Here is a 56,695-nt window from a genome sequence, read left to right as displayed (position 1 = left end):
CGGACTGTGCTCGGCTTCGGTTTGCACCGTCGGCAGATCGTCAGCGACGTGCGGGCGTGCTGACGAAGTGTCAGGGGCGTTCGCTCCACCCCGTCGAGCTGTCGGGAGCCCGCCGCGCCGGCGCCTGCGGCAGCGCGAAAAAGTGAGTGATGTCGACGACAAAGGCGGGCGCGTGGGCGGGGAACATGGCTTGCAAATCAGGTCCTGCGATGACCGCATCCAGCCGCAAGCGATACAAGACCACCTTCGTCCCCTGGTTCGCCGCCATCGTGCTCGGCGCGACGGCCCACGCCGGCTGGCTCATCCACGAGCTGCGCGATCACGGGGCCGAGCCCGAGCGAGAGGGCGAGGTGCTCGAAGCGAGCGCGACCGCGAAGGTCGAGATCGAGCTGCGGGGGGCGAGCCCCGAGCTGCCGACCGCGTCCACCGAGGCCGAGCTGGCCTGGGGTCCGCCGCCCCGCCAGCGGGTGCGCGCGGGCGGTTGTCAGCAGGTCCTCCGGCCTCCAGAGGACGGCATGGACGCGCTCGACGACACCTTCGCGCCGTGGATCGAGCAGCGCGCTCGCTACCACTACCAGGTCGATCGGCGCCTGCTCGACGGCCTGTCCGTGGCGGACTTCGAGGTCGTCGACGAGCCCAGCGCGGGCGACGAGTTCGACTGGCTGCTCGGTCCCGAGGGCGAGCGCGCGATCATCGAGCTGCGCAACATCCGGGCCGGGACGCCGCTGTTCGCCCTCGGCCTGCGCTCGGGCGATCGCGTGCGCTACGTGAGCCACTGGTCGGGGCGCGTGCGCGAGGGCGTCGAGGTTGGCGTCGAGCGCCGCGGTCGCGCCATCGAGCTGGTCTACGAGGTGGTCTGATCCGCCCACTTGGGGGGCGCCCTGACGAGGGCCGTGCGACCATGCCCGCTCGTCCATGAGCCGCGCCGTCACGCTGATCATCGTGTTGTCGATCTGGGCCCTGTTCCACCTGTGGGTGGCGCGGCGGTTGATCCTGCGGGGGACCGAGTACCCGGTGTGGGCGCGGCGGACCATCGCCGGGGCGGTGGTGGCCATCTACCTCGTGCCGATCCTCGGCTTCCTCGGGCCGCGCATGGGCCTGTTCGACGCCCACCGCGGCGTGTTGCCGTGGGTGGCCTTCGTGTTCATGGGCGTGGGGACCTTGCTGGTCGCGCTGACCATCGCCGTCGACGTGCCGCGGATGATCGCCCAGGCCTCGCTGGCGGTGCGCCGCTATTTGTTCGAGCGCCGCAAGGCCGACGCCGCCGAAGCGGCCGCGGCCAGCGAGGCGCCGAGCTCCATGGATCGCCGGCGCTTTTTCGCCGACGTGGCCAACTACGGCATCGTCGGCGGGGCCGTGGGGCTGAGCTCGGTGGGCTTCGCCGCGGCCCGCCGTGTGCCGCGGGTCGTCGAGGTGGACGTGGCGATCGCCGACCTGCACCCGGACCTCGAGGGCCTGCGCATCGCCCAGCTCAGCGACGTACACGTCGGGCCGACGATCCGCGGGACCTGGCTGGACCAGGTCGTCGAGGCGACCAACGCCCTCGCCCCCGACCTGGTCGCGCTGACCGGAGACTTCGTCGACGGCTTCGTCGAGCAGCTCGGCCCGGAGCTCGGCGGCCTCGGGCGCCTCGAGGCGACCCACGGGGTGTTCTTCGTGACCGGCAACCACGAGTATTACTGGGACGGCCCGGCGTGGTGCGAGCACGTGGCGAGCCTCGGGCCGACGGTGCTGATCAACGAGCACCGCATCGTCGAGCGCGGGGCCGCGCGGCTGCTCGTGGCGGGGGTGCCCGACTTGCACGTCGAGCGCCACGTGCCCAAGCTGCGCTCGGACCCCGCGGCCGCGAAGGCCGACGCCCCCGCCCACGACCTCTCGCTGCTCCTGGCCCACCAGCCGCGCAGCATCTACGCCGCCGCCGAGGCCGGCTTCGACCTTCAGCTCAGCGGCCACACCCACGCGGGCCAGTACTTCCCGGGGAGCCTGCTGATCTACCTGGCCCAACCCTACGTGCGGGGCTTGTCGCGCCACGGCGACTCGCAGATCTACGTGAGCGCGGGGACGGGCTACTGGGGTCCGCCCAACCGCGCGGGCTCGCCCTCGGAGATCACCTTGCTGCGCCTGGTCCGGGCCTGAGCTCGTAACGGGTCGCCGAGGTCCGCGTAGGATGGGCCATGCGAGCGATCTGGAAGGGCAAAGTCTTGGCCGAGAGCGACGACACCGTGGTCGTCGAGGGCAACCACTACTTCCCGCGGGCGTCCCTCGACGCGTCGGCCTTCGAGCCCAGCGAGACCCACACCGTGTGTGGTTGGAAGGGCACGGCGAGCTACCTGACCGCGGTCGTGGACGGCGAGCGCAACGTCGACGCGGCGTGGTTTTATCCCGAGGCCAAGGAGGCCGCCAAGCACATCGAGGGGCGGGTCGCGTTCTGGCGCGGGGTTCAGGTCAGCGAGTAGGCTCGACGCGATGGCCACGACCTACGAGCTCCTCTACTGGCCCGTGCTCCCCGGGCGCGGCGAGTTCCCCCGGTTGATCTTCGAGGACGCCGGGGTCGCCTACGTCGACGTCGGGCGCCTGCCCGAGGAGCAGGGCGGGGGCTTCGAGGCGATCCGCGGGGGCATGGGCGGGCAGGGCGAGGGCTTCCCGGTGTTCGCTCCGCCGATGTTGATCGTCGAGGAGGACGGCCGCCGCGAGCGCATCGCTCAGATGCCCAACATCTGCCACTTCCTCGGCGTGCGCTTTGGCCTGGCTCCGGAGGGCGCGCTCGCCCAGGCCCAGGCGCTGACCTTGATGTTGACCGTCGCGGACGTGACCACCGAGCTCCACGACTGCCACCATCCCCTCGGCAAGGGGCTCTACTACGAGGACCAAAAGGAAGCGGCGGTCGAGCACACCACGGCCTTCGTCCGCGGGCGCCTGCCTCGCTGGCTGCGCTACTTCGAGGCCGTGCTCGAGCGCGGCGACGGGGCGCACTGCATCGGCGGGCGGCACAGCTACGTCGACCTGGCGCTCTTTCAGCTGCTCGAGGGCATCGCGTGGGCGCTGCCGACCGCCTTCGCGCACCACATGGCCGACGCGCCCAAGCTCGCGGCCTTGCGCGAGCGGGTCGCCAAGCGCGAGCGGGTCGCCGCCTACCTGGCCTCGCCCCGGCGCCTGGCCTTCAACGAGCACGGCATCTTTCGGCGCTACCCCGAGCTGGACATCGCGCCAGAGGACTGAGGCGCCTGCTAACATGGCGCGATGCTGCGCCGCGCATGGATGAGCCGCGTCTGCTTTGTTGGGGTCGCGCTGGGGCTGGTCGCCGGCTGCAGCGGCGGGGAGCCCGAGCAGCCGCCCAAGGCGAGCACGGGGCTGGAGACCCCGCCGGCGCCGTCAGAGCTCGCCGAGGCCTCGCTGCCCGAGTCGGGCTGGGTTCGCGTGCCCTGGTCGACGACCCTGTTCACGGCGCCGAGCGAGGCGGCGACCCGCTTCACCATCGCGGGCCCGGACGCGCCGACGGGGCCGGACGTGGGTCCGCGGATCCGCGTGCTCGGCCAGGCCGAGGGCGCCGCGGGCTGGTGGACGGTCGAGCTCGGGAGCTCGCGCGAGACCCCGAACAACTATGAAGTTCCCGGCGCCCAGCTCTACCTCCTGGAGGCCTTCGTGCCGGCCGGGACGGGCGTGGCCGTGCCGGCGCCTGCAGCCGGTGAGCTCCCCGAGCCGCCCGAGACCTCGTCGGAGATCTTCGACGGCCTTGACGGGAACCTCCCGCCGGGCGTGGTCCGGCCGACGGAGGTCGAGGAGGAGCGGCAGATCCCCGCGGGGACGCGCGCGCGCTGGCCCGACGGACGCCCGGCGGGGAGGGCTGCCCTCGTGCACGAGTACTGGACGCCGGGGCGCGCCGTCACGGTCGCGCCGGCCACCGAGGGCGAGGCCCCGCTGGAGCTGAGCTGCTTCACGGCCAGGTTTGGTCCCAAGGGGGGCGGCTCGGGGGAGCTGTGCTTTGCCAAGCAGGCGGTCGTGGCCACGGTGACCGGAGGCGAGAGCGTGTGGGGGGAGCTCATGAAGGGGCCGGACCTCGACGGCAGCGTGTCGATCGGGCACGGGGGCCTCGGCGTGCACGGGGTGGGTCCTTCGAACACGGGGCCGAACTACGGGTCCGGGCTCGGCACGATCGGGATGGGCAACTCGGGGAGCTACGGCGAGGCCGGCCGCGAAGGCGACGCGCCCGCGGACAAGCAGGCCAGCTTTCGCCTGAAGAAGCTCGAGGTCGAGGGCGGCGTCAACGAGGAGGCCGCCAAGCGCCTGCTCCGAAGTCACACCCGGGACTGGCTGGTGTGCCACGTCAACGCCCTCGGGCAGGTCGAGGGCGAGACCTTCACCCTCGAGCTGAAGCTCACCGGCGGCTCCGTGCTCGCCGTCGAGGCCAAGGGCGGCGGCGACCCCGAGGTGCTCGCGTGCCTGCTGCCGCGGGTCAAAAAGAAGTGGCGCTTCATCGGCGAGGGCCTGGGCGCGGTCCGGGTGACCGGCGAGATCGTGCTTCGCTGACACCTGCGCGCCTGGCGGAAGCCGCGAAGATGGCCGCAGCGGGGTCGATTGGCCCAAATCTCGCGGCTGTGGCCGGCCCGCAGACGTCAGCGTTGCCGCCGCTATACTCCGCGCCATGCCGGCTCGAAAGACCCTCCGCATCGTGGCCCTCGGCGTGGGCGTCGTGCTGCTCGGACTCGGCGCGGCCGCGTGGTCGCTGTGGCCCGAGGTCGAGGAGATCCCCGAGGAGCTCGAGGCCATCGAGGCCGAGGTCAGCATCCCGAACCTCGAGCTGCCCGCCCAGGGGCCCATGGAGGCCGTGCGCCTCGGCGACCTGCAGGGCAAGAAGGTCGTGCTGCTCATCGAGGGGCGCGAGAGCATGAGCGGCGGCGAGGGCAAGCTGATCCACCGCGCCATGCACCGCTGGCAGATGCCCGAGGACGTGGTGGTCTACTCCGTGGGCGACGCCCCGGCGGGGGCGGTGGTGATGCGCAGCAAGATCGAGCGCGAGTTCGTCGGCCCGATGCGCGCCGAGATGCGCTGGCCGATCTACATCGACTACGGCGGCGCCCTGACCACGGCCTTCAACTTGCCCAAGGGGCACCTGGGCCTGGTCGTGCTCGACGAGCAGGGCGAGGTCGCGATGCGCCACGCCGGCGACCTCGACGAGGCCGCGCTGGCCGAGCTGGGGACCTTGCTGGGGGCGAAGGAGCCCGAGCCGGGCCCGCCCGCGCCGGCTTTTTCCGTGGGCGGGCTCGACGACGCGGGCTGCCGCGAGCGCGACTGCGTGCTCGTGTTCCTCGATCGCAAGGTCGCCCGCAGCGAGATCCCCGGGCTCGAGGACGGCGGCTTCGAGGGGGACATGCAGGAGTCCTTCGAGCAGATCGCCAAGCCCTCGGTGCGCCTGGCTCGGCTGCTGACCGCGGACTGGGGGCCGGACGAGCGCGCAAAGATCGGCGGCGTGGTCATCGGCGAGGCGGACGGCTGGGAGGTCGAGGGCTGGCCGCTCGTGGCCCCCGACGCCGAAGGGGCCGCGGAGGCCCGGGCGGCCTTCGAGGTGGGCGAGGAGGCCGGGATGGTCGTGCTCGCCGACGGGGGCCGGGTGAGCATGGCCGAGCGCGGGCTCATCCCCTTTTGGAAGATGATGCTCGCCGCTGACATCCTGGGCGTGGAGCCCAAGGAGTACGGCGAGGGCAAGGGCAAGGGCGAGGACGAGGGCGACTGAGCCCCGCTCGTCCAGGTTCTCAATCGAAGCGCAGATCGTCGATGCGCAGCTCGAGGGGCCCGGCCTTGGTGGCGCCCACGAACAGCGCCGTGGCGTCCCAGAGCTCCACGCCAAAGTCCGCGAACTCGAGCTCGACGCGGGTCCACGCCTCGGGGTCGTCTCCGAGCTCGAAGCTCTGGGTCGCGCCCATGCCCCCGCGGTGCTGGGTGAACAGCATCACGGCGTAGCGGCCGGGGGCGCCCCGGGCCCAAAAGCTCAGCTTGGTGAAGGAGCTGAGGTTGGCGGGTTTTTGGATCACCCAGCTCGCGCCGGCCCAAGCCGGCGCGCCTTCGGGCTGGACGACCTCGCCGCGCATGTCGAGGGCGCCCATGCTGCCCTCGGCGCCCTTCATGCGCCGGAGGGTCACCGTCGAGCTCCCGCCCATGAGCTGGTCCGTGGACGGGCTCCACGCGCCAAAGCGGGCGTTCAGGCCGTCGCGGTCGCCGTCATCCTCGAAGTCCGAGACCAGGCCCGACTCGCTGCCGGGGGGCGGCGGGGCCTCTTGGAAGGCGCGGAGCGTGGCGCGGCGCTCGGCGACGGCCTCGCGGCGGGCGTCGAGGTCGACGGCATGCCCGGCCTTCCAGACCCCGACGACCGCGCGCGCGGCCGCGATGTCAGCCAGCGGATCGCCCTCGACCAGGACCAGGTCCGCGCGCAGGCCCGCCTGGACGCGGCCGCGGTCGTCGAGGCCAAAGCGCCGCGCCGGGACCTCCGTGGCGCTGCGCAGGGCGGCGATGGGCTCGAGGCCAGCTTGGACCCACAGCGCCAGCTCGACGTGCATGCCCAGGCCGTGCTCGAGGCCGAAGTTGGGCGCGTCGGTGCTCGCCAGCAAGTCGACGCCGGCCTCGTGGAGGCGGCGCAGGTTGGCATCGAGGGCGCCGCAGTCGAGGCCGCTGCCCGCCATCCCGCGCACGCCCTCGCGCATGGCGATCACGCGCTGGGGATCGGCGAGCTCGAGCAGGGCCTCGTCCTCGAGCAGCGCGACGATGTGGGGGTCCGCGCAGGCCATGTGCATGACCGCGAGGGTGTCCGTGACGAAGGCCTGGCGCTCGACGGCCAGGTCGAGGAAGGCCTGATCGGCCTCGGCGTCGAAGAACAGGTGCGCCAGGCCGTCCGCCCCCGCGCTCAGGGCCGTGCGCGCGGCCTCGAGGTCGGAGACGTGGACCACCGCGCGCAGGCCCGCGGCGTGGGCGGCCTCGATGAGGGCGGTCAGCGTGGCCTCGTCGAGGACGGCGAAGGGGCGGCCGACGGCGTGCCCGTCGTCGTAGATGATCTTGATCCAGTCGACGCCCGCGTCGACGCGGTCGCGCGTCCAGCCCTCGACCTCGCCGACCGAGGACACCGTGGGGATCTCGACGCCGTACTCCGTCCCGTGGCCCCCCGGCGGCGTGGCGCAGACCCCCGCCGAGCGCAGGTCCGCGTGGTCGAGGAGCCGCCCCTTGGCCTGCTGGCGCTTGATCATGGTCATGGAGCGCTCGGACATGAACTGGTCGAGCTCGGTGGTCACGCCCAGGACCATGGCGCGCTGGAGGTCGGCCGCGCTGGTGACGTGGACGTGGGCGTCGATGAGCCCGGGCATCAAGGTCATGGCGCCGGCCTTGCCGTCGATGCGCTGGACGCCGGCGGCCTCGGGCGCCTCGGGCAGCAGGGCCTCGCCGACGTGGCGGATGGTCTCGCCCTCGACGACCACGTCCTGGATCCCGAGGTCGCGCTCACCGTCGAACACGCGCACGTCGTCGAACACCAGGGCCGGCCCCTCGACGCGGTAGGGGAGCGCCGGGCCGCTGTCTTTGGGCGCCTCGGAGGGCTTGTCGCACGCGAGGGCGCCGAGCAGTGGGGCGAGCACCCAGAGGGTCGAGGGCTTCGTCATCCCGCGCAGACTAGCAGCGCCCCGTGGCTCTCCCGGTCTTCGGGCTCGGTCGTGGACGACAACGCCCCGCCTTCCCGACCCTCTCAGCCCCTCAACCTTGGCTACGGTCGAGCACGCAAAAAGCGTGCACGCCCTCGTCGGCCTTGGCGACGGCTTCGGGCAGGTAGACGGCGCGAGAGAACACGTAGACGTGATCCTTGCCCGTGCCGTGCTTGCGGGCGAGGGTCGCGGACCAGTAGCGCTCCTCGCCCAGCATTCGAGCCTTGCGCAGGGCCTTGAGCTCGTTGAGGGTCGGCATTCGCCAGCCGCGGACGCCCTGGAAGCGCTTGTTCCGGCACAGGTTCGCGGCGCTCATCCAGGTCGAGGGGCCCTCGTCGGGGGCGATGACGAGGAGGTTGAGGGACTGGAGCTCGCCCTTGGCGATGGCGGCCGCGAGCACGTCGGCGTCTTCGCTGCTGGGGGCGGGCGCGGGCTCGGGCTGCTCGAGGGCGGCCGTCTCCTCCGCGTCGGCGGGCTCGGCTGTGTCCTCGGCTTGGGCGGGCTCGGCCTCGGCCGCTCCCGAGCTGTCGGACTCGTCGGAGCCCGCGGCCTCGCCGGCTTGTATCGCGGCGCCGTCTTCCGTCGCGGCGGGCTCGTCCGCGCCCGAGTCCGACTCGTTCGGCACTTCCTCGGTCTTGGTCGTCAGCGCCTTGCCCGGCGCCTTGTCATCTCCGGCCACCGTGGGGGGGGCGCCCTGTTTGGCGCGCGGCTGCGCGGCGGCGCCCGAGCGCGTGGTTTCGGTGTCCGAGTCGTCCCCGCCCAGGTCCGGACCGATGAGGGCGAACACGGCGAGCAGCAAGAAGGCGATGCCCGCGAAGCCAGCGATGAACCAGCTTCCGCTGCCGCGCCGCTCTCGGGCGAGGCGGCGCTTGGCCTGCTCGATGCGCGGGCGCTTGGGCGCGTCGGGGAGCTTGTCTCGCGCGGCGCGGGCGGCCTCGAGCTTGTCGCGGCGCTCGGCGAGCTTGGCCTCGAGGGTCTCGGAGGCTTCCTTGGCGCGGGCGCGCTCTTTGCGATTGCGGACGGTCACGCGCTGCGTCGGCGGGGGCTCGGCGTCGGTCCCGATCGCGTCGATGGTGGTGACGCCGACGACGTCGCGCAGGCGGAGGATGCTCGACTCGCTCGCGCCGGTCTGGATCGCCCCCCGACTCATGCTCTCGTCGGACTGGTTGCGCTGGGCCATGGCGATGGCCGAGTTGATCGCCTCGACCATGCGCAGCGGCTCCTCGGGATCGAGGGACAGGCCGATGAGCGCGTGGCGAGGGCCCTTGCGCGCGTTGTGGATGCCGACCAGGCGGCGGTACTCGGCGTTGCCCAGGGCCGCGCTCTGGCAGATCACGAACACGCACGCGCCGGCCTCTTCGTCGATCGCCGAGCCGAGCAGGAAGGGATCCTCCGCGACGCCTTCAACCAAATTCGTCCACACGCCCTCGGACTCGAGGCGTTCGACGACGGGTTGGATGAGAGCGGTGTCCGCCCGTGCACAACACAGGGTCACCGCGATGTCCTGGCCTGCGGGGAACATGCTGGGACGCGCTGTCAGAAACATATACCGAATCTCGACGAGTGCACACGCAGGTTGAGGTCCGTCGTGCTTTGTACTTTTCGCCAGTGCTCACATGCGAGATCTCGACAGTTTGCGGTGCGGCCCCGCCCGTCGGTTCGTCCGCAGCGCTGGAATTGACGAGCGCCGCGGAGGCTCGACCTGCGCGCGCCATTCCACGCACCCTGCGCTCGGGCCGGCCGCTGGGTGGGCATGCATCGTCGACCCCGAGCGGGTGACCGGTGTTCCCAACCCGCGTCGCAGGCCGCGTCGGTGGGCCCTCAGCTGGCGTCGCCGCGACCTTTGCTGGGATTGGTGAGGTCTGAAACAATGGCTCCATCGTGCCGCGACCGCCCAAATCTCGAGCCTTCGACCCAACCACCTTGACGGTCGGCATGCTCGGCAGCTGGGAGGGACTCGACCCCTGGGAGGCGCAGGAGCTGTTCGGCGTGGTCGTGCGCCAGCAGTGCTTCGAGAGCCTCTATCGCCGGGTCGAGGGCGAGCTGCGCCATGACCCACGATTCCTCGCGCAGCCCGTGCGAATGGAGACCATGGGGCTCAACGGCAAGCCGCGCTACACCACGCGCCTGGCCGAGGGCCTGCGCTTCTCCGACGGGCGCCCGGTCCAGCCGGAGGACGTCGCGCGCTCGCTGGGCCGGGTCGCGACCCTGCGCGAGGTCACGCGCATCAAGGCGGCGGGCTCGGGGCGGGTGCAGTTCTCGACCCTCGTCGACGACGTCGACATCGAATTTCAGCTCGCGCAGATCTGGAGCATCATCGGCAAGCGAGGCGCGGGCTTTTGGGTCGGCACCGGGCCCTACATGATCGCCGAGGAGAGCCAGGGCGCGAGCGGTGAGGTGTTGATCCTGACCCGCAACCCCCACTGGGAGCCGGGCGATCGCCGCAAGCCGACCATCGAGCGCATCGCCTTCCGGGTCTACCCCGTCGACGAGCGCGGGCGACCGACGGCGCTGCGCGAGGCCGTCGAGTCTGGGGAGGTCGACTTCACCCTGATGCTCCCCCGCGACGTCGCCAAGGGCCTGCAGGGCGTGCGCAAGGTCTACCAGCCCGGGCAGAGCACGGCCTTTTTGTCGTTCAACTGCGAGCGTCGATCCTTGCGCAACGCCGCGGTCCGGCGGGCGCTGTCGTCGGCCATCGACCCCTGGCAGGTCGCGCGGGTGTGCCACGACAACCCGGCGGCCTTCGCCGCCCGCGGGGTGCTGCCGCCGGCGATGGCCCCGACCGAGCGCAGCTTGCCCAAGTACGGCGCCGAGACGGCGGCCGCGGCCCTCGCCGAGATCCCCGACCGACCCACGCGCCTGAAGATGCTGACGGTGTGGGGGCCGCGGCCTTACCTCCCCGCGCCGGCAGAGGTCGCGGCGGTGCTCGTCGAGCAGTTCGAGGCCGTCGGCGTGAAGGTCGAGGTCGAACGAGCGGCGAGCCCCCAGGCCTTCTTCGAGGCGGTCCGGCGCGGCCACCACGACCTCATCTTGTCGGGGCACATCGCCGAGAACCCCGACCCCGTCGACTTCCTCGCGGCCTTGCTCTCGTCCAAGCGCAGCGCCGCCGTCGACGCGGCGATGGCCAGCTCGACCAACATCGGCCGCTTCCGCGACCCGGACATGGATCGCGCCCTGGCTCGGGCGCGCGCTGACGCGACGCAGATCGCCGGGGTCAACCAGCGCTTCGAGGAGTGCTGCCCCCTCGTCCCGCTGATGTACGGCGCGAGCGTGGCCGTGCACGGCTGGCACGTCCGCGACTTCGATCTGGGCGCCCAGGGGATCCCCTACTTCGCGGACCTGTCCATCGGCTAGGTCCGCGAAGCCTGGGGGGTCGCGATCAGGGCGCGGGCGGGGGGCACTCCATGGTGTTCGAGTCCTCGGCCGTACACAGGAAGTCGCAGTCCGGGATCCCGCAGGGGTAGCAGCAGTGCAGCCCCGTCGCGCAGGGCTCTTGCAGGCCGGGGTCGCAGGTGTCGCCCTCGACGGGGCGCCCGACGGAGGTCAGGTGGAGGCGGTAGCCGAAGGTGCTCTCGATCTCGGGCAGGCAGTCCCGGTGGCCCCCCGTCACCTGGAAGGCGCGGTCGACCCACATGCGCAGCTCGGGGACGGGCACGGGCAAGTTGTCGAAGGTGATCTCGCCGTAGTCGCTGTCGCCGACCTCGAGCTCCTGGCCCTCGAAGCTCACGCCGAGGGTCTCCGCGGCGAGGAACAGGCAGCCGTCGTCGTGGGGCTCGCAGGCGTCGACGGGGGCCAGCCCCCAGGGCAGCGGGAAGTAGGCGTCGTCGGGCGCCAGGGTCCCGCCGTAGATCACAAAGCGGCTCGCGTCGCGCTCGGGGTAGTCGATGCGCATCCAGGTCTCGGCGGTCATGCTCGTGTGCAGCCACAGGGCGACGGGATCGCCGACCGTGCCGAGGGGCTCGATCGCGGGGCTGCCCGACATCGAGAGCTCGAGGGTGCCGCTGAAGCAGTCGAGCACGAGCTGGAGCCCGTCGTCCTCGTTGACCTCGGCGATGGTGCAGCCCTCGTCGAGGGTGGTCTGCCCGACGGACTGCCCGTCGAGGCCGATCTCGAACTGGAACAGGCCGTCGTCGACGGGGACGCAGCCCTCGCCACCGCCGGTCGTGGTGTCCTCCGTGCTCGCGTCCTCTTCTGTGCTGGCGTCTTCTTCGCTGCTGTCGGTGTCCGTGGTCTCGCCGTCCTCGGTCCCGTCGGTGCCCGTGCTCGCGTCGTCTTCGCTGGTGTCCGTGGTGGCGTCGTCCTCGCTCGCGTCGGTCGTGTCCTGGCCGTCGCTGGCGTCGTCGCCACCCACGGGCGGGTAGCCGACGACGCAGGCGGCTCCCACGAGCGCGGTGGCGAAGGCGAGACCGTAGGTCGGTGTCCTCATGTTCATGCTTGGCTAGTTCGCTTTCCGGGCGTCGTGCCCTCGGCTCAGCCATGTCCAGCTTGGTCGGCTTTCGTCATCCGCGCTTCGAGCTCGGGGCAGGCGTGGAGCATGCGGTCGACGAGCGGCGAGCTCGGGCGGCGCTCGATGAAGCTGCGGGCGCGCGTCGTCGCGGCGTCGAGTTGGCCGCGCTCGCAGTCCGCGAGGGTCCACAGCAGCTCGCGCTCGTCGGCCAGCAAGCCCTCGGGGAACTCGCGGGCGTGGGCCTCGAGCCGCTCGATGACGGCGCGGGGTCCCTCGGCCGCGCGGGCGGCCTCGATGAGCGCGAGCTCGGCCGCGACCGCGTCCGCGTTGGCCGAGGTGCCCGAGTCCTCCGGGGCCGTTCGCGGCGGCGTGCTTGCCTTCGCGTTTCCATGGACCGAGGCGGGCGGCCGTTCGGACTCATCGGCGACGGGCTGGCTCGATGGGGCGGCGTCGACGGGCGCCTCGGTGGGCGTCAAAGCGGGAGCCGTGGCGGGTGGCGGGGCCTCGGCGCGGGCGCTCCGGGCCGGGCTCGGAGCGGGCGAGGGGCCCAGCAAGACCGCGCCGAGGCGCAGGGCGCCGAGGCCCAGGGCTGTGAGCGTCGCGGTCGCGAGGACGATCTTCGCCGCGTAGAGGGGCCCCGCTCCTGCCCCGCCGCTCCCGGCTCCGCCCTGGGGTCCGGCCCCGTCCGAGCCCCCGCCGTCAGGCGTCCCGCCCACGGTGGCCTCGAGCTGGGCGAGGATCCGATCCTCGGCGCCCATCCGGGGCTCTCGACGCGCCCGCAAGAGCTCCACGCTGCGCGTCATTCGGGCTTCGATTCGTGGGTCGTGCTCAGCCATGGGACCTCCGGTTGCGGGCGAGATCGCCGTCGAGCTCGGCGAGGGCCGCGGCGACGTGGGCCCGGGCCTTGCGCAAGCGCGACGCGATCGTGTTGGGGCTGGCGTCGACGAGCTCGGCGATCTCGCGCGCGCTCATGCCTTCGATCTCCGTGAGCACGAAGGCCGTGCGTGGCCCTGGGTCGAGCCCTGCGAGCGCCGCCTCGATGGTGCGCAGGAGCTCGCGGTCTTCGATGCGTCCCTCGAGGGCGGGGTCTCTGGGCTCGGGCAGCGCCTCGATCTTGCGCTGGTGGCGGGCGCTCCGGCGGCGGTGGTTGGAGGCGACGCGGCGGGCGATGCCGTAGAGCCACGACCGCGGCGAGCGGCCGTCCCAGTCGGCGAGGCGCCGGTGGACCACGACGAACACGTCCTGGACCGCGTCCTCGACCTGGTGCTCGGGCACGCCGAAGTGCAGCTGCAGGCGCCAGACAAAGGCGAACTGCGCGCGGTAGAGCGCCTTGAACTCGTCGCTGAGGGCGCTAGCCGCTGGGGTGCCGCGGGCCATCAGGCCAACCATGCCCGGCTCGGCGGAGATTCGTCATGGGGGGCTCAGGGAAAACGCACATCGACCGCGACGAGGCCCCGGGCGCCCACGGGGGCGAGGCGTTGGACGACGAGCTCGTTGATGCGAAAGCCCCCGCGGACGAGGCTGATCGGGGCGGCGAGGTCGAAGCCCACGGCGACGCGCGGGGAGGCGACCCAGCGCAGGCCGGCGCCCGGCGTCAGGGTGACCCAGGGCAGCGCGGCCTCGCGCGGGTCGGGGGTCGGGTCCACGCCGACGCCCCGCGTGGCTCCAGCCTCGACGCCGGCGCACAGCGGGAACTCCAGGGTCCGCCAGCTGGGCACGCCGCAGCCGTGGGCGCCGACGAGGAAGCTGTCGAAGCGGACCCGGTTGTCGCTGGGGCCGACGCTGGCTGCGAGCTCCCTGGGCGGCATCCACAGGCCGAGCAGGTCCACGCGCCAGCGCCCGCTCGCCAGCGCCAGGTCGAGGCCGAGCTGGGTCGTTGCCGCGTCGACGGGACCGAGGCCGCCGCCGATGCGCACGCCGACGCTGCCGCCCAGCGGGCTCGGGCCGCGGGCGTCGCCGGAGCGGGGAGGCCGTCGACGCTCGCGCGGTGGGGGCTCTCGAGCTGGTTCGAGCGTGGTTGGTTCTACGGGCAGCTCGAGCGCTGGCTTGGGTTCGGGTGCGAGGGCTGGCTCTGGCTCGGGGACGAGCTTGGGTTTTTGGACGGGCGCCGGCGCTGGCGGATCTTCGCGGGCGTCGAGGGGGCCGACGTGTTCGGCCGTCTCGACGGGATCCAGGGCGACCGCGATGACCAGCGTGGCCGCGCGGGTCAAGGAGCCGCAGTCGGGGCCCTGGAAGCTGCGCGCGTCTCGATCGTCCCCGCGCGCGAACGCGAGCTGGACCTCGTAGCCCCCATCGGGAAGGGCCTCGAGGGCCCCCGTGACCCGCAGCTGCTCGGGCAGCGCCTCGGCGACGGCGGGCGGCACGAGCAGCGCCGGCATCATCGCCTGGAGCCCTTCGACGACGACCTCGCGGCCGGGGCACTCAGCGGCGCTCGACCAGTCGAGGGCGAGCATCGGAGCCTCCGCATCGCCCGCATCGCCGCGCTCCAAAGGCGCGGGCGAGCCGAGCCCGAGCGCGAAAGTAGCGAGGAGGAGCACGCACGCGGCTTAGCGCGCTGTCTCCGCCCTCGCAAGCGCTAGCCTCGCAGGAGCTACCCCGGTTGAGATTACACAGCTTCGCGCCCGAGCGGCCTGAGGGACCGGCCTATCCCCAGGTCTGCTCGGCGAGGCGGCGCGCCTCGGGTCCACCCATGAACACCACGCTCGAGCCCGCTTCGAGGCGCAGGTCGTCGTGGGGGTGGAAGGTCCACGAGTCGGCCTGGGCGTCGCGTACGGCGACGATCAGCACGCCCTCGAGGTCGTCGCGGCGCAGCTCGCCGATGCTCCGGCCGAGGGCCTTGGCGCCCTCGACCATGGGCACCTCTTCGACGCGCAGGCGCTTGTCCTTGTCGCGCAGCATGGTGTCGAGGAAGGACACGGCGTCGGGGCGGATCAGCTCCGAGACCAGGCGCAGGCCGCCGATCATGTTGGGCGAGACGACGGCGTCGGCCCCCGCGCGGCGCAGCTTCTGGGCCACGCGCAGGTCGGTGCAGTGGGCGACGATGCGCAAGCTCGAGTGGAGCATGTGCGCGGTCACGGTGATCAGCAGGTTGTCCTTGTCGCCGGCCTCGGCCGCGCACAGGCCCCGGGCGCGGTGGATGCCGGCGCGCTCGAGCACCGCGTCGTCGGTCGCGTCGCCGATGACCACCGGGCAGTCGATCTCGAGCTCCTCGAGCATGCTCCGGGCCGCGACCTCGTCGTCGGCCACGAGCAGGAAGGGGCGCTCGGTCGCCTCGAGCTCGAGCAGCATGTGGCGGGCCGTCGGCCCCGCGCCGCAGATGATGAAGTGCTTGTCGATGGCGTTGATGGAGCGCCGCATCTTTCGCCTCCAGAGGATCCGGTCGAGGTTGCCCTCGACGATGAAGGCCGTGAGGTTCGAAAAAAAGTACACGAAGCTGCCCACGCCCACGACCAGCAGGGCCATGGTGAACAGCCGCCCGCCGGTGCCGAGGTCGATGATCTCCCCGTAGCCGACGGTCGTCAGGGTGATCATGGTCATGTAGACCGCGTCGACGAAGGTCGCGTCGCGGCCGCCCATGATCGCGTAGCCGACCACCCCGATGCCGAACACCAGGGCGATCAGCCCGAAGGCGCGGGCGAGCCCCTGGCTCTGCTCGTCGAGGTGCTTGTTGTCGAGGGTCGGCATGCCCGGCGCCCGGGCATTGTACGGCGCCCCGCTCCGAGTCAGCTCCGGCGGATGTAGACGCGCCCTGGTCGGCGGGCAGCGAGCGCGGGGACCTGGGTCTGGGCCGGCGTGGCCGCGGGGGGCAGGGCGACGGCGCAGGGCTCGAGCACGATCGGGGTCATGTCGAGGGAGAAGCTCGGCAGGCCGTGCTCGCGGCGGCTCGGCGGGCAGTGGAGCAGCTTCGAGGTCACCCCGGAGTAGAGCCGGACGGTGTCCATGCCGGCGCGGGCGGGGCTTGGGCGAGGCGCGGCGACGCGGGGGCGAGGGGGCGCGTCGAAGCGCTGGGTGGTCGCGCCGCGGGAGCGCCTGGACTGGGCGCCCTGGGCCGCGCGGGCCCGGGCGAGTTGATCGTCGAAGTCGTCCGCAGCCCCGAGCTCGAGACCGCTGCGGCGCAGCAGGAGCAGGGCGAAGACCGCGAGCAGCGCGGTGATGACCAACATCGAGGGGAGCAGCGACTCGACGGCTTCGAGCATCGCTGGGCAGATGTGCAAGACAGGTGCCGAGCGCCCAGCTGTGGCGTATTGAAGCTCAAGGCCGACAGAGCGACGTTCAGGCGCGGTGGGGGGCGCGCGTTCGCTCGCGAAGGGCGCGGGGTGGCGAGAGCTCTCGCCAGCGCCTGGCTCCAAGGTGGCTGCGGTGGTCGAAGGTGCAGTCCGGCGTGGCCTGCCGATTTCGCGTCATTGGCAAGCATGGCTCGCATTCGAAGGGCAGCGGTGTGTCGATGGGAATGCTCCCTGGAATCATCATAGAGCGAGCGGGCAATTGGCAAAACTCGTGGTAGGCAATGAGTATGAAATTTCGAGCGACGGCATGGATGCTGGGCGTCGCGGGTTGGGCAGCAGGAGGCTGCACCATGACGAACCCGGACTTCTCCTACCAGGAGCTGGCGGGGGAAGACGCGGTCGCGGAGGGCTCCGAAGAGCGCGGAGACGAGGGCGAGGGGCGGATGAGATGGGCCCGGGCGCGGAGCAGGGCGCGAGCCCTGCGCGAGCTTCGAGCTCCAGTGCGTGCTCACGCAGGTCGCCGACCTGAGCCTCGAGCCCGGCGTGCTCGAGGGCCAGCGCTGCCAAAAGCCGGACTGCACGGGCTGCGGCGAGGTCGAGATCGAGTTCGGCTCGACCAACCTCGGCCCCTGCGTCGACTACCTCGAGCTGATCCCGGTCGTGCTCGCCGGCCAGAACATGACCGAGCTGTGCTTCGAGCTCGAGGGCAAGACCGTCATCGATGAGGACGACGACGACTGCTACTACGAGGCCGCGGCGCTGTCTTTGAACCAACCGGACAACGGTCCGATCTTCGCGGGCAGCAACAGCGAGTCGACGTGGAGATCGGGACGGACCCGTGGATCTTCCTGCTCGGCCAGGCCCGGGAGCTCCCCAGCTGCGGCGGCCCGCCCGAGGAGAGCTTGTCCTGGGCCATGGTCCGCCTGCTCAACCCCTGAGCGAAGCCCGAACGAAAAAGGGGAGCCCCCCTCGGGCTCCCCTTCGCGTTGGTCAGTCGGGCAGGGCGCCTAGCTCTGCTGCTCGACGGCCGCGGCCGCGACCTCGCCCAGGACCCGCTGGAAGCGCTTGGCGGCGCCGGCGGGGTCGGGCACGGAGCCCTCGGACAGGGCCGCCAGATCGTGGAGCAGCTCGAGCCACTCGGGCAGGCGCGGGTCGTCCTTGTTCTGCTCGGCCAGGGTGTTCGCGGCCTTGACGATGCTGTGCTCGGGGTTGAGCTCGAGGATGCGCGGCGAGTTGCCCATGCCGCCCATGCCGGGCTGGGCCATGCGAAGGATGCGCTCCATGTTGCGGCTCATCCCGCCGGCGGCGTCGACCAGGCACGAGGGCGAGTCGACCAGGCGCTTGGACGCCCGGACGTCGCGCAGGCGCTCGCCGAACACGACCTTGCCCAGGTTGAGCAGGGGATCGATGGGCGAAGCCTCGCGCTCGTCCTTCTTGGCCTCGTCGGCGTCCTCGGAGTCCTCGTCCTTGGCGTCGTCGTCTTTGTCGTCCTCGTCGGCCGCGTCCTCGAGCTCGCCCTGGGTCACGCTGCGGAAGGACTTGCCCTCGTACTCGGCGAGGCTCTGGAGCACCCACTCGTCGACGGCGTCGCTCATCAGCAGGACGTCCTGGCCCTTGGCGTTGACGGCCTCGAGGTGCGGGCTGTTGCGCAGGGCGGCCTCGTCGGGCCCGGCGATGTACCAGATCGACTTTTGATCCTCGGGCATGGCCTCGACGTAGGCCTTCAGCGAGACCAGGTCCTCGCCCTTGGCGACGCTGCGCCAGCGCAGCAGCTCGATGAGGTCCTTGCGCTGGCTGCTGTCGGTGTGCAGCCCCTCCTTGATGACCGGGCCGAACTCCTTCCACAGCTTGGCGTAGGTCTCGGCCTCGTCGCTGGCGAGCTCGGCGAGCAGCTTGAGGGCCTTGCGGGTCAGCTGGCGGCGGATCGCCGACAGCGACTTGTGCTCCTGGAGCATCTCGCGGGACACGTTCAGGGGCAGGTCCTCGGAGTCGACCACGCCCCGGATGAAGCGCAGGTACTGCGGGAGCAGGCTGTCGCAGTTCTCCATCACCAGCACGCGGCGGGCGTAGAGCTGCAGGGACTTGCGGTCCTCCTGGAACAGGTCCGCGGGCGCGCGGCCGGGGACGAAGAGCAGGGCGTGGAACTGGATGGGCGCGTCGGCGGAGTAGTGGAGCTTGCCGAAGGGCTCGTCGCCGGGGAGCACGAAGCCGCCCATGACGTGCTTGTAGAACTCCTGGTAGTCCTCGTCTTCGAGCTCCGAGGGGCTCTTGGCCCAGATCGCCGACGCGGCGTTGATCTGCTTGGGCTCGGGATCCTTGTCCTCCCCCTCGGCGTCGACGATGCGCAGCTTGATGGGGTGGATGACGTAGTTGCTGTAGCGCTTGATCAGGTTCTGCAGGCGCCAGCGGTCGAGGAACTCCTTGGCCTCGCCCTTGAGGGTGATCTCGATGGAGGTGCCGCGGGCCTCGCGGGTGCCGGGCTCGACGGCGTAGCGGCCGTCGCCCTTGCTGCGCCAGATGATCGGCTCGCTCCCGGGCTTGCCCGAGCGGGTGTGGACCGAGACCTCCTCGGCGACCATGAAGGCCGAGTAGAAGCCGACGCCGAACTGGCCGATGAGGTTGACCTCGCCGGCCTCGCTGAGCTCGCCCTTGGCCTTCGCCTCCTGGATCTGCTTGAGGTAGGCCAGGGTGCCCGAGTGGGCGATGGTGCCGAGGTTCTGGCCCGCCTCTTCGCGGGTCATGCCGATGCCCGTGTCCTCGATGGTGAGGGTGTTGGCCTGGGCGTTGGCGGTGATCAGGATGTGCGGCTCGAGCTCCTTGCCGCCGAGCTCGCTGTCGACCAGGGCCTGGTAGCGGGCCTTGTCGAGGGCGTCGGCGGCGTTGGAGATCAGCTCGCGGAGGAAGATCTCGCTGTTGGTGTAGAGCGAGTTGGTGACGAGGTTCAGCAGCGCGGCGACCTCGGCCTTGAACTCATGGGTTTCGCTACTCACTGGGGTCTCTCCGTTGGACAATCGATTGGCGGGAGCGAGGGTAGAGGGGCGCGCAACCTAAAGTCGTTCGCCCCTGGGTCAACCCGCCCCAGCGTGTGAGGTGAGACAGTGAGGTGGCCCTCGTTGTCCAACCAAAACGAAGAGACCGGCCCACTTGGGACCGGTCTCGTCGTGGACCTCGCTCAGCTCAGATGAAGCTGGGGAGCTTGGGGCCCTGGTTGGCGTTCAGCCGGCGGTGCCACAGCTGGCCGCCGACGAAGCCCTCGGGACCGACGATGTGGTCGGTGAGCCGGGCGGTGACCTTGAAGCCGAGGTTGGCGATGATCTGCTGGCTGGGCAGCAGGTCCGCGGCGATCAGCGAGAACACGCTGGCGGTCTCGCGGCGCAGGAGCTCGTCGAGGAGGACCTGGGCGAGGAACTCGAGCACGGCCGGGTCGGTGTCCTTGGCGGCCCGCGGCGGGGTCATGATGTCGACCTTGGCGTGCCCGAAGGAGGAGTCCGTCTCGGCGCCGACCCAAAAGTCATGCTTGCCCTGCTTGCCGTGGACCGCGATGTCCGGGTGGAACATGCCGCGGCGGAAGGGCGCGTAGAGGGCGGGGCTGGCGTAGTCCTCGGCGACCTTGGACAGCCGGGCGACGTCCTCGACGATCTCCACGCTGAGGCCCCGGGGCTTGGTCAGGTTGGGCGACTTGGCCGAGAGGTTCGGCGCGGTCAGCTTGGGCGCGCCACCTTGGATGGGATCTCCGTCCTCGGTGTAGACCCGGCTCATCACGTAGGCGTCAGCCGTGCGGAAGTAGCCGGGGATCGCCCCCTCGCGGGAGAAGCCGACGCTGCGCCAGCTCTTGGAGTCCTGCTTCTCCACGACGGTGAACACCTTCTTGAGGCCCTCGGAGCGCGCGATGCGGTCGAAGAAGTCTCGCTTTTGCTGGTAGTTCCCGACGCGGTAGTCAAACACGCGAAGGTTGAGGTGCGGGCGGTTCAAGAGGAAGCAGAAGTCGATATCGCCGCGGCGATAGTAGTGCTCCTCGACCGGACCTGCAGGCGCAGTCGCCTGGACGGCCTGATTTGCCATGTGCTCTCCGTGGATGGGGTGGGCGCCCGACGGGTGTTCCGTGCGGTGAGTGGGCGCAGGTTCGTTCTCGACCAAATTTTGGCGAGACTGTCAAGGTGGATCGTTCGACGTTCGAGTCAAATGACCCTGTCTCGAGGGAGGGGTCCCCGAAGACCGAGGGGTGTCGTGGAGGGCGGCGAATCTCGCGCCGATCCCTCTGTGGTTCCGTGGCTGGCTCAGCCTCCCACTGTCCTGCGTCCAAAATCGCGCCAGGAGCTCGTTTGGGAGCGTTTCCCCAGTCCTTTGATGCGGCCGTTGGCCGGCGTTCTAGCACTACCATTGGCCATTTACGAACACAAGGTGTGTGTGCGATCTTTGGCCGCCGCACGCCTGGCGCAGGTCCCGTCGAATGTGCGCGAGCAACATGGGCTGGGGAACACGACACCACCGAGCGAGCGTCCACAGCGGCGTGAGCTGTCTAGTCCGAGCACCGGGAGTGAGCCAACGTCGGTCTTTGGACCGCGGCTCGGTCTTTGGAACGCCGACCTTGCTCGTGGGCGTGTTCGTCCTGGCCAGCGCGGGCTGCCGGCCTACCCATCCGCCCAGTGCGGGCTGTGGCAAGGACACGGACTGCAAGGGGGATCGCATCTGCGCCGAGGGCAGCTGCGTCGCGCCAGCGGCCGACGCCGAGGCGAGCGAGGCCGTCGCCGAGCCCGTCCCGGTGGCGCCAGCGAGCGCCGGCCAGGGCGAGCGCTGGTTTCGGGGCGGCCCGGGCCACGCGGGCGCGACCACGGCCGTCGGGCCCAAGACCGAGCCGAGCGAGCGATGGCGCGTGGACCTGGGCGCGGTGGTGTTCGCCACGCCGACCCTCGTGACGCTGCCTGGAGCAGGAGGCGAGGGCGACGCTGGGCGTGAGCTGGCCTTTGTCGGCAACCACGCCGGGCGCTTCGTGGGCGTGACCGTGGGCGGCCCCGAGCAGCCCGGCGGGGAGCTGGTCTTCGACCTCGACCTGGGCGGGCGCGTGTGGGGCACGGCGGCCCTGGCGGAGACCCGAGACAGCGCGCGGCTCTACGTCGGCACCGACGCCGACACCCTCTTCGCCCTCGATCCGAGCGCCAAGGGCGAGGCCGCCGTGGTCTGGAGCAAGGTCCTGGGCAACTGCGAGAACACGCGCTCGCCGGGCCCCGAGGGGGCGCGCTGCGACGTCGACGGTGGGCCCACGGTCGGTCCCGACGGCGATCTCTTCGTGGGCGCCGACGGGGTCTACCGGCTCTCGCCCACGGGGGAGGAGCGCTGGCACTGGCCGCCCCGGGAGGAGAAGGAGCGGCCCAAGCACGTGTTCTCGACCCCGGTGCTGAGCGCCGACGGGCAGCTGAGCTTCGGCGATCAAGACGGCCACGTCACCAGCCTCGACGCGGCCACGGGAGCGCAGCGCTGGCGCTACTCCGTGCGCGCGGACGTGGACGGCTCGGGGGTGCTGGGCGCCGACGGGGCGCTGTTCATCGGGGCCGACGACGGGCGCATCTACTCGCTGCGCTCCGACGGCAGCCTGCGCTGGAGCTTCGTCGCCCAGCGAGACATCCGCTCGAGCCTGGGCATCGCCGCCGACGGCACGGTCTACGCGACCAGCTTCGACGCCAACCTCTACTCGCTCGCGGCCAGCGGCGAGGTCAACTGGGTCCTACCCACGGGCGGGGTCGTCCACTCGTCGCCGGTCGTCGACGGCGACGGCACCATCTACTTCGGCTCCCAGGACGACCACCTCTACGCGGTCTCGGCCGAGGGCGAGGTGCTGTGGGCCGTCGACGTGGGCGCGGACATCGACAGCTCCGTGGCGATCACGAAGCAGGGCTGGATCGTGATCGGCTGCGACGACGGAAGCCTGCGCGCCTTCGGTTGATGGGGCTCGGCTTCGCCGCGGGGCTGCGCGGGGATGCGCCGGGCGCACAGGCCGCGCTTGCCCGCGACCGCTCCTCGTGCCACGTTGCGCGGCGTTTCATATGAGTGAAAATCAAAGCATCCATGCTGTCTTGCACGTCAACCCCGGGGGCTATGGCTTCGCGCAGCCCCTGAGCGGTGACGAAAAGCGCAGCGTGTTCATCCCGCCTGGATATCTGCGGGGGGCGCTCGACGGGGACGAGATTGAAGTCGTCGCCTGGGAGAGCGAAAAGGGGCTCGAGGGCCGGATCGAGGCCATCGTGACCCGCAAGCGCACGCGCATCGTCGGCGTGCTCGTCGAGTTTGGTGGTGGTTGGATCCTGGAGGTCGACGACCCGCGGATCATCTGGCCCGTGGTCTGCGTGGCCGGCCCCAAGGGCAGGAAGGGCAGCAAGGCCCCCCGCCCGGACATGCCGGGCATGGTCGTCGTCGCCAACATCGTCAACTATCCCGGCTCCCGCGACCCCGAGATCGAGGTCCAGGTCGAGCGCGTGCTCGGTGAGCCCGGGGCCCTCGAGACCGAGGTCCAAAAGATCCTGATCGACCGCCGCATCGAGGACTTCTTCGACCCCAAGGTCCTGGCCGAGGCCGCCGAGGTGCCCGAGATCGTCCTCGACGAGGACCTGGAGAACCGGGCCGACCTGCGCGGCCTGGCGTTCATGACCATCGACCCCCCCGACGCCCGGGACTTCGACGACGCCGTGTGCGTCGAGCTCCTCGGCGAGGACCCCCAGACCGCGGACTATCGCCTGCACGTGGCCGTGGCCGACGTGTCCCACTACGTGCAAGAGGGCACGGCCATCGACGAAGAGGCCCAGCGGCGCTGCTTCTCGACCTACCTCCCCGATCGCTCCATCCCCATGCTGCCGCCGGAGCTGAGCTCGCACATGTGCTCGCTGGTGCCCAAGCGCGACCGCCTGGCCATGGTCACGAGCATGCGCGTGAACGCGGCGGGGCAGACCTCGGAGCACGAGGTCCGCGCGGCGATCATTCACAGCCGCCGGCGCTTGACCTACGCCGAGGTCGCCGAGGAGCTCGAGGGCGCGGAGCAGCTGGGCAAGAAGGCCCGCGGGCGGGTGTTCGCGCTGCGGGCCTGCTCGGACCGGCTGCGCAACGCTCGGATGCGCCGCGGGGCCATCGAGCTCGACCTGGCCGAGGCCAAGGTGGTGCTCGAGGAGGACGACCGCACGCGGATCCGCGACGTGGTCAAGAGCCGGTCGAGCAAGTCCATGGCCCGGGCCTACAACCTCATCGAGGAGATGATGATCGCGGCCAACGAGGCCGTGGGCGCCCTGGCCGTCGAGCACGGCCTGCCCGCGGTGTTCCGCGTCCACGACCTGCCCGACGAGGAGAAGCTGACCACGCTGACGCAGGCGGCCCACATCCTCGGGACCAAGGCCGACCCCGAGCGGCTGCGCACGCCCCGGGGCGCCCAGAAGTTCCTCAAGCGCCTCGACGGCAAGAGCTTCGCGTCCGCCCTCAACATGCTCATGCTCCGGGCCATGGCCCAGGCCCAGTACGCCGTCGAGAACGTCGGCCACTTCGCCCTCGCGTCCCCGGCCTACGTCCACTTCACCAGCCCGATCCGCCGCTACCCCGACCTGATCTCGCACCGCGTGCTCAAGGCCTGGGTGGCCAAGAAGGGCGGCCCGGCCGGGCCCAAGGCCGTGCTCCCGCGCATGCCCGGGCGCGAGGCGAGCGAGGCCCAGGCGCTGCGCTCGAGCGAGCGCGAGCGCGAGATCAGCGGGGCCGAGCGCGAGACCCAGAACCTGTTCGCCGCGCTGTTCATGCGCGACCGCATCGGCGACCGCTTCGACGGCCGGGTGTCGGGCATGTCCCAGTTCGGCCTGTTCGTGCAGATCGAGAGCCCCTACGTCGACGGCATGGTCAAGGTCGCGGACCTCGAGAAGGACCGCAAGGAGCCCTACTACCGCGACGAGACCGGGGTGCGCATGGTCGGCGAGAAGAGCGGCAAGGTCATCACCGTGGGCGATCGCGTGGTCGTCGACCTGGTCGACGTGTCCGTGGGCCGGCGGCAGATCGACCTCTACCTCATCGACGTGCTGGGCTCCTGAGCGCGTCGACGCGGCGGGCGTACCAGCGGGCGTCGAGGTCGAGGCCCGCGCGCTGGCTCAGCTCGGTCAAGCTTCGCCAGCGGGCGGCGTGATCGAGGCCCCCTCCGTGGGCCGCGTCGAGCTTGCGCAGGCACACCGGGCACAGGCGCAGGGGCAGGTCGTCCACGCCCTGGAGGCTCTGGGTCGGGTTCATGACGCAGGCGAAGTGGACGCAGTGGCGCAGGCCAAGCAGGTGGCTGAGCTCGTGGCTGAGCACGCGCAGGGTGCGGGTGAGGATCAGGCGCTGGAAGGCCCGCGGGCGGTGGTCGACGCCCTGGGCGAAGCCGGGGTCGTAGCGCAGCAGGCTGTGCACGGCCACGCCGGTGTCGGGGTCGGCGTAGCCGTAGACCCAGCGGGCTCCGTCGGCGAACAGGTCCTCGTGGGTCAGGGCCATGAGCCGGCCGCAGCCCGAGGGGACCCGAGCCTCGAGGTGGGCGAGCAAGCTCGCGGCGTCGATCTGGCGCAGGCCGTCGAGCTCGCGGTGGGGCAGGCGCTGGAGCGCCTCGTCGGACATCGCGGGGAGCAGGCGCACGGGCACGCCCAGCCAGCGCGAGGCCCACTCGCCCAGGCGCTCGAGGGGCGGGCTGCGCACGAGGTAGAGCCGGTCCTGGGCGGCGACGAGGCCGTGGGGGAACTCGCCGATCGGCAGCAGGGCGACGGTCTCGCGGCCGGGTTCGATGGCGGGCGGCGACTCGGCCAGGAAGTCGTCGAAGCTCTGGGGCGGCTCGTCGCCCATGGGCAGGGCCATGGGCGCGGGGTCGTGGCCGCCGGGATCGAAGGGATCGAAGGGGCTGGGCTCGCCCGCCGGGTGGGCCTTGACGGGGAGCTCCTCGAGGGGCGTCGGGCTGTCTTTGGTCTCGGCCGTCGTGGCCGCAGGCGCGTCCTCGCACGCGCTCGCCAGCGCCAGCAGGGGGAGACTCAGGAAGCCGCGGCGCTGCATGCCTTCCCCAGTGTGCGCCCGGCGAGGGAGGTTCCGCTAGAGGTCCTCGCGCCGCGCCCAGCCGCGCTTGTCGACGCTGCGGACGTCCTCGACGGGCCCGAGCTCGTCGAGGTAGCGGGTCAGGCGGGCGAGCTCGCGGTCGTCGGGCTCGCCCATGAAGGGGTGGATGGGCACGAGGTTGGCGTAGCTGCGCTCGAGGCCCCGGGGCTTGTCGTCGACGAACAGGATCGAGGCCTCGTCGAAGCCCGTGCTCGACAGCTTGCGGATGTCCTTGACCCAATAGCGCCGGCCCCGATCGGGGTCGCGCAGGGCCGTGCACCGGCCGCGGCTGTAGATGAAGGCGAGGCGCGCGGGGTCGACGAGCATGGACGCGACGCCGCGGGCGTAGTCCGAGGTCGCCACGGTCCACAGGCCGACGCCGGCGAAGCGGGCGAGCACGTGGCGCAGGAACTCGGCCAGGCCCGGGCGCAGCCACACGCGGTAGGAGCCGAGGCGGCGGTGCGGGGGCCAGGGGAGCTCGCCCTGGGAGGGGCCGCGGGCGTGGATCAAGGTCTCGTCGAGGTCGAGGACGAGGAGCTTGGACCACCGAGCCTCGGGCGGCGCCTCGTTCACGGCGGCGCCTCGTTCATGGCGGCGCCTCGAAGCTGTAGACCCAGCGCAGGCTCGACGCGATGGCCTCGCCCTCGGGGGTCATGGCCGGCTCGAACTCGGCGTGCAGCAGGGCGTCGTGGGCGAGGGCGTCGCACTCGGGGTCGAGGCTCTGGCGGACGACCACGTCGGTCACGCTGCCGAAGGCGTCGACCTCGACGTGGAGCAGGACCGTGCCCGAGACCCCGCGCTCGACGCTCGCCGGGCACACGTAGGTGGGGATGGCGATGGGCGTGGGCAGGGGGGTCCAGTCGAGGGGGTAGGGGGTGACGGGCGCGGGGTCGGGGCTGGGGAGCGCAGGCTCGGGAGTCTGGGCCTGGACCTGGGGCTCGGTCTCCGCGGCCGCCAGGGTGCAGCAGCGGCCCCCGAGGCAGCGCTCGCTGTCCGCCGGCGTGCACACCACCGCGCCGCGGACCCACACGCTCTCCGTCGTCCGGCAGGTGCTCGTCGCCCGGCAGCCCGAGAAGGACACGTTGTCGTCCCCGGCCTGCTTGCAGCACAGCTCGCTGTGCCCGTCGACGGGCTCGGACGCGTCGCCCGAGGCTCGGCAGCCCATGCTCAGGGCGAGGGCGAGGGCGCCGCCGAGGGCGATGCTCCCCGCGCGTCCTCGACCCTTCCCTGCCCGGACCATCTCGACGCTCAGAACTCGACGGCGAGGCCGAGCAGGTAGGTGTCGTCCCCGACGACCATGGACGTGTCGGAGCCGAAGCCGTCGAGGCGGGAGAACTGCCACTCGCCGAACAAGTAGGTGTGGTTGATGCCCACGGCGCGGTCGAGCTCGAGGCCGGCGGCGCGCTCGATGAAGTCCAGGCGCAGCATCAGGCCGAGGTTGGCCTGCCAGCCCCAGGTCCCGCCGCGGCTGTCCTCGCCGGCCTCGTTGGTGGTGCGGTCGTTGCGGGCGCCCTTGGTGGCGATCCAAAACCCGTAGCCCACGCCGCCGCGGGCGTAGGGGACCAGGGGCACGCGCCAGCGGTCGGCCATGAGCTCGAAGCGGTAGCCGAGCAGCAAGGTGACGGGGATGACGCTGAACGCGGCCGAGTCCGCGCTGCTGCGGATCGTGGTCGCGTCGGCCGCGGGCTCGGTGATGATCGCGTCGGCGGTGTCGCGGAAGAAGCCGACCGTGGTCCCGATCGACAGCGGGCCGGCGAGGTCGACGAACTGCCACTCGAAGCCGAGCACGGAGTACAGGCCCTGCTTGGGCTGGTCGATGGCCACGCCCATGTCGTCGGTCTCGCCGAACACGGTCGCGTAAGGCCCCAGGCCCGAGCCGGCGCGCTGGTCGACGTTGGGCAGGTAGGGCCCAAACTTGATCTCGACGGCGAAGCGCTGGGGCGACTCCTCGCGGCCCTGGAACTCGCGCTCGCCGAGGTCGTCGGCCTCGTCGGACTCGCGGGCGAGGGCGTCGTCGTTGGGGGCGGGGCGCTGGCGGCTCTGGTCGTAGTCCACGTCGCCGCTGGGCGGGGTCTCCTCGGCGTACTGGATGTCCGCCGGGGGCGGGGTCTCCTCGGCGTACTGCAGACCCTCGGCGGGGTCCTCGGACTCGCCGTAGGGCAGCACGGGGTCGTAGCGCTCGTCGACGGGGGGCTCGGCGGGGCCCTCGACGCCCTCGGCGGGGGTCTCGGGCGGCGGCGGTGCCTCGCCCTCTTCGGCGGGGCCTTCCGGGCTCGCCTCTCCCTCGGGCTCGGTCGCGGGCTCGGTCGGCGGGGGAGGGGGCGGGGCCGCGAAGCAGAGCGTCGCGGCCAGGTGCGCAGCGATCAGGCTCATGCGCGCCTCCGCCGACGCAGGGCCAGGCCCGAGAGCCCCGTCAGGCCCAGGAGCCCAAACAGCCCGAGCAGCCAGCCCTGACCGTTTTGGTCTGGCGCCTCGACGACGCTGCAGGTCCAGCCTTCGCCGCACACGCCGGGTTGGTTTTCACACTCCTCCCACAGCCCGTTGGTCGGGACGGGCGTGGCCGTGAGCGCGGCGTCGGGGTGCACCGGGTTGCCGTAGGCGTCGTAGGCGACGACGAGGAACTGGTAGGTCTTGCCGTTCTCGAGGCCCTCGATGCGCGCCCGCTGGGTCGTGTTGGCGAGGTGCTCGGAGCACACGTAGCTCCAGTCGAGGTCGAAGATCGGGTCGGGCGGCTCGACGCAGAACTGGCCGTCGCAGACCAGGTCGCCGTTGCACTCGCCGTTGTCGCAAAAGCAGCCCAGCTCGCCGTCGTTGCCGCTGCAGCCCTCGTCCACGCACGAGCCGTCGAGGCACAGCAGCCCGTCGTCGCAGACGTCCCCGTCCGCGCACTCGCAGCCTTGGGTCCCGAGCTCGCAGTCGGAGGTGTCGGTGCCGTCGGTCGTGTCCGTACCGTCGGTCGTATCCGTGCCGTCGGTCGTGTCCGTGCCGTCGGTCGTGTCCGTACCGTCGGTCGTGTCCGTACCGTCGGTCGTATCGGTGCCGGTGTCCGTGGTGTCCTCGGTGCCGGTGTCCGTCTCGGTCTCGCCGCCGTCCGTGGTCCCGCCGCCCTCGGGGTCGTAGTCTGGCCCGAAGGGCCCGCCGGGGCACAGGTTCGCCTGGTTGAAGTAGATCTGGCCGAGGACGAGGTCGTCGACGGCGGGGTTGGGCGGGTTCACGCCGTTGTCGATGGGCTCGCCGTTCTCGTCGGCGCACAGCACCCGGTAGCCCGCGACGTCGGCCGTGGCCTGGTTGTCCCAGGTGATCTCGACGGCGCTGTCGCCCGCCTCGACGGAGAAGTTGGCCGGCGGGGTCAGGGGCGGGATGTAGTCGAAGTTGATGCCCTGGGGCGTGTCGGAGTTTTGGGTGTTGATGTTGACGGTGCCGTCGATGAAGAACTGCCCGGTGTTGCACTCATTGACGCCCGAGCACACCCAGATGCCGCCCTGGCCCTCCGCGGCCTCGCAGCCGCCGACGGGCACGGCGGTCGCGATGGACTGCTCCGCCTCGGCGCCGTAGGCCAGCCAGACCGGATCGAAGAGGTACTCGGGGCCGGTCTGGAAGGACTGGGGCAAGGTCGCGACCAGCTGGGCGCAGGGGGCGAACTGACCGATGCCCATGAGCGCCTGGGCCATGCTGCACTGCTGCCCGACGAAGACCTGGATCTGCTCGCTGTCGATGCTGTTCCCGGCCAGGCTGACCCGCGCGATGATCGACTGCCCGCACTCGCAGCGCGCCTGCCCGAAGAACTGCTGCATGTCCTGGGGCTGCATCTGCCGCGAGCGGTTGCCGTACTCGTCGGTCAGGAAGTAGGTGATCTGGAAGTCCTCGGCCGTGGGCGGGGCGGCCAGGGCCGCGCTCGGGCTGGCGGTGAGCGCGAGGGCGCCCACGACCAGGGCTGGGGCCAGGGCGAGGCCGCTGCCGAGGAGGCGGGCGGAGGTCAGAGGCGTCGCGCCCGGGCGGCGCGCCGATCGAAGAGCCGATGGCGACATCGTCGGGGGATTATGCAACGCAGGTGCCAGCCCGCCCAGGCCGGGATTGTGGTTGGAGCTCACTGCGCTGACGGCCCTCGGGGGCGCCTGGTGGGGCAAATCGACGGGATCGCCGCGTCTGGATGGACGGGCAGCCCGTCGCGCTGTCAGCGGGATCCCGAGGCTGTGCCACTTTGTCAACGCGGCCGCGGTCCTGCCCGCGTCGGTGGCGTACTCGGGCTGCCTGGCCCGGAGACGGACCGGCCAGGTCCTGGCGGCTGGGTGAGAGTGCGGGCGTCAGTAGATGAAGGGGATCATCCGGAACTTGGCGATCTTCGTGTACTGCACCCACAGCTCGCCGTACTTGGCCGCGCAGCGCTGCTCGTCCCGCCACGCGCGGTGCGGGAGCAGGCAGCACAGCCACAGCGGCAGGAGGTAGGGCACGATCGAGCTCAAGCCGGTGCACAGGGCGAAGGACATGTAGACCATGATCTCGCCGGTGTAGTTGAGCTTGCGGCCGATGCCCCACCAGCCGGAGATCAGCAGGCGGTCGCCGATGGTCTCGGCGGGCTTGCCCCAGATCTTCACGCTGCGGTCCTTCTTGAACCGATTCTTCTGGGCGTTGGACTCGCGGAAGATCCACAGCCCGACGACGTGCAGCGCGGCGATCAGCGCGACCCGGCTCCAGGGCATGGGCTCGGTCTGGTTGAGCACCCACCAGCCGCCGATGCAGTAGAAGAAGGGCACGAGCACGAGGTCGCCCCACAGCAGCATGAAGCCGAATTTTTCGGCGATCACGTCCCACATCGAGAGCACGTTGTCCTCGAGCCAGTAGTGGGAGAAGAGGTAGCCCCACCAAAACACCTGGTAGGCGATCATCTGCGGGGTCAGGTGGCCGAGGGCCTCGTACTGGGCGACGGCGAAGGCGACGTTGAGCACGCCCAGGCCGATGAGCGAGGGCTGGTAGGCGAACACCTTGAGGTCCACGCCCCACAGCGAGGGGTTGAGCTCGATGCCCAGCCACAGCCGCGAGAGCGGGCCGTGCTCGCGCAGCTCGGCATCGTCCTCGCCGGCCTTGGCCGCCTCGGCGAGCTTGCGCTTGCCCGCGCGGAACATCAGCGCGAGCCAGGCCAGGGTGATCAGGTTGGCGGCGACGAGCAGCGACCAAAACTCGCGCAGCAGCGGCGTGAGCGACCAGCCGAGGCGGTGCAGCACGACGAAGATCAGCATGTGCGTGGCCACGAACAGGGCCATGCCGTTCATCTTGTAGGTCAGCCGCTTGCCGCCCTGGCCCGTCGACGCGGGCAGGGGCTGCCCCTGGACCCTGGGCCCGGGCAGGAACTTGGTCAGCAAGAACAAGAGCACGATGAAGCCGCCGTAGGCCGCCAGGCCAAAGAGCACGCCCTCGAGGGTCACGGGTTCGCGGAGACCGTCCACGGCGCGATGATGGCCAAGTCGGTGCGGGCGCCCAAGCGGCTCGGCCTCGCTGCGTGATCTGGAACTCAGCTCGGCGTGACGGGGTCCTGCGCGGGGCCCGAGACCCGATCCCGACCTCAAATACTGGGGAAGCAGGGCGTTCTCGCCCTGTGCTCACGTACAGTGATTTCAGCGACCCCGCCGGGCTTTAACCCAGATTCCTGGCAAATCTCGCCCGAGGGGTCGGGGTCGCCTACACTCGAAGGCATGCGGACTTGGATTGCGAATGGACGGCGGCTCGTGGCACTTGCCGGCGTGGCGGGAGTGGGGGCTCTCGCGGCTGGGTGCGGGCCGGTGGGCCCGGCGAACCTCGAGGGGTTCGGCGACGACGACTTTGGTGACGAGCTCGACCCGGTCGAGCCCGACACGGAGACGGACACCACCGACGACTGGGAGGAAGAGGAGGACGCGGACTGGGGCGAGGAGGAGACCAGCGGGGGCGAGTGCATCAACGTCAGCCTCGGCGACGACTTCGAGCTGTACTGGAGCGACTACGTCGACGAGAGCTCCGGCGACGAGTTCCAGGCGATCTGCGGGCCCAACGGCAACGACTACGGCATCGTGTGGCGGGCCCCGGTCGGCGGCTTCTACGAGCTGGGCTTCTTCGCCGAGACCGAGATGGACCTGCACATCCTCGAGGGCAACGGCTGCGACAACGCGGTCCTCGGCTGCGTCGACTCGGTGTTCGGCGGCGGGGACGTGGTCGAGTTCGAGGAGGGGCAGTTCTACACCTTCGTCGTCGACGAGAGCTCGGGGCCGGGCTTCTTCGAGCTCTACGCCTTCTTCATCGGCGGCCCGGACCCGGACCCCGATCCCGACCCGGGCGACTGCCCCGACGGGGAGATCGGCGCCTTCCCCTTCGAGATCTTCGGCTCGACCGTCGGCGGCGGGAACAACTTCGGCTCGGACTGCAGCGGCTGGGACGCGCCCGACCGCACCTTCCTGTTCACCGCGCCCTTCACCGGGACCTTCGAATTCGACACCGCAGGCTCGAACTACGACACCGTGCTCTACGCCCTCGACGGGGTGTGCAACGGGCCGCATATCGACTGCAACGACGACTGGGAGGACCTCCAGTCGCGCATCATCATCGACCTCGAGGAGGGCCAGACCATCACCCTGGTCGTCGACGGCTACGGGACCTCGCAGGGCGACTTCGTGCTCACCGGGCAAAGCGACGACGAGCCGCCGCCGCCGCCTCCTCCGCCGCCGCCGACCCTGTGCGACGACGCCACGGTGATGCCCGCGGGGGTGCCCTCGGGCGTGACCTGGAGCTCCTTCCTCGAGGACGGGGACGTCTTCAACCAGTGCAGCCCCTTCCCCTCCGAGCGCGTGTTCAGCTGGAGCGCGCCCGAGGCGGGCAGCTACGAATTCAGCGTGTCCGGCGGGGTCAACCCCTCGGCGCTGGCCGTGCTCGGGGCGGACTGCGACTCGGCCAACGCCGAGTGCATCGACGACCAGGGCAACATCGTGCGCTCCCTGGCCGCGGGCGAGGAGGTGTTCCTGATCGCCGAGTGGGTGCCCGAGACGCCGGACACCATCAACGTCAGCGTCGACGTCGAGGGCGGCAGCCCCGACCCGGATCCCGACCCCGGCTGCGGCCAGGCCATCCCGGAGGGGGTGCCCACGAGCTTCTCGGGGACGACCGGGGGCCAGGGCAACGAGCACGAGGGCAGCTGCACCAACAACCCCTCGCCCGAGGCTGAGCTGTGGTGGACCGCGCCCGCCGACGGGAGCTACCTGATCTCCCTCGAGGGCTCGGCCTACGACACCTTGATGTACATCCGCGACGGGGGCTGCGAAGGTCCGGAGCTGGTGTGCAACGACGACACCGAAGAGGAGCTGTGGTCGTCGGCGGTGCTCGAGCTGAGCGCCGGGCAGGTCATCTCGATCTTCGTCGACGGCTTCAACGGCTCGGGCAGCTACGAGCTGAACATCACGGCGATTTGACGACGCGCAGCCCGAGCTCTCTTCGACGACGCGCGCGCGGCCTTCGACGCCCTGGCGGCCGAGGCCCACGGGCAAGCTGCCCACACGGGCAAGCTGGTCGTCGGCGCGGCGGCCTGGGCCTGAGCGCTATTCTTCGGTCGACAGGGAGTCGCCCTTGGTGATGTCGAACTTGGGCTTTTGGTTGGGGTCGCAGCCCTTGTCGAAGCCCTCGGCGTCGAACTCGGACTCGAGGTCGCCGACCTCTTCTTTCTTCTTGCCCTCGGGGGTGTGCTTGGCCTTGATGGTCACGGTGTGCTCGCCGGCCCGGGCGGGGGAGCAGTAGCTGAGCAGGTAGTAGCTGCGGGTCAGCTTCTCGATGCGCTCGCCGATGCTCTCGAAGGCGGTCTGGATCTCGCCGCTGTCCTTGGCCAGGGCCGTGCCCGACTTGCCGATCTTTTGCAGGTCGCCCTCGCTGAGCTCGGCGCCCAGGCCGATGGCGAAGACCTCGTAGGGCGTGTCCTTGACCGCGCTGAGCATCTCGTCCTCGGACACCCGCGAGGCCCGGTCGGTGCCGTCGGTGAACACCACGAGGGTGCCCAGGCGCAGGGGGTTCTTGGCCTTCTCGAGGCCCTCGTCGAGGACCTCGAGGCCCTGGACGATGGCGCCGTTGAGGTTGGTGCTCTTGTCCTTGGGCTGGAAGCCGGCGAGGGAGTTGGCCCGGGCCTCGGCGGCGCCCTCGGAGCCGGTGAAGTCGCTGATCTTGTGGATCTTCTCCTCGCCGTCGAAGGCGTAGATGGCGACCTTGTTGTTGCTCTCGACCTCGCTGGTGAACAGCAGGGCGGCCTCGGTGACCTTGGTCGCGTCGTCCGAGTCGACCACCGAGCCGCTCATGTCGATGAGCAGCAGGGTGTAGTGGGAGGCGGCGACCTCGGGGTTGAGGATGGTCTGCTGGCTCTCGAGCACGGACACGAGCTCGCCGTCCTCGTAGATCTCGAATTGCTCGGCCGTCATCCCGCCGACGGGCTCGCCCTTGCCGTCTTCGACCTTGAAGTACACGGCGACGTTGCTGGGCTTGTCGGCGGCGGTTTGGATCTGAGTCAGGGCCAGGCCGCAGCCGGTCAGGCCCAGGGTCGCGGAGGCCGCGATGGACAGGGACAGCGCGCTGTGAAGGAGGCGAGAGCTCGGCATCGCGGGGAGCATAGCGAACGCACCGTGCGCGCGGGATCCCCAATGCGCGCTGCTGCGAAAAGGGTAGTCTCAGCTACGCTAGGAGGCCCTGTGTGGGCGCGCCGATACACCCGAGCAGGAGCGGCGCGCAGCCCTTTCCAGCTAGGATCGAGGCATGAGTCGGTCCCACGCCACGCTCACCTTCGCCATGCTGTTTGCGACCGCCTGCGCGGCGGGGACCAGCGACCAGGAGACCTTCATGTCCGTGTCCGTCGACGACGACGAGGCCGGCACGGAGGACACGGAGACGGCGGGCACGGAGGTCGGCGAGGAGAGCACGGAGACCGGGACCGCGGGCGAGACGGACACGAGCACGGAGTCGGAGTCGGAGTCCGAGTCGGAGTCGACGGGCGCGGAGACCACCGAAGGCTCGACGGAGGGGACCTCCACCGAGGGCAGCACGGAGACCGGCGAGCCGGAGTGCACGCGCTCGCGCTACCGCTACTCGTTCAACAACGGAAGCTGGGAGGAGGTCCCCCTGAGCCAGGTGTGGACCGGGGCCAACGCGCCGCCGTGCAGCGTCGAGCCCCGCGGGGTCACCTACTTCGAGGAGTGGGACCAGCTGTTCGTATTCGGCGCCGACGACATGTTCTATCACCGCATCCAGGGCCAGTGGCAGACCCCGGAGCCGATGTCCGACAGCTTCGGCGTGATCGCGGGCCTCGACATCGACGACGCCGCGATGGTGCCGGAGATCAGCCCGCAGGAGCCGGCCCGGATCAACTTCTCCAAGCGACCGTTCAACTACATCTACGAGGTCTACGAGAACGGCAGCGCGGTCTACATGCAGACCATGGAGGTCGCGGACGCCCAGCCCCCTGGGGCGCCGCTGGCGAGCGTCGATCGCAACTGGGACGTGGCCTGGGCCGATCCGGCGCTCATCGGCCAGGATCCGGAGTGGCTGATCATCTACCTCCACCTCGACAACGACATGCTCTACCGCTTTGACGCGGGCTTCCAATGGATGAGCTGGCCGGAGCTCAGCAACCCGATCTTCACGGGGGACTCGAGCGAGCCCGACCCGGACGGGCTCGAGAGCGGGTGGGGGACTCGCTTCCCGCGGCAGGCCTTCTTTGTCGGCCCCTCGGGGCTCTGAGTTCTGCTCTACCCCCGCAGGCATCGGAGGACCGGGGCGCTTGTCGCTATCCGCTCCTCCGCTTTGGCTTGGTGGGCGATGGAGTTCGTGCCTCCAAGAGGGCGTGTGGTCGCCCCGCGCGAGCGGGGCGTGGATTTGTTGACAGCCTCCAAGTCCTTGGGGGCCCACCCTCGAAGACGGGCGTTGACTCGCGGAGCCCCGCGAACCTAAATTGGTGATCGTTTCCTCCGGGGGACTCGTCCATGCCGATCCAGTGCGATGTCCGTGGGTTCCCGTCTGGGGAGCCATACCTGTACGTGTCTGGCTCTGGCCGGCTCGCGGTCAGCGAGTGCGAGACCCTCGTCCGGCACGTCCGACTCCCGGAGTTCAGCGGCAAGCCCAAGATCTTGTCGTTCACGGCCAAGGGCACCGAATACCCCTCGGACGTCCGCAAGTACTTTCGCACGGTGACCTTCGAGTACCAGGCGTGGGCCAGCGTCGTCGACAGCGTGGTCGTCCGCGCGACCATCAACGTGTTGATGCGGATGGCGCCCGCCGGCCTCAACTTCAAGATGTTCGAGGACCCGGACGAGGCCTTCGCCTGGCTCGAGGCCGAGCCGTCGGCGGACGCGTCGTTTTAGCCCGCTCAGCAGGCTCTGCCCCCACAGGCGCCCCCGGTGCGGAGACGCTTGCGGGGGCAAGGCAGGCTCAGGGCGTGTCGGGGAAGAACTTCTCGTTCTTCTCCGCCATCTCGCGCAGCAGGTCGGGCGCGGCGTAGCGGTCGCCGTGGGCCTTGGCGAGGGCGTCGAGCTCGGTGACCACGGCGCGCAGGTCCTGGCGGTCGAGCCAGCCGAAGGGCCCGCCGGTGTTGGGCGCGAAGCCGATGCCGAAGATGGCCCCGACCTCGCCGTCGCGGGCGTTGCGGAGCACGCCACTGGCGAGGCACTGCACCGACTGCACGGCCTGGATGAGCATCAGCCGGCGGGCGAGGTAGTCGACCCCGGTGCGCTCGGGGGTGGTCTTGGCCAGCCCCTTCAGCCCGGACCACAGGCCCTTGCGGCGCCCGTCTTTGTAGACGTAAAAGCCCGCGCCGCCGGCCTTGCCGGGGCGCCCGTGGTCCTCGACGAGGGCGCGGATGAGATCCATGGCCGCGCCCTCGATGGTGGCCTCGCCGAGGTAGACCTTGCCCTGCTCGCTGGCCTTGAGGCCCAGGGTCAGGGTGACCTCGTCGAAGACCTGCAGGGGCGGGACGACCATGCCGGCCGAGCGCGCGGCCCACTCGACGAGCACGGGGTCGTGGCCCTCGGCGACCAGGCTCGCGCCCTCCATGATGTAGCTGGAGAACACCCGGCTGGTGAAGAAGGCGTAGCCGTCGTTGACGACGATGGGCAGCTTCTTGATGCGCCGGCAAAAGTCCAGGCAGCGGGCCAGGGTCCGCTCGCTGGTCTCGGGGCCCACGACGATCTCGAGCAGGGGCATGACCTCGACGGGCGAGAAGTAGTGCAGGCCGATGAAGCGGTCGGCGTGGGCCGAGACCTTGGCCAGGTCGCCGATCGGGATCGCCGAGGTGTTCGAGGCCCAGATGCCGTCCGCGCTGAGGGTCGGCTCGGTCTCCCTGGTGACCCGGTGCTTGAGGTCGAGGTTCTCGAACACGGCCTCGATGATGAGGTCGGTGCCCCCGTTGTCCGAGAGCGCGCTGAGCTCCAAGCTGGGCGTGAGCCGGTCGCGGATCGCCTGGCGGCCCGCGTCGTCGAGGTGGCGCTTGCGCTTGCGCAGCTGCGCCTCGAAGTGGGCGACGCCCTTGTCGAGGGCCTCTTGGTTGATGTCCTTGAGCACCACCTGGTAGCCCGCGTCGGCGCAGATGTAGGCCAAGCCGGCGCCCATCATGCCCGCGCCGAGGATGGCCACGCGCTCGATGCCGGCGGCGTCGCCCTCGGCCAGCTTGGGCAGCCCCTCGTGCTTGAGGGCGGCCTGGCGCGAGAACCACAGCGTGCGGATCATGTCCTTGCTCTGGTCGCCGACGACCAGGCCCGTGAAGTAGCGGGCCTCGACCTCGAGGGCGCGATCGAAGGCGAGGCTGAGCCCCTCTTGGATCGCGCTCAGGGCCGCCTCGGGGGCGACGAAGACCCCGGCGGTCTTCTTGCGCAGCATCGCCGACGCGGCCATGAACATGTTGCGCGCGTCGGGCGAGCCCGGCCGCGGGCCGCTGAGGGTGCCGCGGAATTTCTTCTCGTCCCAGGGCTGCTTGGCCTTGGGGTTGTCGGCGATCCACTGGGCCGCCGCGGGCAGCAGGGCGTCCTGGTCGGCGACCAGGGCGTCGACCAGGCCGGCCTTCTTGGCCTTGGGCGCGCGGAACTCCTTGCCCTGCAAGATGGCCTCGACGGCGGGCTGGATGCCGATCAGCCGGGGCAGGCGCTGGGTCCCGCCGCCGCCGGGGAGCAGGCCGAGCTGGACCTCGGGCAGGCCGAACTTGATCTTGGGGCTGTCCACGGCGACGCGGTGGTGGCAGGCCAGGGCCAGCTCGTAGCCGCCGCCGAGGGCGGTGCCGTTGAGGGCCGCGACCACGGGCACGCCCGCGGTCTCGATGGCTCGGTAGAGCTGGCTGAGGCTGCGGGTCGCGGCGAACACCTCGGCGGCGTCGCGCATCGCGTAGATCTTGTCGATGTCCGCGCCGGCGCAAAAGTCCTTGTGCGCCGAGGTGACGATGATGCCCTTTAGCCCTTCGCGGGGGCTGTCCTTGGGGCCCGTGGCCCAGGCCAGGGCGTCGCGCAGGCCCTCGCCGAAGGTGTCGTTGATGACGTTGACCTTGGGCATGGCCAGGGTCAGCGTGGCGATCCCCGTGGCGGGGTCGAAGCTCCCGCGGACCGCGGGGTTTTGGTGGCTTTGAAGCTCAGTCATGACGGTCTCCAATGTCTCCGCGGCCGCTCAGACGCGCTCGATGATGGTGGCCACGCCCATGCCCCCGCCAATGCACAGGGTCACGAGGCCGACGTTTTTGTCCTGCTCCTCGAGGGCGTCGAGCAAGGTGCCCAGGAGCATGCAGCCCGTCGCGCCCAGGGGGTGGCCCAGGGCGATGGCGCCGCCGTTGACGTTGACCTTGGCCGGGTCGATGTCGAACTCCTGCATGTAGGCCATGGGCACGGCGGCGAAGGCCTCGTTGACCTCGAAGAGATCGATGTCGCCGATCTCCATGCCGGCGCGCTCGAGGATCTTGCGGGTCACGGGGATGGGGCCGTCGAGCATGATCATCGGCTCGGAGCCGATGGTCGCCACGGCGCGGATCTTGGCCCGCGCCTTCAGCCCGAGGGCCTCGCCCTTGGCCTTGGAGCCGAACAAGATCGCCGCCGCGCCGTCGACGATGCCGGACGAGTTGCCGGCGTGGTGGACGTGGTCGATGCGCTCGACGCCGGGGTAGACGGGCTTGGTCAGGTGGTCGAGGCCGAACTGCTTGCCGATCATCTCGAAGGCCGGCTCGAGCTTGGCCAGGCCGGCCATGTCGGTGCCGGGCCGGGGGTACTCGTCGCGCTCGAGCACGGGCAGGCCGTTGCGGTCGACGACGGGGACCACGGACTTGGCGAAGGCGTCGCGCTCCATGGCGGCGGCGCACTTTCGTTGGCTGTCGACGGCGAAGGCGTCGACGTCCTCGCGGCCGAAGCCGCGGGTGGTGGCGAGCAGATCGGCGGAGATGCCCTGGGGTACGGAGCCGACCTCCCACTGGGTCTGGGGGTCCCAGATCGCGCCGCCGTCGCTGCCCATGGGCACCCGCGACATGCTCTCGACGCCCGCGCCGATGACCAGATCTTCGAAGCCAGCGGCGACTCGGGCCGCGGCCTGGTTGCAGGCCTCGAGGCCCGAGGCGCAAAAGCGGTTGAGGGTCACGCCTGAGGTCTCCTGGGCGTAGCCGGCCGTGAGCGCGGCGAAGCGAGCGATGCACGCCCCCTGCTCGCTGGTCTGCGTCACGCAGCCGGCGATGACGTCGTCGACGTGGCTGGTGTCGAGCGCGTTGCGATCGCGCAGGGCCCGGAGGGTGGTGGCGAGCAGGTCCACGGGGCGGACGGTGTAGAGGCTGCCGCTGGCCTTGCCCTTGCCTCGGGGCGTGCGTACGGCGTCGAAGATCATGGCTTCGGACACGACTGAACTCCTTGTTGGTGCGGCCAGGCGCGCAGGCGCGGGGCCGGGTGGGAGCAAAATGCTAAGCACGCTCAGCTTTTCCCGCAAGCAGCCTTGCCAGGCGGGCGCGGGGCCGGCAAGCTGCCCGCCATGGCCTCCCGCGCCCAGATTGCCCTGCGCCGCAAGCAGGCGGACGCTGCGCTCGAGCTCTCGCGCATCAACCGAGAGATGGAGCGCCACGTGCAACAGCTGCTCGCGCAGGAGCGGCTCAAGGACGTGACGCCGGCGCAGGCGAACGCGCTGATGATCCTCTTCCAGGAGAAGGCCCCGCTGACGGCGCGGCAGCTCGCGCGGCAGATGAACCTGTCCGAGGTGACCGTCGGCCGCTTCATCCGCGCGCTCGAGGCCGCGGGCTGGGTCAAGCGCGCGGCCGATCCCCGCGACACCCGGGCGATCCTCGTGCGCCCGTCCAAGAAGGCCTACCGGGCCTTCCCGCGCTTCCTCAACGTCAGCAACGGCCTGCTCGACGTCGCCTTCGCCGGGTTCACCAAAAAAGAGGTCGAGCAGCTCGGGAAGCTCGTGGAGCGGGTCCGCTCCAACGTCGTCATCGAGACCTGAAGCGCAGGCGCAGGGCCTCGTCCTCGAGGCGGGCGGCGATGGCCTGGGCGCGCGCGCGGGCTTGCCTGGCGTCGCCGTGCTGGTGGCGGGCCTCGAGGGTCGCCGCGAGCAGGTTCAGGGCCATGGCGCGCATGCGCAGGGAGCCGCTGTCGCCGGCCGCCCGCACGCTGGCGAGGGCGTGGCGGCGGGCGGCCTCCCCCTCGCCGAGGTGCAGGTGCGTCCAGCCCATGCCGTTGTGTCGGCGGCAGCGGGCGAAGGGCGGCCCGTCCTCGGGGATGCTCTGGTAGAGGACCAGGGCCACGTGGTGGACCGGGCGGCCGTGGCCCTTGGGCGGCTTGTTGAGCGGGTAGGCGCGCTGGTCGATGAGCCGGGCGAACAGGCAGGCGTAGTCCTCGGGGGCGTCGCGCTCGAGGGCCTCGCGGTGTTCGTCGAGCAGGGCGCTGGCGCGCTCGAGGGCCTCGCCCGCGCGCACGGGGTGGCGGCGGGCGTAGACGAAGGCCTCGACCAGGGCGAGCTCGACGCGGGCGGTGGGCTCGCAGCGGGCGTCGAGCAGGGCGGCCTGCTCGAGCAGGGCCGCGGCGCCCTCGGGGTCTCGGCGGCGCAGGGCCAAGCTGGTCTGGCCGAGCAGGATCCACACCCGCTCCGGCCCCTCGCTCAGCGGCGGGCGGTCCCAGGGCCGGAGCAGCTCCTGGGCCAGCGGCACGGGGAGGTCGGTGAAGCGCGTGTGGTACTGGCCCATCCAGCGCACGCGATCGCTGACCGCCCCGGGCAGGCCAAAGCAGCGCAGGGCTCGGTCCCCCCACACGCCGCCGGGCCTGGACCCGCGCTCGCGCAGCCTCCGGAGCCCCCGCTCGACGCTGCCCTGGTCCTCGGCGTGGTTGCGGCGCTCGCACAGGTGGGCCGCGAGGGCGGCCAGGGAGCCGCGCTCGGCGATGAGCGCGTCGACGTAGTCGCGCCAGTCGAAGGGGGCGGCCGAGGGGCCTTCAGTGTGGGCTGGCGGGCCGGGTTCGACCGGCGGGCTGGACCTGTCCGGCTTTTTGTCCGAGCGTGTCATCGACAGCCGCGTCACACCCGACTCCATTGATTGGAGTGACAGACATGACTACCCGAGATTACCTCGTCATCGATCTGGAGGCGACCTGCGACGACGCGGGCGCCGTGCCGCGGCGCGAGATGGAGATCATCGAGATCGGCGCGGTCCTGGTCGACGGCCAGACCCTGTGCCCCAAGCGGGAGTTCCAGCGCTTCGTCCGACCGCTCCGTCACCGGACGCTGACGCCCTTTTGCCGCCAGCTGACCTCGATCACCCAGGCCGAGGTCGACGGCGCGGCGACCTTCCCCGAGGTGATCGCCGAGCTGCGCGCGTTCATGTACGACGACGGCGGCCGCCCCCGGTTTTGTTCGTGGGGCGCTTACGACCGCGGCCAGTTCGAACAGGACGCGCGCTTTCATGGCGTGGCCCTGCCGTTCACGGATCACCTCAACCTCAAGGCCGGGTTCTCGCGGGTGCTGGGGACGCGCAAGCGCTACGGCATGGCGGGGGCGCTCCGGCGCCTGGGCCTGCCCCTCGAGGGCACCCACCACCGGGGCATCGACGACGCGCGCAACATCGCGAAGATCCTGCCCTTCATCGTGGGCGCGCAGCCGATTCCGGCCCCGGGCGAGGCCCCAGGGCAGCGACGCTCGGTCAGTCGAGGGGCTGACCGTAGCGCTCGGCGAGGGCGTAAGCGCCGGCGGTGAGCTCGTCGACGCTCTGGGCCGTGCTCGGGTCGATGCCCGGGAAGGCGAGCAGCCACCGCATCGAGTCGTCGATGTTGTGGAACACTTTTTGGGGCACGGCCGAGCGGGTCACGAGCTGGATGCCGGTGACCACCGAGCGGAAGAAGCTGGCCCGCAGGCCGCCGGCCTCGACGACCATCGCCGAGCCCAGGGTGTAGCCCTCGAACTCGGCGAGGTTGCGCTCGCCGGCCTTGCGGGCGTCTTCCTTGACCGCGAGGCTCAATCCCGCGCGGATGATGCTGGTGACCACGCAGTGCTCGTACTCGCCGACGACCTCGCGCTGGACCTCGCTGAGCTGCGCGAGGTCGTCCGCGATGACGTCGCGGCCCCAGACGACGACCACGAGGGCGCGATCACGGGCGACGCAAAAGTTCGTGCTCTCTCGGCGGACTTCCATGACGGGCGGGTGAGGTCGGAAAGGAGGCAATCCCACGGGGGAACAGGCGACGCGGCCTTCGAAGAACCCCCCGCGCGGGGGGTGGTGCTGCCCGCCAAGTTTCCACCGCGTCGGGACTGGGGTCAAACCAAAGTCGCAGCCTTTGGGCGCGAGTTTCCTTGGAGCGTGACCCGTACCCCGTGATAGAAAAGCTCCGTGGTTCGCGCTCGCGGGCCCCAACCCTCGCGAATGGAACGGACTGTGCGTATTCAAATTTGGCCGACTGTGCTGTGTGTCGCGTTGTGTGCCGCTTGCGGGCACAAGCCGCTGAAGAACGATCCCAACGCCTCCGTTCCCCTCAGGCAGAACCCCGAGTGGGAAAATTGGAGTCACAACCTCGTTCACCCGCCGCTGCAGTCCGGGAAAAACTACTATTTTTCGCCGACCAAGCTCGAGGAGCTCCAGCGGATCCTCGGTGAGCGCCCCGAGGGCGTGCACGTCCGGGTGTCCGGCCAGCGCCACTCTCAGCCGGGCCTGGTCGTCAACGAGGCCCGGGCCGAGGACCTGGCCGGGGCGGACACCTGGCTGATCGACTTGTCGTGCTACGCCGACCTGGGCGGCGGGGACGAGAACATCGTCCTCGACCGGGAGAGGCTGCGTGTCACCGTCAACGCGGGCGTGCGCGAGGACGCCCTCGACGCCTTCTTGGTCGAGAACGACCTGATGCTCGAGACCGTGACCGCCGGCGGCTTCTTCAGCCTCGGGGGCATGACCGCCGTCGACGTGCACGGGGCCACGGTCGCCTCGGGCATCTTCGCCGAGACGGCGGTGGCCTTCACCGTGGTCGGCCCCGATGGCTCGGTCACCACCTACGACCTCGACTCCCCCGCGGTCGGCGACTACTCGCCCATGCAGTTCGCGCGGGTGTCCCTCGGGGCCCTGGGGGTGGTGACCTCGGTGACCATCGAGGTCCAAGAGCGCCCCTACGCGACCTCGTTGGTGTTCGGCCGCGAGACCCACGATCTGCACAAACGCGAGGACTTCGTCGCGACCTACAGCGAGCTGCTGACCACCCACGACCGCATCGAGTCGTTCTACAACCCCTACTCGCGCAAGTTCATGGCGCTGTACTGGGACGTCGTCGACGACCCCAAGAAGAAGAAAAAGAACAAGGGCTACGAGGTCGCGTCGGCCTGCACCTACGCCGAGAACGAGCTGTGGGGGGCGCCCTACGAGGGCGAGTTCCTCGAGGCGGTGGCCGAGGCCGTCGAGGAGAAGGCCCAGCTCGCGGGCAGCGAGGCCGAGGCCTCGGTGCTCATCGACGGCGCGATGGAGGTCATCGTCATGCAGACCGACCACGCCGACCGCAAGCACCGCGAGCTGTGGCTCTCGGCGGCGGCGCGGGTGATGTTCATGTCCTACTTCATCGAGCTGCCGAACATCGACGACGAGGGGCTGAGCCGGGCCTGGGCGGGGCTCGACGCCGTCAACCAGCGCATGGCCGAGTCCAAGGACTTCCTGCTCGCGGCGCCCATGGAGTTTCGCTTCATCCGCGGCGGCGACACGGCGATGGCCGGGACCTACTCGACCAACGAGGACTCGCTGTTCATCAACCTCGACATGATCGGCTTCGTCGCCGCCGTGCCCTCGGAGGCCTACCCGCCCGAGCTGCTGGAGTTCTTCGCCGACATCGAGCGGGTCTGGGTCGAGCTCGGCGGCTTCCCGCACAACGGCAAGATGTACGGCTTTTACGACCCGGCGAGCGCCGAGGGCTACTCGGCGGCCTTCAACCCGGCCTTCCTGACCGACCTGGCCCAGCGCCGGGGCGATCGCCTCGACGCCTTCGAGCAGTTCCGGGCCGCCCGGGACCCCGAGGGCGTGTTTTGCAACCCCTACCTCGAGGCGCTGACCCTGTGCCGGCAGGCCGCCCCGGCGGTCGAGGCGGTACCGGCCGAGGCGGTACCGGCCGAGGCCGCGCCAGCCGAGGACGCCCCAGCCGAAGCCGCGCCCGCCGAGGGCTAGGCCGCTCACCCTTGTCCGCGAGTCCGAGCATGTCTGACCACGACGAGCTGACCCCCCTCCTCGCCCGCCCCGAGCTGCTGTTGTCGCGGCGCTCCGCCGTCGTCGGCGTGGCCGCGACGACCGTGCTCAGCGCGGGGACCATGGGCTGCAAGCCCTGCTTCTCCCCGGTCCGGCCCAAGCCCCCGACGACCCAAAAGCCGGGGCCGCGGACCATCACGGTCCGGCTGACCATCCGCGAGGGCAAGTTCCGCGAGCTGCGGGCGCTGCTCGACGGGGACCTCGATCCCTTCGAGGTCCCCGCCGCCGGCATCCACTACGCGCGGCTGTTCACCACCGACCAGCGCTCGCTGTTCGTCATGGTCATCTACGACCGCTACGAGCAGTCGATCCGCATGCTCTCGGACAACGCCGCCGGCGTCGATCCCATCTTCGAGCTGTGCGAGGGCTACCCCCCCGGCGGAGCCGCGGACACGCCCGCGCTCAACCAGTGGATCTGGGACAACAAGATCTGCGTCGAGCTCTACTACCGGGCCTACAACGAGTCGCAGCCGGTCATCCGCGACGCCCTGACCTTGCGCGAGAACTTCCTGACCTTCCTGCAGCGCAGCCAGGGCGAGACCGGGGCGGAGCTGCGGGCGCTCTACGAGCCGTTTTGGAACGACCCGCACCTGGTCGTGATGCTGCCCAAGCTCGCGCTCCAGCGTCAGGGCCAAAAGGCGGCGGACCTCGACGTGACCTCGAAGACCCTGCTGCGCATGGAGCCGATCGTCGGGAAGGGCCGGGTCAACCCCTTCACCCTGCTCGCGCGGGTCAAGCCCGGCGAGCTGCGCAAGGTCCAACGGACCCTGCGCCTGGGCACCTGGGCGACCATCGACCTGGGCCTGCGCCCGCTCGAGAACCTGCCGACCCTGCACTTCGCCCGGGTCAGCATCATCAACGGCGACCAGATGCTGTTCGCCAGCGTCTACGACGGCGACTTCATCCAGTACGTCGAGGACTTCGGCACGCGCATCGCCAAGGAGATCGACCAGGTGTTCGGGGCCTGCATCGGCTACCCCCTCGCCGGCTCCCAGGACGTGGCCCAGTTCAAGGACTTCCTGCGCAGCCACGAGCTCCAGACCAACGCCTTCGGCGGCTCCTACCTCAACCACACCCTGCTCGAGATCCAGTCCAGCCTCGCCCTCGCGGACGAGCTGGAGTGCTTCCGCAAGCGCGTCGACCCCGACGATCCCAAGCTGCGCAAGAAGCTCGATCGCTTCCTCTACGAGAATCAGCTGCTGCTGACCTGACCCCAGAGCGAGACCAGACCCATGCTCGAGCTAGCTCAAGTCCAGAGCAACGTCCTGCGGGGCTTTCGCCAAGGCGAGGCGCCCAAGTTCGTCCAGTACCTCTTCCTCCAGTTCGCCAGCGACCGCGCGTGCCGGGCGTTGATCGACGCCCTCTACCCCCTGGTCACCAGCTGCGAGGCCTACGACCAGGCGCGCAGCGGGGCCAAGCAAGACCCGGCCAAGGTCGGCCCGTGCCCCGTCGCCGTGCTCAACATCGGGCTCAGCTACGCCTGCCTCGAGCTGCTCGGGCTCGGGGGCAACGCCCGCGCCCTCGACGAGCGCGATCACGAGGCCACGGGCGCCATCGAGGCCTTCAAGTGCGGCATGCTCGAGCGCGCCGAGTCGATCCTCGGCGACCGGGGCCCCAGCGCCCCCGAGCACTGGGAGTCCGGCTACCGCGAGCGCCTGCACGCGGTCATCAGCCTCGCCAGCGGGGACCGGGGCAGCCTCGACACCCTGCGCGGAGAGGTGGATCAGCGCCTGGCCAACACGGCCGGGGTGGCGCTGGTGTTCGAGGAGCGGGGCCAGCACTTCGACGCCCCCCTCGAGGGCAAGGAGCACTTCGGCTACACCGACGGCATCGCCCAGCCCGCGGTGCTCGGCTCGGGGCTCGAGTCCTTCCCCGGCGACGGGACCCCGGGCAAGCGCCGGGGCTGGTCGCCGCTGCAGCCGGGGGAGTTCGTGCTCGGGCACATCGACGAGTCGGGCCAGGTGCAGTTCGGCTCGCAGCTGTTCAAGAACGGCAGCTTCATGGTGTTCCGCAAGCTCGCCCAGCACGTCGCGCGCTTCCACGAGTACACCGCCGAGGTCGGGCGCCAGCGCGGCGAGTCGGCGGAGTTCGTCGGCTCCAAGATGATCGGGCGCTGGCCCAGCGGCGCGCCCCTGGTGCTCTCGCCGCGCAAGGACAACGAGCGCCTGGCCGCCAACCCCAAGCGCAACAACGACTTCCGCTACACCGACGACAAGGACGGGACGGCCTGCCCCTTCGGCGCGCACATCCGCCGCAACAACCCCCGCGACGACCCGAGCGGGCCGCTGACCTCGCAGACCAAGCTGCACCGGATCATCCGCCGGGCCACGCCCTACGGGCCCTTCCTGCCCGCCGGCCAGGCCGACGACGGCCAGGACCGGGGCATCTTGTTCGTGGTCATCAACGCCGACATCTCCCGGCAGTTCGAGTTCGTGCAGCAAAACTGGGTCGACGAGGTGCTGTCCTCGACGCACCTGACCATCCCCGAGGACCGCGACCCGCTCATCGCCACGCAGACCGCGGGGGCCAAGTTCCTCATCCCCTCGGGCAAGCGCAACGAGGCGCCGGTGATCGCCTGGAAGCTGCCGACCTTCGTGACCACCAAGGGCGGGGCCTACTTCCTGCTGCCCAGCATCGACGCGCTCTACGACATCGCCAAGAGCATCGAGTGGGACCAAGAGGGGGGCGAGTGCGAGAGCGGCCAGCCCGACGAGAACGGCGGCGATGGTTGCGAGAAGTCCCCCGCTCCAGCGCCCGAGCCGAGCGGCGCTCCGGGCTAGCCAAAGCTCAAAACCCGCGCGCGGAGAGGGGCTCGTCCCCTCGCGTTTGGACGAGCTCGGCGAGCGTCACGCTCAGGCCGCGCATCACGGCGCTCCCGAGCCGCGGGCGCCGGCGAATGATGCGTCCGAGCTGCCGCCCGTCGAGGACCAAGATCTGGGCCTTGCCGTGGCCGATCAGCGTCCCAGGGCAGGTCGCGGGCTGGAAGAGCGCGCTGATGCCCATGCACTCCCCTGGGCCGAGGCGCCGCGAGCTCTCGCCTACCGTCCACCCGAGCTTGCCCTCGAGCACGACGACCATGCGATCGACCCGTCCACCCTCCTCGAACACGACCTCGTCATTGGCCACCTTCCGGACCTGGCCGGCGGAGACAAGCGAGAGCATCCCCGCGGTCGATAGCCGAGAGAATGGCTCCGCGGCGCGCAGGTAGTCGGCAGCGCTTCGGGCGCTCAGCTTGACGCCCCGAGGACGGACGACGACGACGCTGGAGTTGTCCCGGCCGCCCGCAGCGTTCGCCGCTTCGATCAGTTGATCTGCGAGCCGTCCGCCCTGGTCGAGTCGCGCGAGCACCCACTGGGGCTCTCGCATGACGGGGTTGACCCCGTCGGTCGTCAACACCAGGACGTCCCCGTGGACGAGCTCGAACTCGAGGGTATCCACGACCACGAGAGGCTGCTCTCCGACCGTGCGCGTCAGCGTGTGGGCGAAGGTATGGCTCTCGACCTCACCGCGGTCGATCAGCCCCCGCCGGGCGAACTCCGCGGCGAGGGTGTGATCGGTCGACAGCTGGTCGACTCGCCCGTCCCGGACCAGGTACAGCCGACTGTCCCCGACGTGCGCCATCGCTGCGCTGTCCTCGTCGATCACCACGAGGGTCAGGGTCGAGAGCATGCCCCGCAGGCGAGGGCTGCTCTCGGCTCGCTGGTAGACCGCGCGGCAGGCCGCCTCGACCGCGCCCTGGGCGGCCTCGACCAGGCTGAGCTCTGGGTTGGCGCGCCAGGCCCGAATGAACTCAGCCGCGGAGTCGACCGCGAGCCGCGAGGCCACCTCGCCCGCTGCCCGACCGCCCACGCCGTCCGCGACGGCGTAGAAGCCGAGCTCGTCGAGGAGCAGGAGGCTGTCTTCGTTGTTGCCCCGCACTCGACCAACGTCGGTGCGTCCGTTGCTCGTCGCCTTGGTCATGGAACTGTCCGCGCGTCGTTCAGGTGTAGGCCGTCAGGGATCCCTCGATGCCCAGGTGCAGGATGCGTGAGCCGGTCTGGTTCACCGGGTGCGTCGAGCGCCCGATGACGACCCCATCGTCCGGGGCCCGATACTCGGCGAGCCGCTCGCCAAAGATGTCGTGCACGCGCGCGACGAGCTCCCCGGCGCGCACGCGGTCGGCCAGCTTGGGGTAGACGGTCAGCACGCCGCCGACTTGGGTGTACATCCAGTACGAGCGCGCGCAGATCACCGGCTCCCGCGCGTGCTGGCGCTCGTTGGCCGCGATCATCTCCAAGTGCGCGAGGACGTTCATGACCCCCGCGGTGCTGTCGTGGATCAGCTCGGCCTGGAAGGCGTTGGGGTTGCCGACCTCGACGGTGATCGACTTCACGCCGAGGTCCATGGCCGCCCCGCGCAGCGTCCCGTCGCCCGCGGTGTTGTGCAAGATGATCTGCGGGTGCTGGCAACGGGCCATCCACCGCGAGTCGGGGTCGGTGAGGTCGGCCCGGACGTAGAGGGTGTTGACGCGCCCGAAGCTCGCCGTGTGTAGATCGATGAGGTAGTCGAGGTGCGGGATCACCCGCGTCACGAAGCGGTGGGCGTAGACTTGAGCGTTGGTCCCGTCGGCCTTGCCCGGCATGGTCCGGTTGAGGTCGGCCCCGTCGTTGAAGGAGCGCGTGTTGTTGAGGTAGCCCGGCACGTTGACGACGGGGACGCAGACCAACGTGCCCCGGAGCGCCTCGGGCTTCACCGCCGCGATCACCTCTTGGATCACGCGCATGCCGTTGAGCTCGTTGCCGTGGACCGCGGCCGTCAGACCGACGACGGGCCCCGCTTCGACCCCGCGGATGATGACGACCGGGACGCTGATGAGCCCGCCGAGCCCGTTGCCGACCATCGACACCCGGAGCTTGGTTGACGTCCCCGGCTCGAACTGGGCGAGGTCGAAGGATTCGACGACCTCGATTTGATGCTGACGATGGTTGGGGGCGGGCATGCTCTACTCGGTCTTGGCGGGGGGCTCGCGGGGGATGAAGCGCGGGTCGTTGGGCCGCGCCGGGATGCCCAGGTGGAGGATCCGCGCGCCGGTCTCCGCGACCGGGTTGATGCTGTGACCGATCACGACCCCGTCGTGAGGCGCGTGGTAGTCACGGATGAGGTCCCCGAAGGGGGTCGACAGCCGCGCGATGAGCTGCCCTTCCTCGACCGTCTCCGTGACCTGGGGGAAGACCTCGAGCAGGCCGCCCCGATCGGTGTAGATCCAAGACGAGCGATCGCACAGAACGGGCGGCGCCCCTGGGTTGATGGCGCGGTTGCGGGTCATCTTGTGGTGGGTCAGCACCGCCCGCAGCCCGGTCAGCGAGCGCTTGATGAAGTCGCGGTGGAAGCGGCCCGGGTTGCCGATCTCCAGGGTGATCGCCGGGATCCCCAGCTCGCCAGCGGCCCCGCGCAGGGTCCGGTCCGAGGGCGGGTTGTGGACGATGATCTGCGGGCGCTGGAGGTAGGCCATGCGCGCGCTCTCGGCCTGGGTCATGTCCGCGCGGACGTAGAGCGAATTGACCCGCCCAAAGCTCGCCGTGTGCAGGTCGATGAGTAGATCGAACTTCTCCACGATCCGCTCCATCACCCGACTGACGTAGACCGAGGCCGCGTTGCCGTTGGGCCGGCCCGGGAACATGTGGTTGAGGTCCCAGTGCTCGAAGTAGCGCTCGTGATTGAGGTAGCCGGGGACGTTGACGACGATGACCCCGACGACCGTCCCCCGCAGCGTCTTCGGATCCAGGCGACTGAACAGGCGCTGGATGACGGGGATGCCGTTGAGCTCGTTGCCGTGCAGGGCCGCGGTCAGGCCAAACACGGGCCCTGGTCGCTCGCCCCGGGCGACGAGCACGGGCAGCTGGATGGGGCGCGAGAGGCCGTCGTGGGCGACCTCGACGAGCAAGCGCGCGATCCGTCCGCGCGGGATTTGGTCGGGCTCGAGGGCCTCGACGACTTGGGCTAATTCTCCGTTCGACATGCTTATCCCTCTTACTTCACGATCTCGCCGATCAGGGCTTCGTCGTCGTTGAGCGAGCGAAACAGGCGACGCCGGAGCGTGCCCTTGGAGCTCATCAGGCGCTTGGCCATGCGGTCGATGGCGACGGCGGCGAGCACGGACTGGATGTAGGCCTCGATCAGGCTGTCGAGGCCCAGGCCCAGGCTGTTGAAGTCCTTGCGGTCGACCAGCAGCAGGCGGTTGGTGTCGCTGCCCCAGCCCCCGTCCTCGGCGCGGACCGACAGGTTCGTGCCCAGCATGTCCCAGCTCGAGTACTCGCCCAGGCTGTTGACCAGGGGGCGACGCGCGCGGCGAGCGTAGAGCACCAGGGGCCGGTAGCCGTCCGCCCCGCCGCTGACCATCACGCGCAGGTCGGCGACGTAGGACATCCGGCGCTTGTTGGGGATGGTGCCGACGTGGAACAGCCGGCCCTGCGGCGTCGTCGAGCTCCAGTTGGAGTTTCCGATCAGGCTCTGGACGACGAAGCGGTCGTAGCGGTGCTCGAGCTTGGTGAAGGCCGCGAGCTCCTCGGGCGAGGTGATCGTGTACACGCCCTGGCCGGCGTTGGCGTAGGGGACCTTGATGACCGCCAGGCCCCCGAGCTTGGCGACCCACAGCGGCACCTCGGCCAGGGACACGTCCCAGTGGGTCTCGGGCGTGTAGATGCGCAGCCCCGTGGGCGCGAGCTCGGCGTTGTAGAACTCGTAGGCCTTGGCGCCGATCGACTTGTTGCGGCCGCCGGCCAGGCAGGAGATCACCGGGTTCAAGATCTGCGTCTTGGTGTGGACGGGGATGCGGTTCCAGGGTCGCTGGGTCACGTAGCGGAACGCGCTCCGGATCGGCCGCCACTCGTCCTGGTCGTCGCGGATCTCGAGCACCCCGTCGACGAAGCGCGCCCGCGGGTTCTCGGCGCCGTCGGGGAACTCGACGAGGTGCACGGGCTCGTCGGCGAGGTCGGCGAGCGCCGAGGCGTAGCCCGAGGCCTCCATCAAGTTCTTGTCGTAGATGACCGCGAGGCCGCCCTCGAGCCCCCGGCGCTTCTTGCTGAGCATCGGCATGAAGCAGCGCTTGAGGTTGATGCTGTAGGAGCCCTGCTCCTCGTTCTCCTCGTAGAGCGGCATGGACTTTTGCCCCGAGGGGCAGGAGTTGGTCTCGATCACGACCATCTTCCGGTTGCCGCCCTCGGTCGTGACGTGCAGCAGGTCGCTGCCGGCCCAGCGGAAGTAGCGGGGCTGGTAGGCCAGGATGTCGCTGAGCGCGAGGGGGTCGACGCGCGGGTTGAGGTGGCAGTAGCGCGTCACGATGCGATCGTTGCCGAGGCTGAGGAAAAAGCGCGCCATGGGGTGGATCTGCGCGTTGAGGACGCGCGGGTAGAAGTGGCGCACCGACTCGAAGCTGCCGGGGGCGAGGCGCTCGTAGCTCGGGTCGCGCGCGGTCTTGGGCCCCGCGCCTGCCTGGGTGTTGTCGAAGTTCTGCATGGTCTCGCTCTCGTCTGCGTCTGCCGGGTCAGGTCGGGTTCGCTACTGCGGACTCGAAGAAGTCCAAGATGGGCGCGATGAAGTCGACGCCGAAGAAGGTGCTCGCGTCGCCGATGCCGCCCGCGGAGAATACGTTGATCTCGATGATCTTGTCGCCGATGATGTCGAGGCCGCACAGCGCCAGACCGTCGGCCGCGAGCAAGGGCGCCGCCGCCTCGACCACGGCGCGAAGCTTGGGCGTGTACTCGGCGGGCTCCGGGACCGCGCCGACATGCACGTTGCTGCGAAAGTCCGTGGACTTGGGGACCCGGCGGACCGCGGCCACGTGGCCGTCGACGGTCAGCGCGGCCCCGTCGAGGACGATCACCCGCGTGTCGCCCTCGACGGCCTCGGGCACGAACTCCTGGGCCATGGCCAGGCCGCCGCGCAGCAGGACCTCCATGATCTGGTTGAGGTTCGGCTCGTCCCCCCGGACCTGGAACACGTCCGTGCCGCGGGTGCCGACGAGGGGCTTGAGGATGGACTTGCCCGGGTTGTCCTCGACGAAGCGGCGGATCTTCGCGCCGTCACGGGTGACGATGGTCCGGGGGCGCAGGTGCTCGGGGAGGCGGCTCGCGTAGAGCTTGGAGGTCGCCCGGCGCAGGCTGTCCGCGTCGTTGAGGACGACCACGCCGTGGTGCAGCGAGGCGAAGGCCAGCAGGTCGAGCAGGCTCGAGTAGATCGGGCCGCTGAGACCCCGGGCGGGGTTGGTGCGGACGACCACCAGGTCCCCGGCGCCCAAGATGAGCTCGTCCCGACGGGTCCGCGCGCCGCTGGGGTCGACGTGGGAGACGTGGGCGTGGATGCGCGCGTCCACGTCGAGGCTGAGGTCGCTCGCGCCCGCGACGGTCACGCGGTGACCGCGGGCGGCCATGCGCGCCAGCATCATGGTCGTGGTCTGGCTCGGATCGAGCTCGCTGGGGTCGTTGACGACAAAGAGACAGTTCACTGGAGCTCCGTTCGTTGCACGCACTGAGCCGAGCTTGTCACGGAAGGGTGCAGCTTCGCGCGAATTTATCGTCCACGAAGCGCGGGTGAGGGGCTCAGGCACGAGACCACCTGAACGCTGCACCCATTCGCGCCGCAGGAGGCTCTGACACCGTGAAAGGAGGCGTCGGAGTCGACTTTTGCGGCGGCCGGACGACCCACGGGGGTCGGGACCGGCCGTCGCCTTTTGTGGCTCACTTTTTAGCCTCAGCCGTGCACCCTTCCCCTTTGCCGAGGGCTCAAGACCAACAGGATGCGCATCGCCTTCGTCCACAACCTCAAGACCCGCGAGACCGAAGCCCAGGCGGAGTTCGACAGCCCTGAGACCGTCGTCGCCATCGCCACGATGCTGCGCGATCTGGGCCACCAGGTCGGGCTGTTCGACATGTCGAACGAGCTCGGTCAGGCGGTGGCCGAGCTCGAGCGCTACGCGCCAGACCTGGTGCTCAACACGGCCGAGGGCCAGGGCGGGCCCCTGCGCGAGGCGCTGTTTCCCGCGCTGTTCGAGGAGCTCGGCCTCGCCTACACCGGCTCCGGTCCGACCACCTGCGCCCTGACTCTGGACAAGCATCGCACCAAGGAGGTCGTGGCGGCGCTGGGCGTACCCACGCCGCGCTCGTTCTTGATCGAGGACTACACCGAGCTCGCGGACATCCCGGCGTCGAGCTGGCCGATCCCGGCCATCATCAAGCCCAACTTCGAAGGGAGCTCCAAGGGGGTCTCGGGGCACTCCATCGCCCATGACCCCAGGGAGGTTCCCCTGCTCGTGTCGAGGCTCTTGGCGCGCTTTGAGGCGGGCGTGCTCGTAGAGGCCTTCGTCCCTGGCCGGGACGTCACCGTCCCCTGGCTCGAGGTCGTCGGCGCCTTGCCGGCCGCCGAGTACAGCTTTGGCGACGCCCCCGTGGACGCGCAGCAGATCTACGACTACGAGCTCAAGCAAGACGGCGGCGCCGTCCAGGTCCAAACCCCCGCCAAGCTCGCGCCCGCGCTGGCGCGCAAGCTCGCCCGCATGTCCGAGCGGATCGTCGCGGCCCTGAACGTCCGTGACCTCGCGCGCCTCGACTTTCGGATCACCCCCAGCGGCGAGCCTTACTTCCTGGAGATCAACGCGCTGCCGAGCCTCGAGCCCGGCGCGAGCATCTACGAGAGCGCGGCGCTGGCCGGCTTGAGTCAACCGGACATGGTCCTGGGGTCCGTGATCGCCAGCGCCGTCCGACGCCAACCAGTCACCCGTTCGCCCCAGCCTTCGCGCCCTCGCCGGCCCCGCGTGGGGCTCATCTACAACCTCCGCCGCGTCGACCCGCGGCGAGGCGACGACAGCGAGGCCGAGTTCGACTCGCGAGAGACCGTCGACGCGCTCGCCGACGCCCTGGGCCAGCTCGGGCTCGACGTCGTGGAGCTCGAGGCGACCCCGGACCTGGTCCACACCCTGCCGAGGGCCAAGCTGGCCCTCGCCTTCAACATCGCGGAGGGCAGCCGCGGGCGGTGCCGCGAGCTCATCGTGCCCGCGCTGCTCGAGCTCCTCGGCGTGCCCTACACGGGCTCGGACGCCGTCGCCATGGCCCTGACCCTCGACAAGTCGCTGGCCAAGGCTGCGGTCGCCGCGGCGGGCCTGCGGACGCCGAGCTGGGCCGTGTTGCGCCGCGGCAGCGACCCGCTGCCGACCGGCCTTCGCTATCCGCTGTTCCTCAAGCCCATCGCCGAGGGCAGCTCCAAGGGTATCGATGATGGGGCGGTCGTCCTCGACGAGCGCTCGCTCCGGACGCGAGCCTGGGCTCTGCTCGCGCGCTACCATCAGCCAGTGCTCGTGGAGGAGTACCTGCCAGGGCGCGAGTTCACGGTCGGCATCGTCGAGGCCCTCCACCCCGCCGTGCTCGCGCCCATGGAGATCATCCACGACGACTCGGACAGCCACGCGTTCTATGGCTTCGAGTCCAAGCTCTCGGCGGACGCGGGGGTCCGCTACCAGGCGCCGGCCCAGGTCGACGCAGACCTCGACGATGCCTTGCGGAGCGCGGCTCAGGCGGCCTTTCGGGCCCTCGGCTGCCGCGACGTCGCGCGCATCGATCTGCGCCTAGACGCCGCCGGGGAGGCGCACTTCATCGAGTGCAACCCCTTGCCCGGGCTCAGCCCAGGGTGGTCGGACCTGTGCATGATCGCGGCGGCCGAAGGCATCGACTACGCGGGCTTGGTCGCGGGCCTCGTGGCGCCCGCCCTGGCCCGAGCCGGTCACAGCCTCCCTTCACTCGGAGGCTCGGGACGTGCCCGCGTCAACTGACTCGAGCGCGCGGAAGCGGGCCAAGCGGACGCGCGCGCGCGACCTCGGCATCCACATCGGGGTCTACCCGCGGGGACGCTTCAACGCCATCACCGACGTGCCCGGGGTCCGCGTGGGTCACTCCACGCTGATCTCCGGGGACGTGGCCGCTGAGCCCGGGGGCGGGCCCGTGCGCACCGGCGTCACGGCGATCTTCCCCCACCGCGGGAACATCTACACGCACCGCGTGATCGGCTCGGGTCACGTGCTCAACGGCGCGGGCGAGCTCGCGGGGCTGACCCAGCTGATGGAGTGGGGGTTGATCGAGACGCCGATCTTGCTGACCAACACCCTCGCCGTCGGCACCTGCTCCGAGGCCGTGATGCGCTGGATGGTCGAGCGCAACCCTCGGCTGGGGACGGAGCAAGACGTCATCATCCCCCTCGTGGGCGAGTGCGACGACTCTTGGCTCAACGACATCCGCGGTCGACACATTCACCACGCGCACGTGTTCGAGGCCCTCGACACGGCCCGCGGCGGGAGCGTGGCCGAGGGCAGCGTCGGCGGCGGTACGGGGATGATCACCTGCGACTTCAAGGCTGGGATCGGGACCTCCTCGCGCAAGCTCCCCGTCGGGGAGGGCGGCTACGTCGTCGGCGCCCTGGTCATGAGCAACTTCGGGCGCCGCGAGGACCTGCGCGTCGACGGGGTGCCGGTAGGCCGCGCGCTCTCGCCCGAGTTCGCCACGGGGTCTTTCCATGACCGCGAGAGCCTGTACGGCAGCATCATCGTGGTGATCGCCACCAACGCGCCCTTGTTGGCGCAACAGCTCACCCGCGTCTGCAAGCGCGCGGCGCTGGGCGTGGGGCGGGTGGGCTCCTACGCGGCCCACGGCTCTGGCGAGATCATCCTCGGCTTCTCGACGGCGAACCTGATCCCGCGTCAGCCCAAGGGCATGACCTTCAAGATCGAGGCGCTCCTCGACCAGCGCATCGACGCGCTCTACCGGGCGACCATCGAAGTGACGGAAGAGGCCATCATCAACGCGCTGTGTGCCGGTCGAACGATGACCGGGCGTGCGGGGCATGTCGTGCCAGGCATGCCCCTCGAGCGCGTCCGGTCCCTCGTACGCGACTCCCGCCGCCTCCCCGAGCTACAGCGCAGCTGAGGCTGTACGCTCCACTCGGACACGGAGGCATGTCGATGCAAGATATCTGGAACCGCGAGCTCTTCTCACTCGGAGCGCAGACCGTGACGGCGGGGACGCTCATCTCGCTGTCGCTCTACCTCGTCACCGTCGCCGTCTTCGCCTACCTCGTCCGGCGCAAGCTCGTGTTCCGCGTGCTCCGGCGGACCCGGGTCGACGTCGGGGTCCAGTACGCGACGGCGCGCATCATGGCCTACGCCATCTGGATCGTGGGCATGCTGGCGGTCCTCCCGTGGATCGGGCTCGAGTTCAAGAGCGTGCTCGTGGCCCTCGGCGCCGTCGGTGTCGGCGTCGGGCTGGGCCTCCAGAACCTCGCGGACAACTTCGTCAGCGGCATCGTGCTGCTGTTCGAGCGCCCCGTGAAGGTCGGGGATCGCATCGAGCTCGCGGACAATACCCAGGGGCAGGTCGTCGACATCCAGGCCCGCGCGACGGTGGTCCGGACCAACGAGAACGTCGACGTGCTCGTGCCCAACTCCGAGCTGGTCAGCCAGCGCGTCATCAACCTCAGCCACCAGAGCCGCCTCGTCCGCTTCCGCTTCCCGATCGGGGTCGCCTACTCGAGCGACGTAGAGCAGGTCCGCGAGGCG

47 protein-coding genes are annotated in these 56,695 nt (G+C 70.5%); 21 read left to right on the top strand and 26 right to left on the bottom strand.

Annotated elements, in window-relative coordinates; genetic code table 11:
• The first annotated feature begins 209 nt into the window (after window positions 1–209).
• From PPSIR1_RS26825 to PPSIR1_RS26800, 6 genes are all read left to right on the top strand, one after another.
• On the top strand, window positions 210–860 hold the full coding sequence (locus tag PPSIR1_RS26825) for a hypothetical protein (RefSeq protein WP_157596027.1): 651 nt from the start codon (window positions 210–212) through the stop codon (window positions 858–860).
• A 55-nt stretch (window positions 861–915) separates the two neighbouring features.
• Window positions 916–2,136, top strand: coding sequence for a metallophosphoesterase (locus tag PPSIR1_RS26820; protein ID WP_006974337.1), 1,221 nt, complete (start codon window positions 916–918; stop codon window positions 2,134–2,136).
• Between the two features lie 38 nt (window positions 2,137–2,174).
• On the top strand, window positions 2,175–2,456 hold the full coding sequence (locus PPSIR1_RS26815; RefSeq protein WP_006974336.1) for a DUF427 domain-containing protein: 282 nt from the start codon (window positions 2,175–2,177) through the stop codon (window positions 2,454–2,456).
• 10 nt (window positions 2,457–2,466) lie between these two features.
• Window positions 2,467–3,219 (top strand): glutathione S-transferase, encoded by a 753-nt coding sequence (locus PPSIR1_RS26810; RefSeq protein ID WP_006974335.1) that lies wholly within the window; start codon window positions 2,467–2,469, stop codon window positions 3,217–3,219.
• Window positions 3,220–3,240: 21 nt separating this feature from the next.
• Window positions 3,241–4,527, top strand: coding sequence for a hypothetical protein (locus PPSIR1_RS26805; RefSeq protein WP_045116810.1), 1,287 nt, complete (start codon window positions 3,241–3,243; stop codon window positions 4,525–4,527).
• 115 nt (window positions 4,528–4,642) lie between these two features.
• The gene (locus tag PPSIR1_RS26800) at window positions 4,643–5,731 is read left to right on the top strand and encodes a TlpA family protein disulfide reductase (RefSeq protein WP_006974333.1); all 1,089 of its coding nucleotides are present in this window, start codon (window positions 4,643–4,645) and stop codon (window positions 5,729–5,731) included.
• A 19-nt stretch (window positions 5,732–5,750) separates the two neighbouring features.
• On the opposite strand, the gene PPSIR1_RS43890 is transcribed toward PPSIR1_RS26800, so the two are convergent.
• Together PPSIR1_RS43890 and PPSIR1_RS26790 are read right to left on the bottom strand one after the other, a co-directional pair.
• Window positions 5,751–7,640, bottom strand: coding sequence for a CIA30 family protein (locus PPSIR1_RS43890; protein ID WP_006974332.1), 1,890 nt, complete (start codon window positions 7,638–7,640; stop codon window positions 5,751–5,753).
• A 91-nt stretch (window positions 7,641–7,731) separates the two neighbouring features.
• On the bottom strand, window positions 7,732–9,225 hold the full coding sequence (locus PPSIR1_RS26790) for a hypothetical protein (RefSeq protein WP_157596026.1): 1,494 nt from the start codon (window positions 9,223–9,225) through the stop codon (window positions 7,732–7,734).
• 335 nt (window positions 9,226–9,560) lie between these two features.
• Between PPSIR1_RS26790 and PPSIR1_RS26785 the strand changes: the two genes are divergently transcribed.
• Entirely contained in the window at window positions 9,561–11,033 is a 1,473-nt protein-coding gene (locus PPSIR1_RS26785) for an ABC transporter substrate-binding protein (RefSeq protein ID WP_157596025.1), read from the top strand.
• Window positions 11,034–11,058: 25 nt separating this feature from the next.
• On the opposite strand, the gene PPSIR1_RS26780 is transcribed toward PPSIR1_RS26785, so the two are convergent.
• From PPSIR1_RS26780 to PPSIR1_RS26755, 6 genes are all read right to left on the bottom strand, one after another.
• Entirely contained in the window at window positions 11,059–12,105 is a 1,047-nt protein-coding gene (locus PPSIR1_RS26780; protein WP_157596024.1) for a hypothetical protein, read from the bottom strand.
• Between the two features lie 44 nt (window positions 12,106–12,149).
• Window positions 12,150–12,929, bottom strand: a complete 780-nt coding sequence (locus tag PPSIR1_RS26775; RefSeq protein WP_006974328.1) for a hypothetical protein — start codon at window positions 12,927–12,929, stop codon at window positions 12,150–12,152.
• A 25-nt stretch (window positions 12,930–12,954) separates the two neighbouring features.
• Window positions 12,955–13,503 (bottom strand): RNA polymerase sigma factor, encoded by a 549-nt coding sequence (locus tag PPSIR1_RS26770; RefSeq protein WP_157596023.1) that lies wholly within the window; start codon window positions 13,501–13,503, stop codon window positions 12,955–12,957.
• Between the two features lie 44 nt (window positions 13,504–13,547).
• The gene (locus tag PPSIR1_RS26765; protein WP_157596022.1) at window positions 13,548–14,579 is read right to left on the bottom strand and encodes a hypothetical protein; all 1,032 of its coding nucleotides are present in this window, start codon (window positions 14,577–14,579) and stop codon (window positions 13,548–13,550) included.
• A 190-nt stretch (window positions 14,580–14,769) separates the two neighbouring features.
• Complete coding sequence (locus PPSIR1_RS26760) at window positions 14,770–15,810, bottom strand: potassium channel family protein (protein ID WP_006974325.1); 1,041 nt, start codon at window positions 15,808–15,810, stop codon at window positions 14,770–14,772.
• A gap of 38 nt (window positions 15,811–15,848) precedes the next feature.
• Window positions 15,849–16,322, bottom strand: coding sequence for a hypothetical protein (locus PPSIR1_RS26755; RefSeq protein WP_006974324.1), 474 nt, complete (start codon window positions 16,320–16,322; stop codon window positions 15,849–15,851).
• A gap of 534 nt (window positions 16,323–16,856) precedes the next feature.
• On the opposite strand from PPSIR1_RS26755, the gene PPSIR1_RS26750 reads away from it, so the two are divergent.
• Window positions 16,857–17,363 (top strand): hypothetical protein, encoded by a 507-nt coding sequence (locus PPSIR1_RS26750; RefSeq protein WP_045116809.1) that lies wholly within the window; start codon window positions 16,857–16,859, stop codon window positions 17,361–17,363.
• Here PPSIR1_RS26750 and htpG read toward each other — a convergent pair.
• Window positions 17,360–19,342 carry a molecular chaperone HtpG gene (htpG, locus tag PPSIR1_RS26745; RefSeq protein WP_006974323.1) on the bottom strand — a complete coding sequence of 661 codons (1,983 nt, stop codon included), beginning with the start codon at window positions 19,340–19,342 and terminating at the stop codon, window positions 17,360–17,362. The genes PPSIR1_RS26750 and htpG overlap by 4 nt on opposite strands.
• Window positions 19,343–19,529: 187 nt before the next feature.
• Window positions 19,530–20,414 (bottom strand): hypothetical protein, encoded by an 885-nt coding sequence (locus PPSIR1_RS26740; protein WP_006974322.1) that lies wholly within the window; start codon window positions 20,412–20,414, stop codon window positions 19,530–19,532.
• Between the two features lie 475 nt (window positions 20,415–20,889).
• On the opposite strand from PPSIR1_RS26740, the gene PPSIR1_RS26735 reads away from it, so the two are divergent.
• Both PPSIR1_RS26735 and PPSIR1_RS26730 read left to right on the top strand, forming a co-directional pair.
• Entirely contained in the window at window positions 20,890–22,293 is a 1,404-nt protein-coding gene (locus tag PPSIR1_RS26735; protein WP_157596021.1) for an outer membrane protein assembly factor BamB family protein, read from the top strand.
• Between the two features lie 130 nt (window positions 22,294–22,423).
• Window positions 22,424–24,406, top strand: a complete 1,983-nt coding sequence (locus PPSIR1_RS26730) for a ribonuclease R family protein (RefSeq protein WP_006974320.1) — start codon at window positions 22,424–22,426, stop codon at window positions 24,404–24,406.
• On the opposite strand, the gene PPSIR1_RS26725 is transcribed toward PPSIR1_RS26730, so the two are convergent.
• The 6 genes from PPSIR1_RS26725 to PPSIR1_RS26700 form a co-directional block, all read right to left on the bottom strand.
• Window positions 24,384–25,385: an archaemetzincin gene (locus PPSIR1_RS26725; RefSeq protein ID WP_006974319.1), complete on the bottom strand. Its 1,002-nt coding sequence runs from the start codon at window positions 25,383–25,385 to the stop codon at window positions 24,384–24,386. The two genes, PPSIR1_RS26730 and PPSIR1_RS26725, sit on opposite strands and share 23 nt — an antisense overlap.
• A 36-nt stretch (window positions 25,386–25,421) precedes the next feature.
• A complete protein-coding gene (locus PPSIR1_RS26720) occupies window positions 25,422–25,997 on the bottom strand; it encodes an HAD family hydrolase (RefSeq protein ID WP_006974318.1) in 576 nt (191 codons plus the stop codon).
• 13 nt (window positions 25,998–26,010) lie between these two features.
• Window positions 26,011–26,664 (bottom strand): energy transducer TonB, encoded by a 654-nt coding sequence (locus PPSIR1_RS43885; protein ID WP_006974317.1) that lies wholly within the window; start codon window positions 26,662–26,664, stop codon window positions 26,011–26,013.
• Between the two features lie 8 nt (window positions 26,665–26,672).
• The gene (locus PPSIR1_RS26710) at window positions 26,673–27,797 is read right to left on the bottom strand and encodes an MXAN_2562 family outer membrane beta-barrel protein (RefSeq protein ID WP_006974316.1); all 1,125 of its coding nucleotides are present in this window, start codon (window positions 27,795–27,797) and stop codon (window positions 26,673–26,675) included.
• Window positions 27,794–29,452, bottom strand: coding sequence for a hypothetical protein (locus tag PPSIR1_RS49580; RefSeq protein ID WP_198154616.1), 1,659 nt, complete (start codon window positions 29,450–29,452; stop codon window positions 27,794–27,796). Before PPSIR1_RS49580 ends, PPSIR1_RS26710 begins: the two co-directional genes overlap by 4 nt.
• 276 nt (window positions 29,453–29,728) lie before the next feature.
• Window positions 29,729–30,868, bottom strand: coding sequence for a phosphatidylethanolamine N-methyltransferase family domain-containing protein (locus PPSIR1_RS26700; RefSeq protein ID WP_006974314.1), 1,140 nt, complete (start codon window positions 30,866–30,868; stop codon window positions 29,729–29,731).
• A 333-nt stretch (window positions 30,869–31,201) separates the two neighbouring features.
• Between PPSIR1_RS26700 and PPSIR1_RS26695 the strand changes: the two genes are divergently transcribed.
• The gene (locus tag PPSIR1_RS26695) at window positions 31,202–32,857 is read left to right on the top strand and encodes a hypothetical protein (protein ID WP_006974313.1); all 1,656 of its coding nucleotides are present in this window, start codon (window positions 31,202–31,204) and stop codon (window positions 32,855–32,857) included.
• A gap of 126 nt (window positions 32,858–32,983) precedes the next feature.
• Here the strand turns inward: PPSIR1_RS26695 and PPSIR1_RS26690 are convergent, their stop codons facing one another.
• Window positions 32,984–34,024 carry a VWA domain-containing protein gene (locus tag PPSIR1_RS26690; protein ID WP_157596020.1) on the bottom strand — a complete coding sequence of 347 codons (1,041 nt, stop codon included), beginning with the start codon at window positions 34,022–34,024 and terminating at the stop codon, window positions 32,984–32,986.
• Window positions 34,025–34,178: 154 nt separating this feature from the next.
• On the opposite strand from PPSIR1_RS26690, the gene PPSIR1_RS26685 reads away from it, so the two are divergent.
• Window positions 34,179–35,159 (top strand): hypothetical protein, encoded by a 981-nt coding sequence (locus PPSIR1_RS26685; RefSeq protein ID WP_006974311.1) that lies wholly within the window; start codon window positions 34,179–34,181, stop codon window positions 35,157–35,159.
• A 296-nt stretch (window positions 35,160–35,455) separates the two neighbouring features.
• On the top strand, window positions 35,456–35,779 hold the full coding sequence (locus tag PPSIR1_RS26680) for a hypothetical protein (RefSeq protein ID WP_006974310.1): 324 nt from the start codon (window positions 35,456–35,458) through the stop codon (window positions 35,777–35,779).
• Window positions 35,780–35,846: 67 nt separating this feature from the next.
• Here the strand turns inward: PPSIR1_RS26680 and PPSIR1_RS26675 are convergent, their stop codons facing one another.
• Window positions 35,847–38,036: a 3-hydroxyacyl-CoA dehydrogenase NAD-binding domain-containing protein gene (locus PPSIR1_RS26675; protein ID WP_157596019.1), complete on the bottom strand. Its 2,190-nt coding sequence runs from the start codon at window positions 38,034–38,036 to the stop codon at window positions 35,847–35,849.
• Between the two features lie 27 nt (window positions 38,037–38,063).
• Window positions 38,064–39,269, bottom strand: coding sequence for an acetyl-CoA C-acetyltransferase (locus PPSIR1_RS26670; RefSeq protein ID WP_006974308.1), 1,206 nt, complete (start codon window positions 39,267–39,269; stop codon window positions 38,064–38,066).
• Between the two features lie 129 nt (window positions 39,270–39,398).
• On the opposite strand from PPSIR1_RS26670, the gene PPSIR1_RS43880 reads away from it, so the two are divergent.
• Window positions 39,399–39,866, top strand: coding sequence for a MarR family winged helix-turn-helix transcriptional regulator (locus PPSIR1_RS43880; protein WP_006974307.1), 468 nt, complete (start codon window positions 39,399–39,401; stop codon window positions 39,864–39,866).
• Here the strand turns inward: PPSIR1_RS43880 and PPSIR1_RS26660 are convergent.
• Window positions 39,853–40,920: a hypothetical protein gene (locus PPSIR1_RS26660; protein ID WP_157596018.1), complete on the bottom strand. Its 1,068-nt coding sequence runs from the start codon at window positions 40,918–40,920 to the stop codon at window positions 39,853–39,855. The two genes, PPSIR1_RS43880 and PPSIR1_RS26660, sit on opposite strands and share 14 nt — an antisense overlap.
• Before the next feature lie 44 nt (window positions 40,921–40,964).
• On the opposite strand from PPSIR1_RS26660, the gene PPSIR1_RS26655 reads away from it, so the two are divergent.
• Window positions 40,965–41,606: a 3'-5' exonuclease gene (locus PPSIR1_RS26655; RefSeq protein WP_006974305.1), complete on the top strand. Its 642-nt coding sequence runs from the start codon at window positions 40,965–40,967 to the stop codon at window positions 41,604–41,606.
• Here PPSIR1_RS26655 and PPSIR1_RS26650 read toward each other — a convergent pair.
• Window positions 41,554–42,042, bottom strand: coding sequence for a hypothetical protein (locus tag PPSIR1_RS26650; RefSeq protein ID WP_006974304.1), 489 nt, complete (start codon window positions 42,040–42,042; stop codon window positions 41,554–41,556). The two genes, PPSIR1_RS26655 and PPSIR1_RS26650, sit on opposite strands and share 53 nt — an antisense overlap.
• Window positions 42,043–42,321: 279 nt before the next feature.
• On the opposite strand from PPSIR1_RS26650, the gene PPSIR1_RS26645 reads away from it, so the two are divergent.
• From PPSIR1_RS26645 to PPSIR1_RS26635, 3 genes are read left to right on the top strand one after another with little or no spacing between them, the layout of a single operon-like run.
• Window positions 42,322–44,043, top strand: a complete 1,722-nt coding sequence (locus PPSIR1_RS26645; RefSeq protein WP_198154615.1) for a D-arabinono-1,4-lactone oxidase — start codon at window positions 42,322–42,324, stop codon at window positions 44,041–44,043.
• Between the two features lie 29 nt (window positions 44,044–44,072).
• A complete protein-coding gene (locus PPSIR1_RS26640; protein WP_006974302.1) occupies window positions 44,073–45,332 on the top strand; it encodes a hypothetical protein in 1,260 nt (419 codons plus the stop codon).
• Between the two features lie 21 nt (window positions 45,333–45,353).
• Window positions 45,354–46,901 carry a Dyp-type peroxidase gene (locus PPSIR1_RS26635; RefSeq protein WP_006974301.1) on the top strand — a complete coding sequence of 516 codons (1,548 nt, stop codon included), beginning with the start codon at window positions 45,354–45,356 and terminating at the stop codon, window positions 46,899–46,901.
• 7 nt (window positions 46,902–46,908) lie between these two features.
• Here the strand turns inward: PPSIR1_RS26635 and PPSIR1_RS43875 are convergent, their stop codons facing one another.
• Genes PPSIR1_RS43875 through PPSIR1_RS49575 form a run of 5 tightly spaced genes read right to left on the bottom strand, consistent with a single transcriptional unit; the run spans window position 46,909 to window position 52,603 of the window.
• Window positions 46,909–48,081 carry a protein phosphatase 2C domain-containing protein gene (locus PPSIR1_RS43875; protein ID WP_006974300.1) on the bottom strand — a complete coding sequence of 391 codons (1,173 nt, stop codon included), beginning with the start codon at window positions 48,079–48,081 and terminating at the stop codon, window positions 46,909–46,911.
• Between the two features lie 19 nt (window positions 48,082–48,100).
• A complete protein-coding gene (locus PPSIR1_RS26625) occupies window positions 48,101–49,099 on the bottom strand; it encodes a succinylglutamate desuccinylase/aspartoacylase family protein (protein ID WP_006974299.1) in 999 nt (332 codons plus the stop codon).
• 3 nt (window positions 49,100–49,102) lie between these two features.
• Window positions 49,103–50,119: a succinylglutamate desuccinylase/aspartoacylase family protein gene (locus PPSIR1_RS26620; protein ID WP_045116806.1), complete on the bottom strand. Its 1,017-nt coding sequence runs from the start codon at window positions 50,117–50,119 to the stop codon at window positions 49,103–49,105.
• A gap of 11 nt (window positions 50,120–50,130) precedes the next feature.
• The gene (locus tag PPSIR1_RS26615) at window positions 50,131–51,615 is read right to left on the bottom strand and encodes an ATP-grasp domain-containing protein (protein ID WP_006974296.1); all 1,485 of its coding nucleotides are present in this window, start codon (window positions 51,613–51,615) and stop codon (window positions 50,131–50,133) included.
• Between the two features lie 28 nt (window positions 51,616–51,643).
• Window positions 51,644–52,603: an ATP-grasp domain-containing protein gene (locus tag PPSIR1_RS49575; RefSeq protein WP_006974295.1), complete on the bottom strand. Its 960-nt coding sequence runs from the start codon at window positions 52,601–52,603 to the stop codon at window positions 51,644–51,646.
• Window positions 52,604–52,894: 291 nt separating this feature from the next.
• Between PPSIR1_RS49575 and PPSIR1_RS26605 the strand changes: the two genes are divergently transcribed.
• From PPSIR1_RS26605 to PPSIR1_RS26595, 3 genes are all read left to right on the top strand, one after another.
• A complete protein-coding gene (locus PPSIR1_RS26605) occupies window positions 52,895–54,919 on the top strand; it encodes a D-alanine--D-alanine ligase family protein (protein ID WP_006974294.1) in 2,025 nt (674 codons plus the stop codon).
• A complete protein-coding gene (locus tag PPSIR1_RS26600; RefSeq protein WP_006974293.1) occupies window positions 54,903–56,066 on the top strand; it encodes a DmpA family aminopeptidase in 1,164 nt (387 codons plus the stop codon). The genes PPSIR1_RS26605 and PPSIR1_RS26600 overlap by 17 nt, the downstream gene beginning before the upstream one ends.
• A 29-nt stretch (window positions 56,067–56,095) precedes the next feature.
• Window positions 56,096–56,695 (top strand): mechanosensitive ion channel family protein (locus PPSIR1_RS26595; RefSeq protein ID WP_006974292.1); only part of this gene is annotated, 600 nt, incomplete at its 3' end.

Source organism: Plesiocystis pacifica SIR-1 (assembly GCF_000170895.1).
GTDB lineage: Bacteria > Myxococcota_A > Polyangia > Nannocystales > Nannocystaceae > Plesiocystis > Plesiocystis pacifica.
This window is presented reverse-complemented; position numbering and strand designations above follow the sequence as displayed.

Excerpts from the sequence above, each read along its gene's own strand:
- PPSIR1_RS26825 (WP_157596027.1), top strand. The coding sequence starts at position 210 with ATGACCGCATCCAGCCGCAAGCGATACAAGACCACCTTCGTCCCCTGG.
- PPSIR1_RS26820 (WP_006974337.1), top strand. The coding sequence starts at position 916 with ATGAGCCGCGCCGTCACGCTGATCATCGTGTTGTCGATCTGGGCCCTG.
- PPSIR1_RS26815 (WP_006974336.1), top strand. The coding sequence starts at position 2,175 with ATGCGAGCGATCTGGAAGGGCAAAGTCTTGGCCGAGAGCGACGACACC.
- PPSIR1_RS26810 (WP_006974335.1), top strand. The coding sequence starts at position 2,467 with ATGGCCACGACCTACGAGCTCCTCTACTGGCCCGTGCTCCCCGGGCGC.
- PPSIR1_RS26805 (WP_045116810.1), top strand. The coding sequence starts at position 3,241 with ATGCTGCGCCGCGCATGGATGAGCCGCGTCTGCTTTGTTGGGGTCGCG.
- PPSIR1_RS26800 (WP_006974333.1), top strand. The coding sequence starts at position 4,643 with ATGCCGGCTCGAAAGACCCTCCGCATCGTGGCCCTCGGCGTGGGCGTC.
- PPSIR1_RS43890 (WP_006974332.1), bottom strand. The coding sequence starts at position 7,640 with ATGACGAAGCCCTCGACCCTCTGGGTGCTCGCCCCACTGCTCGGCGCC.
- PPSIR1_RS26790 (WP_157596026.1), bottom strand. The coding sequence starts at position 9,225 with ATGTTTCTGACAGCGCGTCCCAGCATGTTCCCCGCAGGCCAGGACATC.
- PPSIR1_RS26780 (WP_157596024.1), bottom strand. The coding sequence starts at position 12,105 with ATGAGGACACCGACCTACGGTCTCGCCTTCGCCACCGCGCTCGTGGGA.
- PPSIR1_RS26775 (WP_006974328.1), bottom strand. The coding sequence starts at position 12,929 with ATGACGCGCAGCGTGGAGCTCTTGCGGGCGCGTCGAGAGCCCCGGATG.
- PPSIR1_RS26770 (WP_157596023.1), bottom strand. The coding sequence starts at position 13,503 with ATGGCCCGCGGCACCCCAGCGGCTAGCGCCCTCAGCGACGAGTTCAAG.
- PPSIR1_RS26765 (WP_157596022.1), bottom strand. The coding sequence starts at position 14,579 with ATGCTCGCCCTCGACTGGTCGAGCGCCGCTGAGTGCCCCGGCCGCGAG.
- PPSIR1_RS26760 (WP_006974325.1), bottom strand. The coding sequence starts at position 15,810 with ATGCCGACCCTCGACAACAAGCACCTCGACGAGCAGAGCCAGGGGCTC.
- PPSIR1_RS26755 (WP_006974324.1), bottom strand. The coding sequence starts at position 16,322 with ATGCTCGAAGCCGTCGAGTCGCTGCTCCCCTCGATGTTGGTCATCACC.
- PPSIR1_RS26740 (WP_006974322.1), bottom strand. The coding sequence starts at position 20,414 with ATGGCAAATCAGGCCGTCCAGGCGACTGCGCCTGCAGGTCCGGTCGAG.
- PPSIR1_RS26725 (WP_006974319.1), bottom strand. The coding sequence starts at position 25,385 with ATGCAGCGCCGCGGCTTCCTGAGTCTCCCCCTGCTGGCGCTGGCGAGC.
- PPSIR1_RS43885 (WP_006974317.1), bottom strand. The coding sequence starts at position 26,664 with ATGGTCCGGGCAGGGAAGGGTCGAGGACGCGCGGGGAGCATCGCCCTC.
- PPSIR1_RS26710 (WP_006974316.1), bottom strand. The coding sequence starts at position 27,797 with ATGAGCCTGATCGCTGCGCACCTGGCCGCGACGCTCTGCTTCGCGGCC.
- PPSIR1_RS49580 (WP_198154616.1), bottom strand. The coding sequence starts at position 29,452 with ATGTCGCCATCGGCTCTTCGATCGGCGCGCCGCCCGGGCGCGACGCCT.
- PPSIR1_RS26690 (WP_157596020.1), bottom strand. The coding sequence starts at position 34,024 with ATGCCGAGCTCTCGCCTCCTTCACAGCGCGCTGTCCCTGTCCATCGCG.
- PPSIR1_RS26685 (WP_006974311.1), top strand. The coding sequence starts at position 34,179 with ATGAGTCGGTCCCACGCCACGCTCACCTTCGCCATGCTGTTTGCGACC.
- PPSIR1_RS26675 (WP_157596019.1), bottom strand. The coding sequence starts at position 38,036 with ATGACTGAGCTTCAAAGCCACCAAAACCCCGCGGTCCGCGGGAGCTTC.
- PPSIR1_RS43880 (WP_006974307.1), top strand. The coding sequence starts at position 39,399 with ATGGCCTCCCGCGCCCAGATTGCCCTGCGCCGCAAGCAGGCGGACGCT.
- PPSIR1_RS26660 (WP_157596018.1), bottom strand. The coding sequence starts at position 40,920 with ATGACACGCTCGGACAAAAAGCCGGACAGGTCCAGCCCGCCGGTCGAA.
- PPSIR1_RS26655 (WP_006974305.1), top strand. The coding sequence starts at position 40,965 with ATGACTACCCGAGATTACCTCGTCATCGATCTGGAGGCGACCTGCGAC.
- PPSIR1_RS26650 (WP_006974304.1), bottom strand. The coding sequence starts at position 42,042 with ATGGAAGTCCGCCGAGAGAGCACGAACTTTTGCGTCGCCCGTGATCGC.
- PPSIR1_RS26640 (WP_006974302.1), top strand. The coding sequence starts at position 44,073 with ATGTCTGACCACGACGAGCTGACCCCCCTCCTCGCCCGCCCCGAGCTG.
- PPSIR1_RS26635 (WP_006974301.1), top strand. The coding sequence starts at position 45,354 with ATGCTCGAGCTAGCTCAAGTCCAGAGCAACGTCCTGCGGGGCTTTCGC.
- PPSIR1_RS43875 (WP_006974300.1), bottom strand. The coding sequence starts at position 48,081 with ATGACCAAGGCGACGAGCAACGGACGCACCGACGTTGGTCGAGTGCGG.
- PPSIR1_RS26625 (WP_006974299.1), bottom strand. The coding sequence starts at position 49,099 with ATGCCCGCCCCCAACCATCGTCAGCATCAAATCGAGGTCGTCGAATCC.
- PPSIR1_RS26620 (WP_045116806.1), bottom strand. The coding sequence starts at position 50,119 with ATGTCGAACGGAGAATTAGCCCAAGTCGTCGAGGCCCTCGAGCCCGAC.
- PPSIR1_RS26615 (WP_006974296.1), bottom strand. The coding sequence starts at position 51,615 with ATGCAGAACTTCGACAACACCCAGGCAGGCGCGGGGCCCAAGACCGCG.
- PPSIR1_RS26605 (WP_006974294.1), top strand. The coding sequence starts at position 52,895 with ATGCGCATCGCCTTCGTCCACAACCTCAAGACCCGCGAGACCGAAGCC.